The organism is Streptomyces sp. NPDC050546 (assembly GCF_044457425.1).
Lineage (GTDB): Bacteria > Actinomycetota > Actinomycetes > Streptomycetales > Streptomycetaceae > Streptomyces.
In genome coordinates this window covers 338,440-394,864 of record NZ_JBITGX010000002.1, presented here as the reverse complement: position 1 = coordinate 394,864, position 56,425 = coordinate 338,440, and the positions used below count along the sequence as shown (strand labels likewise).

The following is a 56,425-nucleotide window of genomic DNA, read 5'->3' as shown; positions in this document are numbered from 1 at the left end:
AGTACCTCGCCCGGCGCTCCGAACTGGGGTGGCACGAGGTGCAGCGGCGCTTCCTGCGCGCCTCGGGCACGGACGTCCTCTGCGTGGACACCGGCCTCACCCCCGACCGGCTCACCACCCCGCCCCAACTCGCCGCGGCCGCGGGCGGGTCCGCGTACGAGGTCGTACGGCTGGAGAGCGTCGCCGAGTCGGTGCGGGCCGCAGGGGTCGAGCCGGACGCGTACGCGGACGTCTTCCGCGCGGCCGCGCTCGACGCCGTCAGGCGGCCCGGAGTGGTGGCCGTGAAGTCGGTGGCGGCCTACCGCACCGGCTTCGACCTGGACCCGGCCCGCCCCTCGGACCCGGAGGTCACCGAGGCGGCCCGGCGCTGGTCGGCCCGCGGCGGCCGGCTGGCCGACCAGGTCCTCGTACGGCACGTGCTGTGGACCGCCGTCGACCTGGGCCTGCCGCTCCAGCTGCACACCGGGTTCGGCGACAACGACATCCGGCTGCACCGGGCCGACCCCAGCCGTCTCACGGACTGGCTGCGTCTGACCGCCGGGACGATTCCCGTCCTGCTGCTGCACTGCTGGCCCTTTCAGCGGCAGGCCGCCTACCTGGCGGCGGTCTTCGAGCAGGTGTACCTCGACGTCGGTCTCACGCTGCACTACGTCGGCCCCGCCCGGGCCGGTGCGGTCCTCGCGGAGGCCCTGGAGATCACACCGTTCCGCAAACTGCTGTACAGCTCCGACGCGTACGGTGTGGCCGAGTTCTTCCACCTCGGGGCGCTCGCCTTCCGGCAAGGGCTCTCGGGGCTGCTCCAGGAGCGGGTGGACGCGGACGAGCTGTCCCTGCCGGACGCGCTGCGGATCGCGCGGTGGGCCGGGCGGGACAACGCCCTGCGGGTCTACCGGCTGCCGGACGACGTGGCGGAGGGGGATTAGGACGGCGTGGGGCCGGTCACAGTTCCCCTGGAGCGGCTATCCAGGAAGTCCGAACGGCTGAAAGTATGATCAAGCGATGTCTGACATGACCGATACCACGCCCGGCTGGCTGTCCTCCGACGAACTGGAGATGACACGCGCCCGCATGCCGATCCTGTACGTCGAGGCCGTTCCCGTACGCGTCGACGACAGCGGCGAAGTCACCAGTGTCGGTGTGCTGCTGCGCATCGGGCCGGACGGAACGGTCAGCCGGACGCTGGTCTCCGGCCGCGTGCTGCACCACGAGCGGGTCCGCGACGCCCTGCTGCGCCATCTGGAGAAGGACCTCGGCCCGGTCGCGCTCCCCCGCGTCCCGGCGTCGCTCCAGCCCTTCACGGTCGCGGAGTACTTCCCGACCCAGGGCGTCACGGCGTACCACGACCCCCGCCAGCACGCGGTGTCGCTGGCCTACATCGTGCCGGTGACGGGCGACTGCCGGCCCCGGCAGGACGCGCTCGACCTGGTGTGGTTCAGCCCCCAGGAGGCCGTCTCCGAGGCGGTGCAGAGCGAGATGCCGGGCGGGCACGGAGTGCTGCTGAAGCAGGCGCTGGCCCATGCGGGCTGTGTGATCTGACGGGGGCGGACCCTCACGAAGGGGTGAGCTGATGCGGCTTCCCGACATGCCGCTGCACGATCCGTTCGTCGTCGCCGACGCCGAGACCCGCACCTATCACCTCTACACGTCCAACGTCCCGTCCGTGTCGGGCGTGGACGGCACCGGCACGATGGTCTACCGCAGCCAGGACCTGCTGGACTGGACGCGCCCCGTCGTGGTGTTCCGTACCGCCGAGCAGGAGGGAATCTGGGCGACGGACGGCGGCTGGGCGCCGGAGGTGCACGCGTGGGACGGCAGGTACTACCTGTTCACCACGCTGCACAACGAGGACAGACCCCTCCCGGTCCCCGCACCCGACCGGTGGGGCGTCCCGTTCCGGACCCCGACCCATATGCGCGGGACGATCACGGCGGTCTCCGACTCACTGCTCGGCCCGTTCACCGTGCTCGATCCCTCGCGCCCCGTCCCGCCCGAGCACCTCATGACCCTCGACGGCACGCTGTACACCGACCCGTCCGGGCAGCCCTGGATGGTGTACGCGCACGAGTGGCTCCAGACCATCGACGGGACGATGGAGGCTGTCCGGCTGACTCCGGACCTGTCCCGGACGACCGGCGACCCGGTCTACCTCTTCAAGGCCTCGGACGCGCCCTGGACCGCCGAGCAGATCCCCGCCGGCGTCCCGCACCAGCTGCCGCCCTACATCACCGACGGCCCCCAGCTGTATCGCACCCCCGACGGGTCCCTGCTCATGCTGTGGTCGACCTACGAGAAGAACACGGCCGGCGAGGAGGGCACCGTCAGCGGCGGCTATGTGCAGACCTACGCGGTGTCCCGGTCCGGGGACATCCAAGGCCCCTGGCAGCAGCACCGGCCCCTGGTCCGCGACGACAGCGGCCACGGCATGCTGTTCCACACCTTCGACGACCGGCTGATGATGATCCTCCACCGGCCCTTCGAGAACGCCCGCGGCAAGCTGTACGAGATGGGGCTGCACGGTCACGAGCTGGCGGTACTGCGCCGACGCGACGACCTCGACGGCGGCGGCTGACGCCACAACGCAATCAGCGGGCCTGCCTTCCGGCAGACCCGCTGGTCGATTCTGTCGGGACGACAGGATTTGAACCTGCGACCCCTTGACCCCCAGTCAAGTGCGCTACCAAGCTGCGCCACGTCCCGTTGCCCGTCTGACCTGGGGGTTCCCCCGGCCGAACGCGCAGGGAAACAATACCGCACTCGCGCCGGTGATCGCGCATCCGTTTCCCGGAGGCCGGACCCCGGGGCCGTCACTCCGCCGCTGGGAGTCCCAGGCGGGGATGGGCCTCCAGGAGCCGGTTCGGGGCGGCCTGGCGCCAGGAGTCGGCGAGGATGTCCCGCAGTTCGTCCTCGCCCTCCAGCGCGTCCAGCCGGGCCCGCACCCAGGCGAACGACGCCTCGTGGTCGGCGATCCAGAACTTCTTCGGCTCGGCGAGCACGAGTTCGTCCCGCTCCACCTTGGGGCAGCGCACGGCGATGGACGTCTCGTCCTCGGGCAGCGTCGCGAACATCTTCCCCGCGACCCGGAACGTGGGCATGCTCCAGGCGATCTTCTCCGTGGTGTCCGGGAAGGAGAGGGCGATCCGTCGTACGTCTTCGGCATCCGGCATGGTCGGCACGGTAGCCGCTCCCACTGACAATCACCTGGTGAGAGCGTCTGCCGGTACGTGCCTGTAGTAGATCGTCGTCGGGCGGAGCACTCCGTCGGGGCTCGCCGCGTAGTCGGGGATCGCGCCGATCGCGGTCCAGCCGGCGGACCGGTACAGCCGCTCGGCGGGGCTGCCGCTCTCGGTGTCCAGGTGCAGGAGGGTGACCCCGGCCGCCGCGGCGGCGTCCTCCGCCGTCGCCAGCAGCCGGCGGCCGAGGCCGCGCCCGCGGGCGTCCGGGGCCACCATGAGCTTGACGAGTTCGGCGCGGTGGCGGCTGTTGGCCTTGCCGGGGAATGCCAGGCTCACGGTGCCCAGCACCCGGTCCCCGTCGTACGCCGCCCATACGGCGAGACGGCCCGCGGCCACGTCGGCGGCCCGCTCCTCCCACCAGACGAGAGCCTCCGCGCGGTCGAGCGGGGCGAGGAAGCCGACCGAGGCCCCGGCGTTGACGGTGTCGGCCAGCAGGCCAGCCAACTCCGGTACCGCCTTGCGGAGTTGAGCTTCGTCGAGACGGGTGACGGTCACGGCCGCACCACCGCCAGCAGATACCGCACGCCCTCGGGAGCGGCGCACCGGAACCGGGTCGGCCCCCATACGCGCATGCGGAGGCAGTCGCCGGCGCCGAGGTGGTGCCCGGTGGCCTGCGCGGTCACGTCGAGGGCGCCTTCCAGGACCCAGATGTGCTGCTCCAGGCCGGCGACGGGCGGACGGTCGTAGGCGATGTCGGCGCCGGGCGAGAGGCGGGCCTCGACGAGTTCGCCGCGCAGGGCGGAGTGCGGCGGGGACACGGACCGCCGTACAAAACCGGAGGCCTGGTCCTGCCACAGGGGCTGCTCGGTCGCCCGCACCACGGGCGCGGGCTCGGCCTCGACCTCGCTGAGCAGCTGGGACATGGTGCGCCCGTAGACGGCGCACAGACGGTTCAGCAGCGAGGCCGTGGGGCTGATCTCCGCCCGCTCGGCCCGGGACAGGGTGGACCGGCTCACTCCGCTGCGGTCGGCCAACTCGCCCAGGGACCAGCCGTGTTCGGCCCGCAGCTCGGCCAGGCGGACACCCAGCCGGGTGTCGACGGGGTCCGCGCCATCGTCGTCGTTTCTCATATCCGGGACGCTATCCCGGATATGAGACATGCAGGTTTCGGGGTCCTCACACCGGCAGCGGCTGCGCCTGGCCCGCCGCGCCGAGCGCGTCCAGCACCGGGCGGATCAGGGGATGCTCCTCGGCTCCCCGGCGGACGGCGGCGAAGACCCGCCGCGTGGGGGCGGTGCCGTCGACGGGGCGGACGACCACGCCCGTGAGGTCCATGCCGCGCAGCGCCGAGCGGGGTACGAGGGCGACACCGGCGTCGGCGGAGGCGAGGGCGACGACCGCGCGGAAGTCGTCCGAGGAGTGCTCCATACGGGGCTGGAAGCCGGCGTTCTCGCAGGCCAGGATCACCACGTCGTGGCAGGGGTTGCCGGGGTACGGGCCGATCCAGGGGTCCTTGGCCAGTCCGGCGAGCGGGATCTCCGGCGCACCGGACAGCCGGTGGGCGACCGGCACGACCGCGTCGAAGGGCTCGGCGTACAGCGGCACGTGGGCCAGTCGCGGATCGTCGGCGGGCGGGGCACCGCGGTACTCGACGGCGACGGCGACATCGACCTGCCGGTCCAGCACCATCGGCAGGCTGGCGTCGCCCTCGGCGTCCTGGACACGGATACGGATCCCGGGCGCGGACTCGGCGAGCCGGGCCACCGCGGGCGCCACGACCAGGGCGATGCCCGTCGCGAAGGAGGCGACCGTGACGGTGCCCGCCGCTCCCGAGCTGTACGCGGCCAGCTCGGCCTCGGCCCGCTCCAGCTGGGCGAGGACCGCGTTGGTGTGGTTGAGCAGGATCTCGCCCGCGGGGGTGAGCCGTACGCCCTTGGCGCCGCGCTCGACGAGCCGGTGCCCGGTCTCCTGTTCCAGCGCGGCGAGCTGCTGGGACACGGCCGACGGGGTGAGGTACAGCGCGGCGGCAGCCGCCGTCACCGTACGGTGGTCCGCCACCGCACGGAGGATGTGGAGCCGCCGCGCTTCGATCATGCGATCGATTGTCTCAAACGCGCCGCTCAGGCCTGCTCGGCGTCCAGCTCGGCCCGCGCCGCCACGAACGCGTCCACCGCGCGGTTGACGTCCTCAGTCGAGTGGGCCGCCGACAGCTGCACCCGGATCCGGGCCTGTCCCTGTGGCACGACCGGGTAGGAGAAGCCGATCACGTACACACCGCGCTCCAGCAGCAGCTCCGCGAGGCGGCCCGCCTTGGTCGCGTCGCCGATCATCACGGGTGCGATGGCGTGGTCTCCGGGGAGGATCTCGAAGCCCTCCTCGGTCATACGGCGGCGGAAGAGAGCCGTGTTCTCGGCGAGCCGGACCCGGAGGTCGTCCGCGGACTCCAGCAGGTCGATGACCTTCAGGGAGGCCGCCGCGATCACCGGGGCGAGCGTGTTGGAGAAGAGGTACGGCCGGGAGCGCTGGCGCAGCAGGGCGACGATCTCGGCGCGGGCCGCCACATAGCCGCCGGACGCGCCGCCGAGCGCCTTGCCGAGGGTGCCGGTGATGATGTCGACGCGGTCCATGACGCCGTGCAGCTCGGGCGTGCCGCGGCCGCCGGAGCCTACGAAGCCGACGGCGTGCGAGTCGTCGACCATGACCATCGCGTCGTAGCGGTCGGCCAGGTCGCAGATCTCGCGCAGCGGCGCCACATAGCCGTCCATGGAGAAGACGCCGTCGGTGACGATCAGCCGGCGACGCGCGTCGGACGCCTCCTTCAGCCGGGCCTCCAGCTCGGCCAGATCACGGTTGGCGTAGCGCAGGCGGCGGGCCTTGGACAGGCGGATGCCGTCGATGATCGACGCGTGGTTGAGCGCGTCGGAGATGACCGCGTCCTCGGGGCCGAGCAGCGTCTCGAACACACCTCCGTTGGCGTCGAAGCAGGAGGAGTAGAGGATCGTGTCCTCCTGGCCGAGGAACGCCGACAGCCGCGCCTCGAGTTCCTTGTGCACCTCCTGCGTGCCGCAGATGAAGCGGACGGAGGCCATGCCGTAGCCCCAGCGGTCCAGGGCCCCGTGGGCTGCGGCGACGACCTCGGGGTGGTCGGCGAGGCCGAGGTAGTTGTTGGCGCAGAAGTTGAGGACCTCGCCGGGGCGGCCGCCCGCGGTGACGTTCACAGTGGCCGACTGCGGGGTGCCGATGACGCGCTCGGGCTTGTGCAGGCCGGCGGCGCGGATCTCGTCGAGGGTGGCGCGCAGGTCGTCGCGCACGGAGTCGAACATGAGAAGGCTCCTGACGTGGTCGCGGAGAAAAGTCCGGGGGGAAGGGGGAGTTACGCGGTCCAGTCGAGGATGACCTTGCCGCCGCGGCCGCTCGCCGCGTCGGCGAACGCCGCCTCGAAGTCGCGGAAGCCGTAACGGCCGGTGATCACGGGCGCGAGGTCGAGGCCGCCTTCGAGCAGCACGGACATCGCGTACCAGGTCTCGAACATCTCGCGGCCGTAGATGCCCTTGACGGTGATCATCGAGGTGACGATCCGGGCCCAGTCGACGGGGAACTCCTCGGCGGGCAGGCCGAGCATGGCGATCCGGCCGCCGTGCGTCATGTTGGCGATCATGTCGCGCAGGGCCTCGGGGCGGCCGGACATCTCCAGGCCGATGTCGAACCCCTCGCGCAGACCGAGCGCGCGCTGCCCGTCGGCGATGGTGCCGCCGGAGACGTCGAGCGCGAGGCTCACCCCGACCTTGCGGGCCAGCTCCAGCCGCTCCGGGCTGACGTCGGTGATCACCACGTTGCGGGCGCCGGCATGCCGGGCCACGGCGGCGGCCATCAGACCGATGGGACCCGCGCCGGTGATCAGCACGTCCTCGCCGACGAGCGGGAACGACAGCGCGGTGTGCACGGCGTTGCCGAACGGGTCGAAGATCGCGGCCACGTCGAGGTCGACGGGCACCCGGTGCACCCAGACGTTGGCGGCGGGCAGCGCAACGTACTCGGCGAACGCCCCGTCCCTGCCCACACCCAGCCCCACGGTGGCCCGGCACAGATGACGGCGGCCCGCCAGGCAGTTACGGCACTTGCCGCACACCAGATGGCCCTCGCCGCTCACCCGGTCGCCGATGCCGATGTCGGTGACGTCCCGCCCGGTTCCGACGACCTCGCCGACGAACTCGTGCCCGAGCACGAGCGGGGTGCTGATGGTCTGCCGCGCCCAGCCGTCCCACGCTCTGATGTGCAGGTCGGTGCCGCAGATGCCGGTGCGCAGCACCTTGATCAGTACGTCGCCGGGCCCGACGGCGGGCTCCGGGACGTCCGTGAGCCACAGCCCGGGCTCCGCCTTCTCTTTGACCAGCGCCTTCACCGCTAGGGCTCCTGTGGGTGAGTCCCGGCTCCGGGCATGCCGAAGCAGCCCCTGGGCCGGGAGAGGAGTGGGATCGCAGTGCAATCTGCCGTACGGCGGCCGCACCGGTCCATCGAGGATTTCTTAAGCGCCGCCTCAGCTTTCCTTCACGCCCTCAGGAGACTCCGGGAACGCGGGCGCTCAGTAGGGCAGCGAGCCGTCCAGGCCCTCCAGCCGCAGGACGAGCTGCGCGGCGTGTTCCTTGATGGCCGTCAGGCCCGGCTGTCCCCAGGGCCGCGGCTCGACGTCGGCGACACTGACCGTGCCCAGCACCAGCCCCGTGCCGTCGAGGAGCGGCGCCCCCAGATAGGAGCGGATGCCGAACTCGTCGACCACCGGATTGCCGGCGAACCGCGGGTAGTCGCGGACGTCCTCCAGGACCAGGGCCTTGCGTCGCGCCACCACATGGGGGCAGAAGCCATGGTCGCGGGGCAGGGCACGGCCCACCTGGGGGCTGGTGCCGTCGCCGCGCACCACCGGCGCGACGGCCGGGACGTACAGGCCCGCGTAGAACTGCCGCTGCTCGTCGGGGAAGTTGACCATGGCGTACGGCGCCCCGGTGAACTCGGCGAGGCGGCGTGCGAAGGCGTCGAGTGCGGGTTCGGGGCGCTCCCCCAGACCCAGCCGGCGCAGTCGGTGGGTGCGGGCGGGGGCCTCCTTGTCCTCGGGGGTGAGCAGCAGACGACCGGCCGGGCGCGGCGGGTCGTAGCTCATGGGCGTACTCGCGAAGTGTGGGCATGCGTCATACAGGGGCTCCGTGGCAGGTGTGAGGGGGTCACATATGGGCGCCGTACCCCGTCGTGGGGGCCGGGGTGTGGGCGATGAGGTGGCGCACGAGCGTCAGCAGGGTCCGGACCCCGGAGCTGGAGATCCGGGCGTCGCAGCACACGACGGGGACGTCCGCGGTCAGGTCGAGGGCCGCGCGCACCTCCTCGGGGTCGTAGCGGTGGGAACCGTCGAACTCGTTCACGGCGACGATGAAGCCGAGGCCGCGCTGTTCGAAGAAGTCGACCGCCGCGAAACACTCCTCCAGACGGCGGGTGTCGGCGAGGATGACCGCCCCGAGCGCGCCCTCGCACAACTCGTCCCACATGAACCAGAACCGCTCCTGGCCGGGTGTGCCGAACAGGTACAGCACATGTGCGGGGTCGAGGGTGATGCGGCCGAAGTCCATGGCCACGGTCGTCTCGACCTTGTTCTCGATGCCGTCGAGGTTGTCGGTCGCGGCACTGACGGTGGTGAGCAGTTCCTCCGTGCTGAGCGGCGCGATCTCGCTGACCGCGCCGACGAAGGTCGTCTTGCCCACGCCGAACCCGCCCGCGACCAGGATCTTGAGCGCGGTGGGGAACGGATCGGCGCTGCCGCGCGGTCCGTCGGCGTAGTCAGAGCTGTCGTCGTAGTCCATCGAGCACTGCCTCCAGAAGAGCCCGGTCCGTCGGGTTGTGGTAGAACGCGGGGGGCTTGGTGGTCAGCGCCCCGCTGTCGACGAGGTCCGCCAGCAGCACCTTGGTGACGGCCACCGGCAGTCTGAGATGGGCGGCGACCTCGGCGACCGCGACGGGCGCGCGGCACAGGTCGAGCGCCTGGGTGTGCTCGGGGCCGAGATAGCCGAGGGGGGTCGCCCCGGTGGCCATCAGCTGCGACATGAGGTCGAGCGCGACGGTGGGACGGGTGCGGCCGTTGCTGACGGTGAACGGGCGCACCAGCCGCCCGGCCGCGTCGTCGAGCCAGGGCCCGTCACCGGCCGCCGTCACGGTCAAGGCCTCATCGCCGGGGGTTCGACGGACTGCTGCCGGGGAGCGGTGACCAGGTACGGGCGGACGCTCTTGACGAGCATCGCCATCTCGTAGCCGAGCACGGCCGCGTCGGCCTCGCGGCCGGCGAGCACGGCCAGGCAGGTGCCGGAGCCGGCGGTGGTGACGAACAGCAGGGTCGAGTCGAGTTCGACGACGACCTGCCGTACGTCACCGCCGTCGCCGAAGCGGACCCCGGCGCTGCGGCCGAGGGAGTACAGGCCGGAGGCCAGGGCGGCCATGTGGTCGGCGCTGTCCGGGTCGAGGCCGTGCACGGACTTCACGAGCCCGTCGCAGGACAGGAGCACAGCGGCGTTCGTGTGCGGTACGCGCTGCACGAGGCCGCTCATCAGCCAGTCGAGATCGGATACCTGGGCGGTCGGCGCATCGCTCGCCATGGTGGATCGACTCCTTGGGGTACGAAGGTCTGCGGGAGCGCTGGGGGTGGGGGTGGAGGTGGAAACGGGGGTGGTCATCCGGCGGGTGCGCTCCCGTCCCGCCGGGTGGTGGTGCTGTGGTCGGTGTGCACCGGCTCCAGGTGTGCCGGCTCGATGTGCGTCGGCTGCTCCCTGTCGCCCCGGCCCATGTCGCCGGACTCCATGTGCTGTTGCGCCTCGGCGAGGCTCATGCCGCGCTGGAAGGCCGCCATCAGACCGGGGTCGTGGCCGACGAGGTACTCGGGGTCCTGGCGCGGCGTGGGACCGTCGCGCAGCTGGGGGGCGATGTGCTCCTGGGCGCGGCGGCGGGGCAGTTGGGGTTTGCCCATGGTGCCGCGCACGGCGCCGTTGCGGGGGGTGGGCGGCTCGGTCGCGTTCCCGGCGAGGACGCGCCGGTCGTCCGGGCTGATCCCGGGACGCGCGTCGGCCGGGGTGGGGCGCTCCCGACGGGTCCCGCGCACGGGCAGGGGCGCCGGATGGCCGTTCTTCGGGGTCGCGCCCGAGTCCGGTTCGATGTCCCGCTGGTGGGCTCGGGACGCGGCGGGTGCGGAGGGCGGGACGGACCGCCGTCCCTCGGACGGGGTAGCCGACACGGACGAGAACCCGTACACCGTCGAGGACCCTGCCGTGGGCGCGGATCCGGCATCGGGCGAGCCGCCGGGGCCGACGCCGCCGGACACCGCCCCCTCGGCCGAGGACGGCTTTGGGGAGTCCGCTCGGGCTCCGCCGTCGGGCGCCCGCCCGGCGGCGCCTCCGGCTCCGGCCTGCCCACCCTCCGGATGCCCGGCACCCGCCGGCGCACCCGCCTCCGCCCCCAGCAGCGCCTGCGGCACGACGAGCACCGCCTGCACTCCGCCGTAGATGTTGGTCTGGAGGCGGACGTTGATGCCGTGCCGCCGGGCGAGCTGGGAGACCACGAACAGGCCGATGCGGCCGTCCGCGAGAAGCCGGGCGACGTTCACCTGGTCCGGGTCGGCGAGCAGGGCGTTCATCCGCGTCTGCTCCTCGACGGGCATGCCGAGTCCGCGGTCCTCGACCTCCACGGCGAGCCCGGAGGTGACGAGGTTGGCGCGCAGCAGCACCTGGGTCTGGGGGGCGGAGAACACCGTGGCGTTCTCGACGAGTTCGGCCAGCAGGTGGATGACGTCGGCGACGGCGTGGCCACGCAGGGTGCCGTCGATCGGCGGCACGAGTTTGACCCGCGAGTACTGCTCGACCTCGGCGATGGCCGAGCGCAGCACCTCGGTCATGGAGACGGGGTTGCTCCACTGGCGGCGGGAGACAGCCCCGCCGAGCACGGCGAGGTTCTCCGCGTGCCGGCGGATGCGGGTGGCGAGGTGGTCGACGTGGAAGAGCCCCTTGAGCAGTTCGGGGTCCTCCATCTCGTTCTCCAGCTCGTCGAGGATGGAGATCTCGCGGTGCACCAGTGACTGCAGGCGCCGGGCGAGATTGACGAACACCTCGAGCTTCTGTTCGCTGCCCGCCTGGCTGGAGAGCTGCGCGGCCTCGACGACGGCGGTGAGGGCGCCGTCGTGCGCACGGGTCAGGTCGGCCGAGAGCAGGTCGAAGTCGTCGGCGCCCTGGGCGGGACCGCCGCGCTGATCGTCGGGACCGCGCTGTGGCGGGCCGTCGCCGCGGCGGAGCGTCTCGACCAGGCCGCGCAGGTCGGCCTCGCGCCGCGCGGTGGTGCGGCGCAGGACGCCGATGCGGTCGTGCACGGACCGGGCGGCCCGGTTGGCGGCCACCGCGGCGACGACGATGCCGACGAGGGTGACCGAGACCGCCCCGGCGAGCACGGCCCACAGGGTGAGCCCCGGGCGGGCCCCGGTGGACCGGACGGTGAAGAGGACGGCGGCACAGCCGCTGAGGGCGACGGCGACGGGCGGCAGCACAGCGAGACGCAGCAGCTGGGGCCGTATGTGGGTCTCGGGCAGCGCGGGTGCGGTGCGGGCGGCTGGCCGCCCGTGCCGCCCGCCCTCACGGCGGTCTGCGCGTGTGGCCGGGGCGCGGAGGTGAGACATCGGTGTCCTCGTACTGGTCCGTCGGTGCTGGGTGCCAGGGGGGCTCGCGGGCGTGCGGTCGGGCTCGCGTGGCCGCTTCCGCGCCCTCCGGGCCGCCGGCCCGGACGCTCCTTGCTTCCGCCCGGCTCCGGCGGGACCGGAATCCGGGTCCCGGCCCGGGCCGGAGGCCACGGCCGTAGCCGTACCGGCGTCGGTGGTGCGTGGGCGGCGGGGATCCCCGTCGCGTCGACTCCCTCGTCCGCCTTGCGCCTGCACGTGCCGGTCCCCGCTCCCTGATCCGTCCTGTTTCCCGACGGCCACTGACAGTAGTCGCCAGCGCATCATGTGCGGTGGGCAGTTGACAAACTCATACGGTGAGCGTCCTGCTCTGGTATGAGGTCTCGTACGACAGACCGATAACTCCGCCCCGCGCTCGACCATGAACGGTCACAGTCCGATCCGACCTGGTCAGAAGCGGTCACACCGAAACGGCGAGGGCCGGGGAGACTCTCTCTCCCCGGCCCTCGCCGTCTACCTGCCGTCTGCTCCTCGTCAGCCCGCCGGGAGCGTCTCGGGGTCCCCGGTGCCCTTGGCCGACTCACCCCGCCCGTCACTCACCGTATCGGCCTGGGCCACGGCTGCCGTGTCCGACGCGGTCTTGATGTCGGCTTCGGGGAGCGCCTCCCCGGCCGGGAATCCACCCGCCGGAGCGAGCGCCACCCCACGCCACCACGGCTCGGACGGGACGGTCTCCGCCGTGGGCTCGAAGGGCTCGCCGGGGCGGGGCAGCGCGACCCGGGCGCCCACCGCGCGGGCGGCCGCGACCGTCCCCTCGCCGGGGTCGGCCCAGGGATGTGTCGCGAGGTTGAAGGTGGCCCAGTGGATCGGCAGCATCGGGCCGTGCTCCGGCCCGCCCTGGAGGTCGAGGTGGGCGCGCATGCCCTCCTCGGGGGTCATGTGGATGTCGGGCCAGAAGTCGGAGTACGCGCCGATCTGGATCATCGTGGCGTCGAACGGCCCGTGCTCGGCGCCGATCTCCTTGAAGCCCTCGAAGTAGCCGGTGTCGCCACTGTGGTAGATCCGGTGCTCCTCCCCGGCGACGACCCAGGAGGCCCACAGGGTGTGCTGGGTGTTGCGCAGGCCCCGGCCGCAGAAGTGCCGGGCCGGGGTGGCGGTCAGGGCGAGGCCGCCGATCTTCGTGGTCTCCTGCCAGTCCAGTTCGCGCAGCCGGCCGGCGGACACGCCCCAGTGCTCCAGGTGCGCGCCGACGCCGAGCGGCACGGCGAACAGGGTGTCCGTGCCGGCCAGGGCCTTGATGGTGGGCATGTCCAGGTGGTCGTAGTGGTCGTGCGAGATGACCACCACGTCGACCGGGCCGAGCGCGGCCAGCGGCACGGGCGCCGGGTGCAGCCGCTTGGGCCCGGCGAAGGGGAACGGGGAGCAGCGCTCGCCCCACACCGGGTCGAACAGGACCCGTCGGCCGTCGATCTCCGCGAGCACGCTGGAGTGCCCCATCCAGGTCAGCCGCAGCCCCGTGGCCGGGGGCCTGGCGATGTCGGCGAGGGTGGTGGAGTGCAGCGGCACCGTGCCCTTCGGGCTGCGGCGGGGCCGGGTCTCCTTGTCGAAGAAGACCTTCGCGAAGTCCAGGGTGGAGCCCGAGGGCCGGGTCCGCGCGGGGCCGCCGGGATTCTGGAAGACCCCGTCCGCGAAGTGGGGCGATCTGCGGATGCGCGCCATGCGCTCACCGCGCGGATCCGCGCCGAACGCCCCGGGCCGCAGCGCACGGAGCCCGGTGCTCAGGGAACGGAAACCGGCCACGGTACCTCCAAGTGGAGTCGGTCAGGCTTTCCATTATGGTCGGCCCCTCCGACGACACCGAAGCACTGGGGTCCCTCCGAGGGCGATACTGACCGGTGATTCAGTAAAACCCTCGGCAACCCCGGCGAAGGAGCCCGTATGGCCAGCCCTCTGCTGTCCCTCACCTGGACCGACCACGTCACCGGTCACCAGGGCTTTCTGGTCGTCGACCGGCTGGTGCGCGGTGTCGCCAGCGGCGGTCTGCGGATGCGCTCGGGCTGCACCCTGGAGGAGGTCACGGGCCTGGCCCGCGGGATGACCATGAAGGAAGCCCTGCACTACGACCCCGAGAGCCGCTACGTCCCGCTCGGCGGCGCGAAGGGCGGCATCGACTGCGACCCCCGGGACCCGGAGGCGTACCCCCTGCTCGTGCGCTACCTGCGCGCGATGCGGCCGTACATCGAGAGCTGCTGGACGACGGGCGAGGACCTCGGGCTCACCCAGGACCTGGTGGACCGGGCCGCCGCCGAGGCGGGGCTGGTCTCCTCCATACAGGCCGTGTATCCCCTGCTGGACGACGAGGCCGAGGCCAGGCGGCGACTCGCGGACGCGTTCGCGGTCGAAGTGGGCGGCACGGGGCTCGACGAACTGGCCGGCGGCTGCGGTGTGGCCGAGGCGGCCCTCACGGCCCTGGACCGCGCCGGTGTGCCCTACGCGGGGACGCGGGTCGCCCTCCAGGGCCTCGGCACCATGGGCGGAGCCACCGCGCGCTTCCTCTCCCGCGCGGGACTCACGGTCGTGGCCGTCGCCGACGTCAAGGGCACGATCGCCAACCCGGCGGGGCTGGACGTCGAGGCGCTGCTCGCCGCGCGGGACGCCCACGGCACCGTGGACCGCTCCGCGCTGCGTCCCGGCGACCGCGACCTGCCCGGCGAGGCGTGGCTGTCGGCCGACACGGACGTTCTGGTGCCCGCGGCCGTCTCGTACGCGATCGATTCCGGGAACCAGGAGCGGATCACCGCTCGCTGGGTCGTCGAGGCGGCGAACATGCCCGTACGACCGGAGGCGGAGCTGCTGCTGGCCGGGCGCGGGGTGACAGTGCTGCCGGACGTGGTGGTCAACTCCGGGACGAACGCCTGGTGGTGGTGGACGCTCTTCGGGGACATCGGCGCCGACGCGGAGGAAGCGTTCGCCCACATCCGCGGCTCGATGCGGGCCTTGGTCGAGCGGATGCTGGCCCGTGCGCAGGCCGAAGGGACGACACCGCGGGCCGCCGCCCACGCCATCGCGGCGGACCGGCTGCCGGTGATCACGGAACGCTTCGGCTGGCACCGCTGAGGGACGCCGAACCGGCCACGCGCCCCTCCCGAACGGGCCGAATCCACACGTCAAGAGGGGGTACGCGCGTGTGTAGGGTGACGGCGTGACGAGAGTCCGGTTGAGCGTGGCGGAACGGCGCGGTGATCTGCTGCGGGCCGCCGTCGAGCAGATCGAGGCGCGGGGCGTGACGGCGGTCAGGATCGCCGACATCGCCTCGGTGCTCGGTGTGAGCAACGCGCTGGTCCTCTATCACTTCTCGACGAAGGAACAGCTGGTGGCAGCCGCGTTCCGGCATGCGGCGGAGGGTGACCTCGCACAGCTGAGCAAGCTGCTGGGCCGCCGGACATCGGCGCTGCGCCGGCTGCGGTCGGCCGTACGGTGGTACGCCCCGACGGGCCAGGCCAAGGGCTGGCGGCTGTGGATCGAGGGGTGGGCGGCGGCGCTGCGCGAGCCGGCGCTGCGGGAGGTCGCCCAGGACCTCGACCGGCAGTGGAAGGCGGCCATCGCCGAGGTCATCGCGGAGGGCGTGGCGGCCGGCGAGTTCCACTGCCCCGACCCGCACGGCACGGCCCTGCGCCTCACCGCACTCCTCGACGGACTCGCCGTCCAGCTGACGTCCTACGAGGGCGCGGTGCCGCGGGCGCGGGCACAGGAGTGGGTGGAGGACGCGCTGTCCCGCGAACTGGGCTTGCGTTCGGCGGCCTTGCCGTAGGCAACCCGGCGGCGCTGCTGAGGCCGGGGGTGGGTGCGCAGCCCGGCGGAACGGGGTGCCGCTGCGCCCACCCGTGCCGCCCCTAGCGGCACGCATGCCCGCAGCTGGGGAGGGACGCCCCCACCGCGCGGGCGACTACGCCACTGAACCGATCCGCATCCTGATGTCCTCCGGCGACAGCGCACCCTTGGCCGTCACATGGTCCCCCGACGACTCCCCGCGCAACCGGCGCCCGATCCACGGCACCAGGAACTCGCGCGCCCAGTGGACGTCGTCCCGCCGGATGTCGAGGGTGCCGCGGGGCGGCAGTGGAGGCCACTCCTGCTCGGGGTCGGCCGGCACCTCGAGGCCGAGCACCTGACCCGCGCGGAGCGCCACGCGCGTGTGACCGTCGGGCGACAGGTGCAGCCGGTCGGAGTCCCAGGCCCGGCGGTCCTGGACACTGCGCAGGGACCACAGGTCGAGCACCGGGCAGCCGTACCGGTCGGCGATGGCCCGGACATGCCCGTTGTACGTGGCGATCTTGCCGCGCAGATGCCTGAGCACGGGCACGCGACGGGTGTCGAACCCGGTCGTCACCATCACCGTCCCGGCCACCGCCGCCAGCTGGGCGATGGCCTGCTCGAACCGCTCGGCCACCTCGTCCGGGTCGGTGCCGGGCCGGATGATGTCGTTGCCCCCGGCGCAGAACGAGACGAGGTCCGGGGCCATGTCGACGGCCCGCGGAAGCTGGTTCGCCACGATCTGGTCGAGGAGTTTTCCGCGTACGGCCAGGTTGGTGTACCGGAAGTCGCCTTCGGGCCTGCGGTCGGCGAGCAGCACGGCGAACCGGTCGGCCCAGCCGACGAACGCCCCGTCGGGGCCGGGATCGCCGACGCCCTCGGTGAAGCTGTCCCCCACCGCCACGTACGACCCGATCACTGCTCTGCTGTCACTCTTCGAATCGTCTGCCACAGCCGCTCATGATTCACCCTCGAATGTGACCTACGCGACCGTAGGAAGGGGTTGACGGGCGGTGAGATAAGCCACTCCTAAAGGGTTGGCCAACTCCGGAATAGGTCACCCCTCACGGACGTTCCGGGGTCAGTCGCCAGACCCGGAAGCCCGTGATCCGGAAGTGGCTCCACACGGTCCGGAAGGCGAAGTGCCCGCCCGTGTACGGCTGCGGATCGGTGTAGTCGAAGACGAGCCGCCCGTTGTTCCACCACCGCACCGTCGACCCGTCGGAGACGATCCGGACCCGGTTCGGCTCGCCCGGGACCAGCAGCGGCTCGGTGTAGTCGAAGATCAGGGGACGCACACCGGCCTGGCCCACGTAACGCCGCAGCCGGGTCGTGGTGTTGTAGTTGGCGCCGTACCCGGCGTAGTACGTCGTCAGATGGTCGTACTCCTCCAGCGCCCCGCCACGCGGCGTCGCGAAGAGGTCGCCCGGGGAGCGGACGTCGGTCGCGTTCCAGAAGTTGTTGAGGTCCGAGACCCGGTCGTTGGCCCCGCCCTCGGAGACGGGCGTGGCGGTGTACTCGAGGACGTAGGGCCCGTCGAGGCGCCGTCTGAACCAGACGGTCGCTCCGCCCGGAACGTCGATGTCCAGGACGCCGCGGGAGGCGGTGACGGACCCGCCGTCCTGGAGTTCGGTCGCCCACCGACCGAGGCCGTGGCGGAAGTCGTCGTGGGCGATGAGGCGCCGGTGCCGGGGTGCGGCGTTCGCGCTCCCCGTCGGGACGAGGGCCGCCAGCGCGGCTCCGGCCGCCACGGCTCCGAACATTCTGCGGGTGGTCGGCACGGAACACAGCTCCTTCAGAAAGCGCTTGCACTCACGACGGGATCACTGTGTCCCAACTGCCGCTCCCTGTCGATCCCTTGAGGGTCGACCCCGTGAGTCGATCGGCAGCCGCACACACCGAAGGCCGGACCCGGGGATCGGGGTCCGGCCTTCGGCTGCGTGTCAGGCAGGGGGTTGTGCGATCGGTCCAGGGTTGTGCGATCGGTCAGCCCACGGAGACGCCGTGCGAGCGCAGGTAGGCGACCGGGTCCACGTCCGAGCCGTAGTCCGGCGAGGTGCGGATCTCGAAGTGCAGGTGCGGTCCGGTCACATTGCCGGTCGCACCGGACAGGCCGACCTGCTGCCCGGCCGTCACGGTCTGGCCGGCCGAGACGGAGAGCTGGGACAGGTGGGCGTACTGCGCGTACTTGCCGTCCTCGAGCTGGATGACGACCTGGTTGCCGTACGCGCCGCCCCAGCCGGCGGAGACGACCGTGCCGGCGCCGACGGCCTTGAGCGAGGTGCCGGTCGGGACGACGAAGTCGACACCGGTGTGGTAGCCGCTGGACCACATGCTGCCGGACATGTGGTACGGGGTGCCGACGGCGGCGCCGTCCACCGGGAGGCTGAAGCCGGAGGCCTCGGCGGCCGGCTTGGCGGCGGCCGGCTTCGCGGCGGTGCCGCCCTTCGGGGACGACTCGGAGGCGGACGACTTCTCCGCCGCCTTCGGCTTCTCCGCCGCCTTCGGCTTCTCGGCCGCCTTGGGCGCGGACGACTGCGTCTTGGGCGCGCTCGCCGCCTTCTTGCCGACCGAGAGCTTGAGGCCCGGGTGGATCAGCGACGGGTCGGAGCCGACGGCGTCACGGTTGTCGCTGTAGAGCTTCTTCCAGCCACCGCTGACGTTCTGGTCGTCGGCGATCTTCGCGAGATAGTCGCCGGCCTTCACGGTGTACGTGTGGGCGTCCGCGGCCTTTTCGGCAGCCTTCTTCCCGGCCGCCGGAGCGGACTGGACGGCCTTTTCCGGAGCCGACTGCGGGGTCGCGGCGTGGGCACCGGCGGCGCCCATGAGCGGAAGGGCGAGGGCGGCCCCACCGGTTCCGGCGACGGCGATGGAGCGGGTGAAACGCTGGGACTTCGGGCGGCGATGCTTACCCTTCGCGGGCATGGCGAATTCCTCTCCGGCGCCTGCGAGGTGAGCTGTCGGGTGCGGGCTGGAGATGCCCGGCCGCGCCGAAGTGCGGCTGAACCCCAAGCCGTTCCGGGAACCGGAACAGGCGTCTTACCTGTGGGTCCCCCGCTCCTGCCATACACGGGTGAGTGTGTGGGGCTCCGGGCGGCGGCAGGATTAGGCGTCCGTCCGGATTGGTGTGGAACGTAAGCGACCGAGACGCAATGGGACAAGCTTGCGGTTGCCTGTGAGGGCGTTTTTCTTGACGCGTCGGCACATTTCCCGTCACCGAGCGTGGATTCCCGATCCCTGTTTCGCCTCAATGTCCCTGAATAACGCAAGAATTACGTGAACATGGCGACAACAGATCGTCACGAATATGACGATGGTCACGCACCCCGACCTCATCTCCTTTACGATCGGGGCACGTTATACCGAAACGCTTGAAGCGCCTTATTCACCCTATCCACTCGATCCGGACAGAACGGCTACTTCCGTCGAAGGCGGACGACCGCGGCATCCAGGTCCCCGCGCAGACCGACCCGCAGTCCGTGATGGGTAAGTACGGCCCCTCGGTGAACTTCACCCGTTTCGAGGCATTCGTACTCCGCTGCCGAGTCAAGACCCCGCAGCCGGAGCGCCGGAACAGGCTCGCCGTAGCGCTGCGCCTGGAGCCAGGCGAGGACGACGGTCTCGTCACCGAGTGCGTACTGCACCGCGCTCAGGCCGCCCTCCGGGGCCCGCAGCCGGTACAGGTCGCCGCGCTGCACCACGGGTCGGATCTCCTTGTAGAGGTCCACCCAGCCCCGCGCCTCGGCGAGCTCCTCCGCCGTCCACCGCGTGAGGTCGCCGCCCACCCCGAGCACACCGGCCATGGCACTGACGAACCGGAACCGCAGGGAGCTGGCCCGCTGGTTGAGCATGGCGTTCGGGCTGTCGGTGACCCAGGCGGCCATGACCCGGGCCGGATGGATCTGGCTGAAGCCGTGCTGGATGGCGAGCCGGTCGAGCGGGTCGGTGTTGTCGGACGTCCACACCTGGTCCGTGCGGCCCAGCACTCCGAGGTCGATCCGGCCGCCACCGCCCGAGCAGGACTCGAAGGCCACACCGGAGTGCGCCGCCCGCAGCCGGTCCAGCAGGGCGTACAGGGCGTGGACGTGGTCGACCCAGAGCCGCTGCGGGTAGGGGTCGTCCGGCCAGCCGGCGTCACTGAAGCAGCGGTTGAAGTCCCACTTGACGTAGTCGATCGGCGCGCTGGAGAGCAGCCCGTCGAGCTGCTCCCACAGATACTCCTGGACATCCTCGCGGGCGAGGTTCAGCACGAGCTGATTGCGGAATTCCGTCCGCTTTCGTCCTGGTTGGTACTGCACCCAGTCGGGGTGCGCGCGGTAGAGGTCGCTGTCCGCGTTGACCATCTCCGGCTCGACCCAGATCCCGAACCGCATGCCGAGGCCGTGCACATGGTCGGCGAGCGGCTTCAGACCGCCCGGGAAGCGGTCGGGGTTGGGGGTCCAGTCACCGAGCCCGGCCCGGTCGCTGGTCCGGGACCCGAACCAGCCGTCGTCGACCACGAACAGCTCGACGCCCATGGCCGCGGCCCGCTCGGCGAGCGCCCGCTGCTGCTCCTCCGAGATGTCGAACTCGGTGGCCTCCCAGGAGTTGAACAGCACCGGCCGGTCCCGGTCCGCGTCCGGAACGACGTGGGTCCGCTGCCAGGCATGCCAGGCGCGGCTCGCCCCGCCGAAGCCGCCGTCGCTCCAGAGCCCGGCGAAGACGGGGGTCGTGTACGACCCGCCCGCGCCCAGCGTCAACAGGCCCGAGTCGTCGTGTCCGGCCCCGCCGGTGATCTGCACGCGCGCGTCCGGGAGTTGGGCCACCGCGATCCGCCAGGACCCGGACCAGCCCAGGGCGCAGCCGTAGACCTCCCCGCGCTCCTCGGTCGCGTCGGAGTCGAGCGCGACCCACGGCAGATGCTGGTGGGAGGTGTGGCCACGGCGGCTGCCGATGACCTTCTCGCCGTAGGTGAGGGTGGAGCGCGTCAGCCGGGACTCGGCGCCCCAGCGGCCGTGCAGCTGGGACAGCCGCCAGGTGTCGCGGTCGGGCAGGGTCCAGGTGGCGGAGTCGGCGCGCAGCACCTCGACGTCCGGCCCGTGGTTCTCCAGGGTCACCCAGCGCTCGACGACATCGGCCGAGGAACGCATCCGGTAGTGCAGCGCGACGGCCAGGTCGCCGTCGCGGAAGCGCAGCCGCAGCTCGCCGCCCTCGGCGTCATGGCCCTCGTACGACCACTCCGTGCCGCGGCGCTCGGCGGTGCGCACGGACAGGGCGGGCCGGGCGAAGCGGGGGCCGCCCTCGACCGGGTACTCCTCGCGTCCGTCGAGCGGGGACTCGAAGGCCCAGTAGTCCGGCAGCGGCCGGACGGCCAGGGCCTCGGCGTCGGCGAGGCCGATCCGGGCACCCCAGTGCAGGTGCAGCAGCTCGTCCCGGTCGGTGACATGGACGGCGTAACTGCTGGCCGGCCCCGAGAGCACCCATGTACGACCGTCTTCGGAGATCTCCAGCATCAAGCCCTCACAGATTCGAACAAGCCCGACCAGGTGCGACCAGGCCCCAACATCATCAAGGGCTTCGGGGGCTTCCGGCAACGCCTGTGGACAACTCATTGCCCCTGGCAGGCATGTCGTATCGTCAGGTGGTGCCCGTCGACGAGCCGCGCCGACGGCACCGAGTGGGAGGAGCCCCCGTGACACAGCAGGTCCCCTCGACCGAACCCGAGCTGGCCGCAGTGCGCAACTTCCGTGATGTGGGCGGACTGCCGACCGTGGACGGACGGCGGGTGCGGCCGGGAGTGCTGTTCCGCAGCGGCCACCTCGCGCACGCGACCGGTGAGGACGCCGCCTTCCTGACCGGTCTGGGCCTGCACACGATCTTCGACTTCCGCAACGAGGCCGACCAGAAGCTCGAAGGGCCGGACGTCGAACTGCCGGGCGTGCGCAATGTGAACCTGCCGCTGAGCGACCCCGCCGACGGCGCCGAGTTCTGGAAGCTGGTCCGCGACGGCGACCTTGAGCAGCTGCGCGCGATCCTCTCGGACGGCAAGGGCGCGGGCCGGATGATCGCCTCCTACCGCACGATCATCAAACACCGCACCGCCGAGCACTCGAAGGTGCTGCACGCGCTCGCCGAGGACAGCGTCCCCGCACTGATGCACTGCGCGGCGGGCAAGGACCGCGCGGGCCTCTCCATCGCGGTGACACTGCTCGCGGTGGGCGTCGAGCGCGAGGCGATCGTCGAGGACTATCTGAAGTCGAACGCCAAGCACCGCCGCTACAAGGTGCGGCGCAGCGGCTCCGCCGACTCGGCCTACTCCCCCGAGGTCATGGAGCTGCTCAGCCCCCTGTTCGACGCGCGCGCCGAGTATCTGACGGCGGCCTTCGACACCATCGAGGAGACCTGGGGCGGCGTCGACGCCTATCTGGAGAAGGGGCTCGAGATCGCTCCGGAGACCCGCGAGCAGCTGCGTGAGCGGCTCCTCGACTGAGGCCAGGCCCTAACGGGCCCCGGCCTCGAACAGGAAGTACACGAACGCGGCGAAGACATGCCCCACCACGAGGTAGACGAACAGCCGCACCCACAGGGCGCGCGGGAACTTGTCCTCGATGTCGCTCAAGGCGTCTCTCCAGGGGTGGGGCCCAGGCACAGGGTGGCCGTCGGGCTCTGCATCAGGGTGTGGACGAACAGCAGCTCGACGCCGTCCTGGTCCTCGGCGGCGATCCGGTGCGGGGTGAGCGAGTCGAAGTGGGCGCTGTCGCCGGGCGCCAGCCGGTGCGTGGTGTCCCCGAGGCGCAGCCGCAGCCGGCCCCGCAGCACATGGAGCCACTCCTCGCCCGGGTGGACGCGCACGATGTCGCCCTGGGAGCCGTGGGGCACATGGACGCGCAGGGCCTGCATCCCGCGTCCGGACGCGCCGGCCTGCCAGTACGTCCAGCCGCCCGCCGTGGTCGGTTCCATGTCGGCCGCGCGGACCACGGCGTCCCGGTCGGCGACCGTCTCACCGAGCAGTTCGGAGACGGTCGTACCGTAGACGCGGGCGAGTGCGAGCAGCATCGGCAGTGAGGGCTGACGCTGTCCGGTCTCCAGACGGGAGAGGTGGGCGGGCGACAGCCCGGCGGCACGGGCCGCGGCCTCGAGCGTCAGGGAGGCCTGGCGTCGCAGCGCGCGCAGCTGTGGGGCTACGGCGGGCAGCTCACCGGGCTGTTCGGAGGAGCTCATGCCTCCATTCAGCCGGAGGCTTGCCCCTGCGGCAAATTTCTTGCCTCAGAGGCAAAAGCCGCGGTCCAGCGCCTACCGGTTGGCCACCGCCTGTTTGACCAGGGTCTTCCCGAAGTCCCACACCAGACCGCCGTTGTGCGCGTCGTCCATCACGGCGGTGAAGGCGTCGACGAAGCGGTCCACCTCCCGCTCGCCGATGATCAGCGGCGGGATCAGCTTGATCACCTCCATGTGGTCGCCGGAGACCTGGGTGAGGATCCGGTGCCGCTGGAGCAGCGGTACGACGACCATCTGCGCGAACAGTCCCTTGCGCGCGGCCTGGAGCATGGCCCAGCGGCTGCGCAGCTTCAGTGACTTCGGCCGGCCGAACTCGATGCCGATCATCAGTCCCCGGCCGCGGACGTCGGCGAGCATCTCGTACCGGTCCGTCAGTGCCGCCAGCCGGGACCTGAGCTGTTCTCCGGTGGCCCGGACGTTGGCCACGATCTGCTCGTTCTCCATCACCGACAGCACCGCGAGGCCCGCCGCCATCGCCTGCGCGTTGGAGCCGAAGCTCGCCGAGTGGACCAGCACCCGGTCCATGGACGAATAGACCTTCTTGAAGATCCAGTCCTTGCCGAGCGTGGCGCCGACCGGCACATAGCCGCCGGAGAGCGCCTTGGCCACGCACACCAGGTCGGGGTCCACGCCGTCCTCGTGCTGGTAGCCGTAGAAGTCGCCGGTCCGGCCGAGGCCGGTCTGCACCTCGTCGGCGATGAGCAGGGCCTTGTGCCGGTGCAGCAGCTCCTGGGCGGCGGGCAGATAGCCGGGCGGGGCCGCCAGTACGCCCTTGCCCTGGATCGGTTCGACGATCAGGGCGGCGACATCGCCCTTCTTCAGCTCCTTCTCCAGCGCGTCGAGGTCGCCGAGCGGTACGGCCGTGTCGGGCAGCAGCGGGGCGAAGCCGTCGCGGAATCCGGACTCGCCGTTCACGGAGAGGGAGCCGGTGGTCAGGCCGTGGAAGGCGTGCGCGCAGTACAGGATCCTGGGTCTGCCGGTGACGAACCGGGCGAACTTCAGCGCTCCCTCGACCGCCTCCGTGCCGCTGTTGCCGAAGAACACCCGGTCCAGGTGCGGGCTGTGCGCGAGCAGCTTCTCGGCCAGCAGGCCGGGCAGCGGCTGACAGTCGAACCGGGTGAGGTCGGCGAGCCCGGCGTCCAGGACGTCGTGCAGTGCCTTGCGTACGACGGGGTGGTGGCGGCCGATGCCCATCACCCCGAACCCGGCGAGCATGTCGAGGTAGTCGTTGCCGTCCGCGTCGTAGAAGTAGGCGCCCTCGGCGCGCTCGTAGACCTTGTCGAAGCCGATGGTGTGCAGCATGCGCGGGAGCTGGTGGTTGAGGTACCTGGTGTGCAGCTCGTAGCGCTCGGCCGCGCGCTCGGCCAGCAGCTTGCCGAGGTCGAACTCCCCGGCCTGCGACGACTCCGACGCGGACTCGGCGGTTGTCATTCCAGTGGCTCCTTGGACAGCTCTTGCGTGACGGCCAGGCTTCCGCTGATCCGTCCGGCGATCTCGACGGGTGTCAGGCCGATGTCGGCGAGCACCTCGCCGCGCTTGGCGTGCGCGAGGAACTGCTCCGGAATGCCGAAGCGCCGTACCGGTACGTCGACGTCGGCGTCGCCGAGGGCCAGCGCCACGGCGGAGCCGACCCCGGCGGCCCGGCTGTTGTCCTCGACGACGGCGACCAGACGGTGTCCGGCGGCGAGGCCCGGGAGCGCCGGGTCGACGGGCTTGACCCAGCGGGGGTCGACGACGGTGCAGCCGATCCCGCGGGCTTCGAGCAGTTCGGCGGCCTGGAGGCAGACGGGCGCCATCACGCCCACGGCCACCAGGAGTACCTGTGGCCGTGAGGAACGGTGCAGCACGTCCAGTCCGCCCACCCGGTCGAGCGCCGGGACCGACGGGCCGACGGACTCCTTCGGGAAGCGCAGCAGGGTCGGGGCGTCGTCGACGGCGACCGCCTCGCGCAACTGGAGCCGTAGCTGGTCGGCGTCCCGGGGCGCGGCGATCCGCAGGCCGGGGACGACCTGGAGGACGGACATGTCCCACATGCCGTTGTGGGAGGCCCCGTCGACACCGGTGACTCCGGCCCGGTCCAGGACGAAGGTGACCCCGCAGCGGTGCAGGGCCACGTCCATCAGGAGCTGGTCGAAGGCACGGTTGAGGAAGGTGGCGTAGACGGCGACGACCGGGTGCAGGCCGCCCGTCGCCAGGCCCGCCGCGGACACGGCCGCGTGCTGCTCGGCGATGCCGACGTCCCACACCCGGTCCGGGAACCGCTCGGCGAAGGCGCCGAGGCCGACCGGATGCAGCATCGCGGCGGTGATCGCCACCACGTCGTCCCGCTCCTCGCCGATCCTGACGATCTCCTCGCCGAACACGGAGGTCCAGGAGGGGCCGCCCGCCGGTGAGAGCGGCGCGCAGGTCAGCGGGTCCATGACGCCGACGGTGTGGAAGTGGTCCTCCTCGTGGGCGAGGGCGGGTTCGTAGCCGCGGCCCTTCTCGGTGAGGCAGTGGACGAGGACCGGCCCGTGGAACCGTTTCGCGCGCCGCAGGGCGGACTCCACGGCCCCGATGTCATGCCCGTCGATCGGACCCACGTACTTCAGGCCCAGGTCCTCGAACAGGCCCTGCGGGGCGAAGGCGTCCTTGAAGCCCTTCTTCGCGCCGTGCAGGGCCTCGTAGAGGGTGTGGCCGACCAGGGGCGTGCCCTGGAGCACGTCCTTGCCCCAGGCCAGGACCCGCTCGTAGCCGTCGGTCGTGCGCAGGGTGGCGAGGTGGTTGGCGAGGCCGCCGGTGGTGGGGGCGTAGGAGCGTTCGTTGTCGTTGACGACGATGATCAGCGGCCGGTTCTTGGCGGCCGCGATGTTGTTCAGGGCCTCCCAGGCCATGCCGCCGGTCAGGGCGCCGTCGCCGATGACCGCGACGACATGGCCCTGCTCCCCCTGCACCTGGCGGGCCTTGGCCAGCCCGTCGGCCCAGCCGAGCGCCGTGGAGGCGTGGCTGTTCTCGATGACGTCGTGCTCGGACTCCTCACGTGAGGGGTAGCCGGACAGGCCGCCCTTGCCGCGCAGTTTGGAGAAGTCCTGCCGTCCCGTCAGCAGCTTGTGGACATAGCTCTGGTGGCCGGTGTCCCACAGGATGCGGTCGACCGGAGACTCGAAGACCCGGTGCAGGGCCACGGTGAGCTCCACCACGCCCAGGTTGGGTCCCAGATGGCCGCCGGTCCTGGCGACCGCGTGCACCAGGAACTCCCTGATCTCGTCGGACAGTTCACCGAGTTCCGCCTCGGACAGCGCCTTCAGATCGCGTGGTCCCCGGATGCTCTCCAGAATCGTCACGTCGGGCCCCCTTCGAATGCCGTGCTGTTCAGCTCACGGAGACGGCCGGCTCCCCCGGGCCCGTGCCGTCCTGCTCCATCTGCTCGGCGATCTTCATCGCCTCTTCGATCAGCGTCTCGACGATCTTCGACTCGGGGACGGTCTTGATGACCTCGCCCTTCACGAAGATCTGCCCCTTGCCGTTGCCGGAGGCCACCCCCAGATCGGCCTCCCGCGCCTCGCCGGGTCCGTTGACCACACACCCCATGACGGCGACGCGCAGCGGCACCTCCATGCCCTCGAGCCCGGCCGTGACCTCGTCGGCGAGCTTGTAGACATCGACCTGGGCGCGTCCGCAGGACGGACAGGAGACGATCTCCAGCCTGCGCTCCCTCAGCCCCAGGGACTGCAGGATCTGGATGCCGACCTTGACCTCCTCGGCCGGCGGGGCCGACAGCGACACCCGGATCGTGTCGCCGATGCCGCGCGACAGCAGCGCGCCGAACGCCACCGCCGACTTGATCGTGCCCTGGAACGCCGGGCCCGCCTCCGTCACCCCGAGGTGCAGCGGGTAGTCGCACTGCTCGGCGAGCTGCCTGTACGCCTCGATCATCACGACCGGGTCGTTGTGCTTGACGGAGATCTTGATGTCCCGGAAGCCGTGCTCCTCGAACAGCGAGGCCTCCCACAGCGCGCTCTCCACCAGCGCCTCCGGGGTCGCCCTGCCGTACTTCTGGAGCAGCCGCCGGTCCAGCGATCCGGCGTTGACGCCGATCCGGATCGGGGTGCCGTGGTCCTTGGCGGCCTGCGCGATCTCCTTGATCCGATCGTCGAACTGCTTGATGTTGCCGGGATTGACGCGGACGGCCGCGCAGCCCGCCTCGATGGCCGCGAACACGTACTTCGGCTGGAAGTGGATGTCCGCGATCACCGGGATCTGCGACTTGCGCGCGATGGTCGCGAGCGCGTCCGCGTCGTCCTGGGTCGGGCAGGCGACCCGGACGATCTGGCAGCCGGACGCGGTGAGTTCGGCGATCTGCTGCAGAGTGGCGCCGATGTCCGACGTACGGGTCGTCGTCATCGACTGCACCGACACCGGGGCCCCGCCCCCGACCGCCACCGGACCGACCTGGATCCGGCGCGAGGCGCGCCGCTCGGCGATCGGCCGGGCCGGCACCTCGGGGACACCCAGCGAGATGGCGGTCATGGCATCTGCTCCCGGTTCCCGGAGACCGTCTCGCGCAGGGCGCGCAGGGACTCCTTCAGCGATCCCATGGTGGCGAGCACGGCGGTGGGCTCGTAGCCGCAGTGCGCCATGCAGTTGGCGCAGCGCGGGTCCTTGCCGCGTCCGTACTTGTCCCAGTCGGTGTCCTCGACCAGCTCCCGGTACGTCGGCACGTACCCGTCGCTCATCAGGTAGCAGGGGCGCTGCCAGCCGAACAGCGAGTAGTTCGGGATCGCCCACGCGGTGCAGGGGAAGTCGACCTTGCCCTCCAGGAAGTCCAGGAAGAGCGGGGAGTGGTTGAGCCGCCAGCGCCGCCGGTTGCCGCCCGCGAAGGCCTTCTTGAACAGCTCGCGGGTCTGCTCCACGCCGAGGAAGTGCTCCTGGTCGGGGGCCTTCTCGTAGGCATAGGCGGGCGAGATCATCATCTCGTCGACCCGGAGGTCGTCGTTGAGGAAGTTCAGCACCTCGATGATGGTCTGCGGGGTGTCGGTGTTGAAGAAGGTCGAGTTGGTGGTCACCCGGAAGCCGCGCCGCTTGGCCTCCTTGATGGCCTCCACGGCCTCGTCGAAGACGCCCTCCTTCGCCACCGACTCGTCGTGCCGCTCGCGCAGCCCGTCGATGTGCACCGCGAAGGCGAAGTAGGGGGAGGGCTTGAACTTGTCCATCTTCTTGCGCATGAGCAGCGCGTTGGTGCAGAGGAAAACGTACTTCCGCCTGGCCACCAGCTGACGCACGATCTCGTCGATCTGCGGGTGCATCAGGGGCTCGCCACCGGCGATGGACACCATGGGGGCACCGGACTCCAGCACCGCTCCGACCGCCTGCGCGACCGGCATCCGCTGCTTGAGCACCCCGGCCGGGTGCTGGATCTTGCCGCACCCCTCGCACTTGAGGTTGCAGGCGAACAGCGGCTCCAGCTCGACGATCAGCGGGAACTTGTCCCGCCGGCGGAGCTTCTGTTCAGCCAAATATGTAGCGACCTTGATGGACTGTCGAAGCGGCATGGCCATCTGGCTCACCTCCTGGGGAGCAGCAAGGAACGGTGCCATTCGAAGAAAGCGGGAAGGACGGAACGAAGGACACGGAAAGCTGATATTCCACCGCGCACCGTGCCGATCCGGACGAGTTCATGTTCTGGAGCGTCCACGACCACCCGGACGGCCGCAACCGGGCGCTCGCCCGCGCGTACGGCGCTCAGGAGCGTGACGGCGGATTCCATGTCGACCGCGATCGCGCCGGTGGCGCGGAGATCGGACCGTTCGGGACCGCGTACGACGTGGTCGGAGCCGCTGAGAGGCCCGGTGTGCACGGTCCGCCCGGGCACGGCCCGGGCCAGCTCCTTGACCAGCAGCTCGGTCCCGACGCAGGCGGTCGTGCCCCGCGGGTCGCGGGTCTCCTCGGCGACGACCAGGTCACCGGGGTGCATGCCGGGCGCGAGGCCCGCGCAGAAGCCGGTGGCCAGGACGGCGGCGTCGCGCAGGGCCGGGCCGGCGAGCATCCGGGTGACGGACCGCTCGGCCGCCGCGGGCCCCATGCCGGTGCGCAGCACGGTGACCGGCCCGCCGGCGCCGCCTCTCTCGCCCGCCCGCAGGGCGAGCTGCTCGATGCCGAGCGCGCAGGCGATCAGCAGCGGGACCGGGGCGGGCGGGGTGCTCATCAGCTCCCCTTGGCCTCGGTGAACGGCCTCCCGGCCGCACCGCTCCCGTGGTGCCGGTCGGCGAAGGGCTCCCCGTGGACGTACCGGCCGAGCGCGGTGAGCGGGAACACCTGCCGGTAGAGGTGGTAGTTGATCGAGAAGTCCCACGGGAAGCCCGTCCCCGTGAAGTAGGGCTCGTCCCAGGAGCCGTCCTCCCGCTGGGTGGCGGCGAGCCATTCGACGCCGCGTTCGACGGCCTTGGAGTCCCGCTCCCCCGCCGCGAGCAGGGCCATCAGGGCCCACGCCGTCTGGGAGGCGGTCGAGGCGCCCTTGCCGCTCCACTCCTTGACGTCCTTGTAGGAGCGCAGGTCCTCGCCCCAGCCGCCGTCGTCGTTCTGGACCGACTCCAGCCAGGTCACCGCCCGCCGGAGCGCCGGGTGCGCGGCGGGGAGGCCCGCGGCCACCAGGGCGGGGACGACGGATCCGGTGCCGTAGACGTAGTTGACGCCCCAGCGCCCGAACCACGAGCCGTCCGGCTCCTGTTCGGCCAGCAGCCACTCGATGCCGCGCCGGGTGCGCGGGTGGTGGGCGAGTCCCTCCACGGCGAGCATCTCGACGACGTGCGCGGTGACGTCGGCGGAGGGCGGGTCGATGACCTCGCCGAAGTCGCAGAACGGCAGCCGGTTCGGGAACGGGCTGGTGTTGTCGACGTCGAAGGCGGCCCAAGCGCCGTTCCTCGACTGCATGCCGAGGGTCCAGCGCATACCGCGCCCGATGGCCTTGTCCAGCTTCTCCGGGTCGTGGTGCGTGATCCGGCGCAGCGCGAGGATCACCTCGGCGGTGTCGTCGATGTCGGGGTAGTTGTCGTTGTGGAACTCGAACGCCCAGCCCCCGGGCGGCAGTTGGGGCCGCTTGACGGACCAGTCGCCGGGTCTGACGATCTCCTCGCCCAGCATCCAGTCCGCGGCCTTCACCAGCTGGGGGTGGTCGGCGGGCAGTCCGGCGTCGACGAGCGCGATCGCGGCGAGGCAGGTGTCCCAGACCGGGGACTGGCAGGCCTCGATCATCCGGGCCCCGTCCTCGCGCCACACGGCGAAGCGGTCCAGGGATGCCAGGCCCTCCCGCATCACGGGGTGCTGGAGGTCGTAGCCGAGCAGGTGCAGGGCGATGATCGAGTACACGGCGGGCGGCTGGATCCCGCCCCAGCAGCCGTCGTTCTCCTGCCGTTCGACGATCCAGCGGGCGGCGCTGTTCATGGCGGCTGCGCGCAGCCGGCGCGGGGCGACCTTCCGCAGGGCGTGCAGGCCCTTGTCCATCCGCTGGAAGGCGCCGTCCCAACTGGCCACCGGGGCAAGGGGCTTGGCGGGGTTCGGGGCGGCCGGGTCGGTGTGCAGCTCGTCGAGGGGGAAGGGCGCGGGGCGTACCGGCCGCTTCGCGGAGACGATCGTCAGGGGGACTATCGTCTGCCGGGCCCAGCAGCCGAAGTCGTAGATGTTGAGGGGCGCCCACTTCGGGAACCAGATGAGTTCCGGCGGGAGTTCGGGCAGGTCCTCCCACTTCCACCAGCCGAACAGGGCCAGCCAGATCCGGGTGAAGACCCGGGCCTCGGCGACGCCGCCCTGCTTCCGGATCCAGGCCGAGGCCTTCGCCATGTGCGGCGCGTCCGGCGCGTCACCGGCCAGGCGTAGGGCGACGTAGGCCTCGATGCTGGCGGAGAGTTCGCCGGGGCCGCCGTAGAAGGTCGCCCAGGCGCCGTCGTCGCGCTGTTCTCCGCGGATGAAGAGGGCTGCGGCCCGGGTGGTCTTCTCGTCGCGGATGCCCAGGAACTGACGGAGCAGCAGGTCCTCGGCGTCCATCGTGACGTTGGTCTCGAGGTCGCCCTTCCACCAGCCCTCGGCGTCCTGGCGGGAGAGCAGGAAGTCGGTGGCGCGCCGGGCGGCGCGTGCGGCGGCTTCGGGTACCCCGGCCGCCGCGGGGATGTCGGTGTCGTGTTCGCTGGCCGCGGCGGCGCGGGGTGGCAGGGCCCCGGTGCTTCCGTCGGTCGTCGCTGTCATGGCTTCCCCTTCGTGCAGTGGTGCAAGGTGTGCAGCTGCTGTGGGTCCGCCGTCGGCCGGTGCTCCGTGCTGTCTCGCGGCACCGGCCGGCGACTACGCGAGGGCTATTCGACCGATAGTGATCATCTCTTTCGTACGACGACGAAGTCGGCGAGCGCCGCGAACTGGTCCCGCACCCGGTCGGGCATGTCGACGGCGTCGAGGGCTTCGATGGCGATGGTGTGCTGACGGCGTGCCTCGTCGGCGGTCCACTCGCGGCCGCCGGCCTCTTCGATGAGGGCGGCGCGGGCCGCGAACTCCTCCTCGGAGAAGTTCTCGAAGTCGCTCGCCTTGGCGTCGGCGGCGAGGATCTCGCCGAGCCGCTCGGAGGCGGAGCCGCCCGCCGCGAGGGCGGCCACGACCGGCAGCGACTTCTTGCGCTGACGCAGGTCGCTCCAGGTCTGCTTGCCGGTGGAGACCGGGTCGCCCCAGATGCCGAGGAGGTCGTCGACGGCCTGGAAGGCGAGGCCCAGGTGGTAGCCGTACTTCTCCAGTGTGTCGGCGGTGCGGTCGTCGGCGCCGCCGAGCACCGCGCCGATGGAGCTGGCGGAGGCGAGCAGGGCGCCGGTCTTGTTGCCCTCCATCTCCAGGCACTCCTCGACGGTGACGCGGTCGCGGTGCTCGTAGGAGATGTCCTGGGCCTGACCGTCGATCAGGGCGCGGCTGGCGGTGGTCAGACGGCGGGTGGCGCGGCCGGCCTCGACGGTGCCGAGTTCGAGGAGCACCTCGTTGGCGAGGGCGAACAGGGCGTCGCCGACCAGGATGGCCTGGGCGGGGCCGTGCACCTTCCAGACCGTGTCACGGTGACGGCGCTGTTCGTCGCCGTCCATCAGGTCGTCGTGGAGGAGGGAGAAGTTGTGGACGAGTTCCACGGCGACGGCGCCGGGGATGCCGGTCTCGGGGGCGGCGGACATGACCTCGGCGGAGAGCACCGCGAGTGCGGGGCGTACGGCCTTGCCGCCGTCCCCCTCCGTGGGCCTGCCCTGGGCGTCGATCCATCCGAAGTGGTAGGCGGCAACAGTGTCCATGGGAGGTGCCAGGCGGTCGATGGCCGCCCGCAGTACCGGCATGGCCAGGGTCCGGCCGCGCTCCAGGAGCGCGGCCACGTCCACCGCGGTCTCTCGAGCGGCCTTCGAGGCCGGGGGCACAGTGGGCACAGTCTCTCCTCTTGTTGCGGTACCTGAGGTGCGGGGGCCGCCTGCCGTGTGGTGCTGATCGAGCGTCACGCCGCCTCCTCGAACTCGAAGAGGTGCCGTGGGCGGGGCCGGCCCAGGGCGCCCAGCACGGCGTCCGCCGCACCGACGCCGCTGCGGACCGCACTCTCCATGGTCGCGGGCCACCCGGTGGCGGTCCACGCTCCGGCCAGGTAGAGGCCGGATGCCTTGGTGCGGGCGCCGGGCCTGAGGCGCCCGACGCCGGGGGTGGGAGCGAAGGTCGCGGTGCGCTCCCGGGTGACGAAGAAGTCCTTCACCTCGGCGCCGCGGGTCAGGGGCAGCAGCCGCTCCAGCTCGGGCAGGTACCGCTCGCGCAGCACGGCCACGGGCTCGTCGATCTCGTCCTGGGCCGCCGACTGCGACAGCGCGAGGTACTGCCCCTCGCGCAGCCCGGAGGCCTCGGTGCGGTCGAAGACCCACTGCACCGGGGAGCCGAGGGCGGTGAAGAACGGCCGGGCGAGCACCTTGCGGTCGTACACCACATGGACGTTGAGGATCGGCGCGGTGCCGATCCGAAGGAGCCGCTCGGGGGCGTCAAGCGCGCCCTCGGGCAGCAGGTCGTAGGCCTCGCGCTGCGGTACGGCGAACACCACGGCATCCGCCTCCAGCGTCTCGCCGGGAACCTGGACGCTCCAGCCGCCGTTCGTGTTCCCGGCGACGGAGGTGACGCGGGTACGGAGCTCGGTGCGGACGCCCGCGGAGTCGAGCGCCTTGCGGGCCAGCCGGTCGTGCAGTTCGCCGAGCGGGACATGCGCCCAGCCGATGTCGGCCGCGCCCGGGTCGGACAGCAGGCCGGTCTTGAACACCATCGCGGCGAGCCCCAGGGAGGCGTCGCCCGCGACCGCGTTGAGGGTGGCGACCCCGACCAGGTCCCACAGGGCCTCGACGGCGCGCTCCGACTGGCCGTGCGCGGCCAGCCAGCTGCCGAAGTCCTGTGCGTCCAGGGCCGGATCGGCGAGGTCGAGTCCCTTGAGCGCCAGCGCGGCCCGGCCCACCTTGGCGCGGTCGGCGAGCGACAGGTGCGGGTAGGTGGCGAGGCTGCGCCCCAGATGCAGGGGCACGGGCAGCGCGTCGCGCCGCAGCCTGCCGAGCCGGCGCCCCTCGGGCCGCGCGACGTCCAGGACGGGTACGTCGAGCCGGTCCTGCAGCGGAGCCAGCGCCGCGCCCTCGATGCGGTCGAGGAACCAGCGGTAGGCCGTGCAGCAGCGCAGGTACACATGCTGTCCGTTGTCGACGCTCAGACCGCCGCGCTGGAAGGAGAAGGCCAGTCCGCCGAGTCTCGGCCTGCCCTCCAGCAGCGTGACACGCACTCCGGCGTCGGCGAGCGCGAGCGCCGTGGTGACACCGGCGAGCCCGCCGCCCACCACGACGGTGTGCCGCCCGTCCGCGACCGGCCCCTGGGACCGCGTGCCGTGGGTCATCGCGCACCCTCCCCTGCGCGGCGGCCGTGCGGCTCGAACGACGCACGGCCGGCCATCTCAGTCAGGGACGCCGCCCCGCGCCGGAGGGTTGCCCGCCGCTTTCCGCCGACGGCGGCACCTTTGTCCGTCACGCACGCCTCCTGACGGCCCGTCGCGTCACATGCCGGGCGTCCAGGCCGGACAGGCCGCGTACGGCGACGTACGCCTTCTCCCGGCCGGGGAGGGAGACGCGGCCGCGCAGCACGGCCTCCGGGTCGCGCTCGATGCGGTCGAGGAGGCGGCGGTAGATGCCGGCCATGGCGGCGACACAGGCACCGCTGCGCCGGTCGAGCATGGGGAGCAGCCGGTAGCCCTCGGCGAAGAGAGCGCGGGCCCGTCGCACTTCGAAGTGCACGAGGCCCGCGAAGTCGGAGCCCTCCGGTGGCCGCGGCCCGCTGAAGCCGGCCGAGCAGCCGAACTTGGCGAGGTCGTCGGCGGGCAGGTAGGTGCGCCCGCCCACGGCGTCCTCGCGGACGTCCCGCAGGATATTGGTGAGCTGGAGCGCGAGACCGAGCGTGTCGGCGTACTCGGGCGCGCGGTCGACGCCGCGTGCCCCCGGCTCCGTGCCGAACACACCGAGCGAGAGGCGTCCGATGGCGCCCGCGACACAGCGGCAGTAGACCTTCAGGTCGTCCCAGGTCTCGTAGGTCTCGCCGCGGACGTCCATCAGGACACCGTCGATGAGCTCGTCGAGGCCGCCCAGCGGGATCGGGAAGGCCCCGGCGGCGTGCGTGAGCGCGACGGCGACGGGGTCGATGTCGTCCTCGTCGACCTCGCCCTCCCGGATCCGGGTGAGCAGCGCCCGGGTCTCCTCCATCCTGGCGACCTTGACGTCGTGGGCGAGCGCGCCGTCGCCGATGTCGTCGACCCGCCGCGAGAACGCGTACAGCGCCGACATCGCACGGCGCTGAGGCGTCGGCAGCAGCCGGATGCCATAGGCGAAGTTACGAGCCTGCCGCCCCGTGACGGCCTCGCAGTAGCTGTAGGCGGCGAGTACCGGTGGGGACGCGTGTGGTTCCGGCTCCACGGTCCGGATCACCCCTCTCCTCGCAGAGTCACGCCCACCTCACGCAGCAACCGGACCTTGCCGGGCTCGGGCGGGCCGGGAAGTACGTCGTATTCGGCGGCGGCGATCGCGTGGACGGCCGCCCTTCCCCCTGCCACGAACCCTGCGAGCAGCAGCTTCAGCCTGCCGTGGACGCTACCCACCAGGGGGGCGCCTTCATTCAGGAGATCCCGGGCCCTTTGCGCTTCATACGCAATCAGCGCACGGACCGACGCTCCGGCAGATTTCGTGGCGAGGTCCGTCTCCTGGACGTGAAAACGCTTCATGTCGGCGGCGGGCAGGTAAACACGGTCGCGGCCGAGGTCCTCGGCCACGTCCTGGAGGTGCTCGACGATCTGCAGGGCCGTGCAGATCATGTCGGAGCGGCGGATCCGCTCGGGCGTCGAGGTGCCGGTGACGGCGAGGACGAGGCGGCCGACGGGGTTGGCGGAGAGCTCGCAGTAGGCGAGGAGGTCGTCGTAGGTCTCGTACCGGCTGACCAGTTGGTCCTGGCGGTTGGCGGCGATCAGGCCGAGGAACGGCTCCGGGGTCAGCGAGCAGCGGCGGACGGTGGGCTGGAGGCGGCGCAGCAGGGGGTGGCGCGGGGTCGAGCCGAAGACCCTGCGCAGGTCGGCCTCGAAGGCGTCCAGCAGAACCAGCCGGTCCTCGGCGTCCTGCGGGGACACACCGAGCAGCCGGGCGTCGGCGCCACCGGGGGCCAGGTCGCCGTCGCCGATGTCGTCGACCAGACGGGCGAAGCCGTAGACGGCCATGAGGTCGGTGCGCCAGGCCCGGGGCAGGAAGAACGGGGCCACCGGGAAGTTCTCGCCCGCGGCCTTGTCGAGGGTGCCGCGCTCCGGGTCGAGGGCGCGCGCCGTGCCGGTTCCCGTCACCGCCGGCTGCCCGGCGCGGGGACGGCACGTGCTGCGTGGAGCTGGGGAGTATCCGTAGCCATCGCCGTCACATCTCCCGTTCTACACTGCCGACCCAATACACACTATTTCGGACACGCCGCCCAGCCGTCCGCACGGCTGCCCGACGGGCGGTGTCGCGCATTATCGCCCTGATTGCCGTGTTTCGGGACCTGTACAGCTTACGTTGTACAACGTGTCGCGGTCCGCCAGGGTGTCCCGCACATCACGAGAACACACCGATTGGCCCCAAGCTTCCTGAGATGGACCGGAGTTGACGTTTCCTTTGCAGACGCGGGGCCCCGCCGGAACAGTTGCGGCGGGGCCCTGGCCTGTTCGGGCTACTTGCCCGTGAACTTCTCGTACTCCTTGAGCACCTCGTCGGTCGGGCCGTCCATCCGCAGCTCACCGCGCTCCAGCCACAGGACGCGGTCGCAGGTGTCGCGGATCGACTTGTTGTTGTGGCTGACCAGAAACACCGTGCCGGCTTCCTTGCGCAACTCCCGGATGCGGTCCTCGGAGCGCTTCTGGAACTTGCGGTCACCGGTGGCCAGGGCCTCGTCGATCATCAGGACGTCGTGGTCCTTGGCCGCGGCGATGGAGAAGCGGAGCCGGGCCGCCATGCCGGAGGAGTAGGTGCGCATGGGCAGGGTGATGAAGTCGCCCTTCTCGTTGATGCCGGAGAAGTCGACGATCTGCTGGTAGCGGTCCTTGATCTCCTCGCGGGACATGCCCATGGCGAGCCCGCCCAATATGACGTTCCGCTCGCCGGTGAGGTCGTTCATCAGGGCGGCGTTGACGCCCAGCAGCGAGGGCTGGCCGTCGGTGTAGACCTTGCCCTGCTCGGCGGGCAGCAGCCCGGCGATGGCACGCAGCAGGGTCGACTTGCCGGAGCCGTTGGAGCCGATCAGGCCGATGGCCTCGCCGCGGTAGGCGACGAAGGAGACGCCGCGAACGGCGTGCACCTTGCGGACTCCGCGTTCCTCGCCGCGCTTGAGGATGCGGCTGAGCGCGGCCGTGGCGCTGCCCTTGCCGCTCTTGGCGCCGTTGACGCGGTAGACGATGTGCAGATCGTCCGCGACGACGGTGGGGATCCGCGCGTCCTGCTTCTGCTCAGCCACGGCCGTACCTCTCCTCCGCCTTCCAGAAGTACACGAAACCGCCGATGGCGATCAGCACGGCCCAGCCGCCCGCGGCCGCCCACACGTGGTCGGGCAGGTAGCGGGAGCCGTAGTCGTCGATGAGGGAGAAGCGCATCAGGTCCATGTAGATCGCGGCCGGGTTCCACTGCAGGACGTTCGAGATCCAGGCCGGCTTGGACTCGAGGAAGATCGGGATGGAGAACATCACACCCGACGCGTACATCCAGGTCCGCATCACGAACGGCATCAGCTGCGCGAGGTCCGGGGTCTTGGCACCCGCCCGGGCCATGATCAGCGCGAGGCCGGTGTTGAAGCAGAACTGCAGGACGAGCACCGGCACGATCAGCAGCCAGGACAGGTCCGGGTAGTGGCCGAAGCCGATCGTGATGGCGAACAGCACGATCATCGAGAACAGCAGCTGCTGGAGCTGCTGCAACGCGAAGGAGATCGGCAGGGAGGCGCGCGGGAAGTGCAGGGCGCGGACCAGGCCGAGGTTGCCGGAGATCGCGCGCACGCCCGCCATCACCGAGCTCTGCGTGAAGGTGAACACGAACACGCCCGTGACCAGGAACGGGATGTAGACCTCGCGGCTCATGCCCCGGTCGGCTTCCAGGAGCATGCCGAAGATGAAGAAGTACACGGCCGCGTTCAGCAGCGGTGTGGCCACCTGCCACAGCTGGCCGAGCTTGGCCTGGCTGTACTGGGCGGTCAGCTTCGCGCGGGAGAAGGCGAGGATGAAGTGCCGCCGGTCCCAGAGCTGACGGACGTACTCGATGAGGGACGGCCGGGCGCCGCTGACGCTCAGCCCGTGCCTGGCGGCGAGTTCCTTCGCCGTGAGTCCCTCGTCGGGCGCCGCGGACGCGCTCACCGCGACCGTGGCATCGTGCGTTGTCTCACTCACTAGTGGAAACTTTCGTCTTCGAGATGCGTGGCCTGTGCGGGCCTGCATGAGCCGGGGGCCAGGGTACGGCCCGGGTGCTCCCGGATACTCCCGGACTACGAGCTTGTCAGATGACGGGGGGCCGGCCCAGCCGGGTCAGCCGCCACACCGTACGCCACTTCATGGGCCGGCGGGGTCCGCACGGGGTCGTCCAGCCCTCGCGGAATCCGCCGAACCAGGCCCGCAGGGCGGGGCGGGAGGGACGGCGTACGAGGGTGAGCAGCAGCCACACCCCGAGGTAGACCGGGACGAGCGGTGCGGGGAGGTTTCTGCGGGCCAGCCAGACGCGGTTGCGGGCGACCATGCGGTGGTAGACCGCGTGCCGCGAGGGAGCGGTCGTCGGGTGGTACAGCACCATGTCGGACCGGTAGTCGATCATCCAGCCCGCGTCGAGGGCCCGCCATGCCAGGTCGGTTTCCTCGTGGGCGTAGAAGAACTCGTCCGGGAGTCCGCCGACGTCGGCGAAGACCCGGGTGCGGACGGCGTTGGCTCCGCCGAGGAACGTGGTGACGCGCGAGGAGCGCATCGGGTCGGCGGCGCGCAGCCGGGGCACGTGGCGGCGCTGGGTGACACCGGTCTCGGGGTCGGCTATGCGGAAACTCACGATGCCGAGCTTCGGGTCGTCCTCGAAGGCCTTACGGCACAGCCCCGCGATGTCGTGGCTCGCGAGCAGCCCGTCGTCGTCCAGGAACAGCAGGATGTCGACGTCCCGCCCGGCCGGGCCGAAGGCCTCGATGCCGACGTTGCGGCCGCCGGGGATGCCGAGGTTCTCGGGCAGTTCGATCGTGCGGACGCCCTCCGGGACGTCCGGGACGGGCGAGCCGTTGCCGACGACGACCACCTCGACCGGGTCGCCGTCCTGCTTGGCGACCGAGTCGAGGAGCGCGCGCAGTTCGTCGGGGCGGTTGCCCATGGTGATGATGACGGCGCCGGCCTTCATGCCGCTCACTTCAGCCTGCTCGAAGCGAGGATGGACACGAGGTGCAGCAGGGTCTGCACCAGCGCGATGCCCGCCATCACGGCCACGCCGAGCCGCGAGAAGAACAGGTCGCCGCGGGCCTGGTCGACGATGGCCAGCACCAGGATCACCAGGGACGCCTCGATGCCGAGGATCAGCCGGTGGAAGTTCAGGGCGGCGGCGGCCTTGCGGGCCAGCGCCATGCCGGAGGAGCGCATCTCGGACGCGGCCTCCTTGACAGGCGGCTTCCCGGACTGGTGCCGGGCGACGCCGACGAGGTCGGTCTCGGCCTTGATCAGGATGGCGCCGAGGGCGGCCAGGGTGCCGAGGAAGGCCCACAGCCAGTCGATCCGGCCGCTGCCCCACAGGTCGGCGGCGCGCAGGCCGAAGCCGACGAGCACCGCGGCGTCGGTGAGGTAGGCGCCGACCCGGTCGAGGTAGACGCCGTTGAGCGAGTACTGCTTCTTCCAGCGCGCGACCTCGCCGTCGACGCAGTCCAGCAGGAGGTACATCTGGACCATGACGACGCCGAGAACGGCGCCCGCGATCCCCGGCACCAGCAGGGCCGGGGCCGCGAGCACACCGAAGACGGTCATCAGGTAGGTGAGCTGGTTGGGCGTGACCCTGGTGTTGACCAGGTAGCGGTCGACCCGCAGGGACACCTCACGCATGTAGAGGCGTCCCATCCAGTGCTCACCGCTGCGCCGGTCCTTCACCCCCGCGGGGTGAACGACGGGGCGGAGTTCAGCTACCGATGGCCTTGACATAGTCGGCGTACGTGTCCTTGATCTGTTCGGTGTTCAGGTCGAGGTGTTCGAGGATGGTGTAGCGGCCGGGCCGGGTCTCCGGGGCGAACTCGACGGCCTTGACGAACTCGTCCGTCGTGAAGCCGATCTCGTCCGGCAGCACGGGCAGCCCGTGCCTGCGCAGCACCTCGGCCATGTACGCCGACTCCTCGTGGGCTCCGCGCAGCCACATCGCGAAGGCCGCGCCCAGTCCGCACTGCTCGCCGTGGGCGGCGGCCCGCTTCGGGTAGAGCAGGTCGAAGGCGTGGTTGATCTCGTGGCACGCCCCGGAGGACGGCCGTGAGTCGCCCGACACCGACATGGCGATGCCGCTGAGGACCAGCGCCTCGGCGAGCACCTGGAGGAAGTCGTTGTCGCCGATGCCGCCGGGGTGCCGGAGCACGGCCTCGCCGGCCTGGCGGGCCATGGCAGCGGCGAGGCCGTCGATGCGCTCGCCCTTGACGCGGTTGGCCAGCTCCCAGTCGGCGATGGCCGAGATGTTGGAGACGGCGTCGCCGATGCCGGCGCGGACGAAACGGACCGGGGCCTCACGGATGACGTCCAGGTCGATGACGACCGCGATCGGGTTCGGCACGCCGTACGAGCCGCGGCCCGCGTCGTTGTCGAGGGTGGCGACCGGGGAGCACAGACCGTCGTGCGCGAGGTTCGTCGGCACGGCGACCAGGGGCAGCCCGACACGTGCCGCGGCGAACTTGGCGCAGTCGATGATCTTGCCGCCGCCGAGGCCGACGACCGCGTCGAAGTGGCCGGCCTTTATGTCGCTCGCCAGCCGGACCGCGTCGTCGAGGGTGCCGCCGCCGACCTCGTACCAGGTGGCGCCGGGCATGCTCGGCGAGATGCGCTCGCGCAGCCGGGCGCCGGAGCCGCCGCTGACGGCGACGGCGAGGCGGCCGGAGTGCGAGATGCGCTCGTCGGCGAGGACACAGGCCAGGTCGTCGAGGGCACCCGGGCGGATGTCGACGACGAGCGGGGAGGGGATGAGCCGGGTCAGTACTGGCACGCGATCTCCCGTCCGCGGGCGAGATCGTCGTGGTTGTCGATCTCCACCCACTTGACGTCGCCGATCGGCGCCACGTCGATACGGAAGCCGCGGTTCACGAGTTCCTGGTAGCCGTGCTCGTAGAACTGCTGCGGGTCGGTCTCCCACACGGTCTTGAGCGCGTCGGCCAGTTCGGGGGCCGCGTCGCCCTCGATCAGGGTGACGCCGATGTACTCGCCGGTGGCCTCGGCGGGGTCCATCAGCTTGGTGATCTTCGTCATGCCCTTGGCGGGGTCGACGACAACCTTCATCTCCTCGTCGGCCAGGTCCTTGACCGTGTCCAGGGCGAGGATGATCTTCTTGCCGTCGCCGCGGGCGGCGAGCAGCGTCTTCTCGACGGAGACCGGGTGGACGGTGTCGCCGTTGGCGAGGATCACCCCGTCCTTGAGAGCGTCACGCCCGCACCACAGGGAGTAGGCGTTGTTCCACTCCTCGGCCTTGTCGTTGTCGATGAGGGTGAGCCTGACGCCGTACTTCTGCTCCAGCGCTTCCTTGCGCGCGTAGACGGCCTCCTTGCGGTAGCCGACGATGATGCCGACCTCGGTGAGGCCGACCTCCGCGAAGTTGGCGAGGGTCAGGTCGAGAACCGTCGGTTCGCCCTCTATGCCCGCAGGACCCACCGGCACCAGAGCCTTGGGAAGGCTGTCGGTGTAGGGGCGCAGACGCCGTCCGGCGCCGGCCGCCAGCACGAGGCCGATCATGCGGGTTCTCCTTCATCGTGTACGGCGGGCGCCCCTGCGGACACCCAGAAGCGGATGCTCTCGAAGAGCACCACCAGGGCCACGGCCACGGCGAGGACCGTGAGCGCGACCGTGAACTGCGAGGCGGTGAGCAGCGCGGCGAGGACGGTGACGAGCAGCGTCCGTCCCTCGTGCCCCCCGATGGAACGCACCAGCCAGGCCGGGGACGCTCCGGCGTTGCCGCGGATGCGGTACACCGTGTCGTAGTGATGGTAGGCGACCGCGGCCACCAGCCCGAAAGCCGCAGGAAGGGCTCCGTTCACGTCCGCCTTGGCGGCGAGGACAAGGACGGTGCCGTATTCGGCGGCGCGGAAGAGCGGCGGGACGAGCCAGTCGAGGGCGCCCTTGAGGGGCAGGGCGACGGCGGCGGCCGAGGTGAGCGCGTACAGGGCGGCTGCCGCTACCGGCAGGACACTGCCGTACGGTTCGAGCGCCGCAGCGAGGACCAGCAGGACCGCGCCGGGCAGGGCGACGAGGAACCGGGCGCCGACTCGCGGCTTGGCGGGCAGCTTGCGCAGCGCCCGTGCGAGCGCCTCGGCCACCGGCCCACTGTCCGCCAGGTCGGCCAGGGCGCCCGCCGCCCGGTCCGTCCGCTGTGCCTTCCGCGTCAGTGACCGCAGCACCCGGCCCGCCGTGGTGTAGGTCGCCGCGAAGGCGCAGCCGATGAGCAGCGCGTAGAAGGTGATGCGCGGGGTCGTGGCCGCCGTGAGGACCGCGATCATCGCCCAGCGCTCGCCGATGGGCAGGACGATCATGCGGCGCACCCAGACCGTCCAGCCGACGCTGTCGAGCTTGCCGGAGAGGGCGGCGGTGGGGCTGGTGTTGGCGGTGGCGTCGTGGTTGGCCTCGTTGAAGGAGAAGTCCACGACGTGCCGGCAGGTCTGCAGGACCATGGCGCCCAGGGCGAGGGCCCAGACGTCGTCTCCGCCGCGGGCGGCTCCCAGGGCGAGGCCGGCGTAGTAGGCGTACTCCTTGGCCCGGTCGAAGGTGGCGTCGAGCCAGGCGCCGAGCGTGGAGTACTGCAGGGAGTAGCGGGCGATCTGGCCGTCGACGCAGTCCAGGACGAAGGACGCGATCAGCAGGACGCCGGCCGCGACGAAGCCGCCGCGGGTGCCGGTGGCCGCGCAGGCCGCCGCTATGAGGGCGGTGATGAGCGAGGCGGTGGTGACCTGGTTCGGGGTCAGGCCGCGGCGGGCGCACCAGCGGGCGATGTAGCGGGAGTACGGGCTGATGCAGTAGGTGGTGAAGAAGCCGTCGCGGGACTTCACGGCCGACTTCAGGCGTACGGCCTCGTCGTCGATGTCCGCCACCGACTGCCGCGCCTCGTTGCGGGTCTGCGGGTCGGCGGGGACGGCGGCGACGAGACTGCCCAGCTCGGGGCGGTGCACCTCGGTGCCGTCGCTGTCCAGGGCGGTGAGGATGCGGTCGGCGAGGCTGTCGACCAGGGTGGTGCCGCCGCCCGCGGAGTTCTCGCGGGCCATCGCCCGGGTGAGGGCCTGACGGCCGCCCGGCTGGGCGGTGACGGCGCCCGGGATCGCGGCGAGCGGGAAGCGGGGGTCGGTGAGGCCGAGCCGCAGTGCGTGCACATGCCCCACGAACCGGGCGTCGACCAGGGCGACCCGCTCCTCGCCCGGCACCGCTGCGAGCAGGGTCTCGGCCTCGGCGGTGTCGGCCGCGCTCCGCACGTCGAAGCCGAGGGACCGCAGATCGGCCTCGATCGACGATCCGGGGACCGGCTGACCGGTGAGGATGGCGGTCGGCAACCGAATTCACTCCCTGGTACCGACGCGTCCGCGCCGGTGCAGTGCTGGGTGGGGGCGCCCGCTCCGGTGGCTCCCGGGCGGCATGTCGGCAGAGGCTATCGGATACCGGGAAGGCCACGTTCACCGCCTGTTAGGCAGATCGATCAACGTGGTTCGCACAAGCCTTTGCCACGATCATCATCGGGGATCCGGGGCCCGCCCCACAAACCGCGCCTCCCAGACCGGACATCGGGGACATCGCGTGGGGCCCGGCGGTGGCGGCATAGGGTGAGCGACCATGACTTGGCTGATCACAGGCGGGGCCGGCTACATCGGGGCACATGTGGCGAGGGCCATGACCGAGGCCGGGGAGCGCGTTCTGGCGCTGGACGACCTCTCGGCCGGGGTGCCCGCGCGGCTCCCCGACGACGTGCCGCTCGTGAAGGGGTCGTCGCTCGACGGTGAGCTGCTTGAACGAGTGTTCGCCGAGCACGGCGTGACGGGTGTGGTGCATCTCGCGGCGCGCAAGCAGGTCGCCGAGTCCGTCGCTCAGCCGACGCGGTACTACCGGGAGAACGTCGGGGGTCTGGCGACCCTGCTGGACGCGGTGGCCGGGGCCGGCGTCGAGCGCTTCGTGTTCTCCTCGTCGGCGGCCGTGTACGGCGACCCGGGTGTGGACCTCATCACGGAGGAGACGCCCTGCGCGCCGGTGAACCCGTACGGCGAGACGAAGCTCACCGGTGAGTGGCTGGTGCGGGCGGCGGGGCGGGCACACGGGATCTCCACCGTATGTCTGCGCTACTTCAACGTGGCGGGCGCGGCGGCGCCGGAGCTGGCCGACACGGGTGTCTTCAACATCGTCCCGATGGTCTTCGACCGGCTGACGCGCGACGAGGCACCGAGGATCTTCGGCGACGACTATCCGACCCCGGACGGCACCTGCGTCCGTGACTACATTCACGTCGCCGACCTGGCCGAGGCGCATCTCGCGGCGGCCAGGCGGCTCGCCGGCGGGGACGTCACGGGCGATCTGACGGTCAACATCGGCCGCGGCGAGGGTGTCTCGGTGCGCGAACTCATCACGGTCATCGGCGAGGTCACCGGCGACCGGCGGCCGCCGCTCGTCGAGGGGCGCCGCCCGGGGGACGCCCCGCGGGCCGTGGCCTCGGCGGCCCGGGCGGCCGAGGAACTCGGCTGGACCGCGCGGCGCGGGGTGCACGAGATGGCCGAGTCGGCGTGGCGCGGCTGGCTGCTGCACCACGGTTCGTGAACCGCTCCTGACGCGTTGAGGGTGCCCTGACCTGCGTATCGTTTCCGCAGGTCAGGGCACATGACAACGGTGTTCAGTGCCGCGTTGCACATACCCCCTCCCCGTAGTTCACTGGGGTGCCCGGGCACGAGCCGACAGACATCGGGCAGACACAGGAGGCGGCTTTCATGGGGGCTGGACACGATCACGGGCACGCGCACGGAGCGTCGGCCGGTGGTACCGCGACGTCGGCGTACCGCGGCAGACTGCGGGCCGCGCTGGCGATCACGGTCGGCATCGTGGTGGTCCAGATCGTCGGCGGGCTTCTCGCGGACTCGCTCGCGCTCGTCGCGGACTCGGCGCACATGGCGACGGACGCGCTGGGCCTGGGCATGGCGCTGCTCGCGATCCACTTCGCGAGCCGCCCGCCCAGCGACCGGGCCACGTTCGGCTACGCACGCGCCGAGATCCTCGCCGCCCTGGCCAACTGTCTGCTGCTGCTCGGGGTCGGCGGGTACGTCGTGTACGAGTCGGTCCAGCGCTTCATCACCCCGGCGGACACCGAGGGCGGGACCGCCGTCGTGTTCGGTGTGATCGGCCTGGTGGCGAACATGGTGTCGCTGGCGCTGCTGATGCGCGGCCAGAAGGAGAGCCTGAACGTGCGCGGCGCGTTCCTGGAGGTGGCGGCGGACGCGCTGGGCTCCGTCACGGTGATCATCTCGGCGACCGTGATCATGCTCACCGGCTGGCAGGCCGCCGACCCGATCGCCTCGCTCGTCATCGCCCTGATGATCGCGCCGCGCACCTGGAAGCTGCTGCGCGAGACGCTCGACGTCCTGCTGGAGGCGGCGCCCAAGGGCGTCGACATGGCGGAGGTACGGGCCCACATCCTGGCGACCGACGGGGTGGAGGACGTCCACGACCTGCACGCCTGGACGATCACCTCCGGCATGCCGGTGCTCTCGGCGCATGTGGTCGTCAGCTCGGAGGCGCTGAGCGCGATCGGCCACGAGAAGATGCTCCACGAGTTGCAGGGCTGCCTCGGTGACCACTTCGACGTGGAGCACTGCACCTTCCAGCTGGAGCCGACCGGGCACGCGGAACACGAGCCGCATCTCTGCCACTGACACGGTGGCCGATGGGCGGTGGCCGCTGGGAGGCGGCTGACGAGCGGTGTCCGCTGAGCGGTGGCTGACGAGCGATGGCTGACGAGGTGTTCGGGGCTGGTGGGGCGCATTCCGATGTGAGTGCGCCGGGGGACGCAGCGCTACGGCGCACGCCCACGCCCTGCCCCTCCCCGCACCGGCAGGGACGATTTTCGGCCCATCGCGCCGGGCACGATCAGCTCCTGGGTCCCTCCACCGGCGTCGAGCGGCGCCGTCCGCGCTCCGCGCTGCCGCGCGGGGACATGCGGGCACGTCGCGAAGTGCCGGGAGTGCCGGATTCGTACGGCAGACTTGGGGCGCGAAGACCGATGTGAAGGATGGGTATGCCGATCACACCTGCCACCGCGACGCACAACCCGTCGAACGGCACCGCAGACGCGATTTTGCTGGAACTGGTCGACGAGGACGGCGTGACGATCGGCACCGCGGAGAAGCTCGCCGCCCACCAGCCCCCCGGACAGCTGCACCGCGCGTTCTCCGTGTTCCTCTTCGACGAGTACGGCAGGCTGCTGCTCCAGCAGCGCGCGCTGGGCAAGTACCACTCCCCCGGTGTGTGGTCCAACACCTGCTGCGGCCACCCCTACCCCGGAGAGGCGCCCTTCGCGGCGGCGGCGCGCCGGACCTTCGAGGAACTCGGCGCGTCCCCGTCCCTGCTGGCCGAGGCGGGCACGGTCCGCTACAACCACCCGGACCCGGAGTCCGGTCTCGTGGAGCAGGAGTACAACCACCTCTTCGTCGGCATGGTGCAGGCCGTGCTGCGGCCGGATCCGGAGGAGGTGGCGTCGACGGCGTTCGTGACCCCGCCCGAGCTGGCGGAGCGGCATGCCAAGGACACCTTCTCGTCCTGGTTCATGACCGTCCTGGACGCGGCCCGGCCGGCGGTCAGGGAGCTGACGGGAGAGTCGGCCGGCTGGTGACGAAGAAGACCCTGACGGCAGGGCCGGACAGGCTTTGAGGAACCGGGCAGGCCTCAGGGGAAGCGTGCGGGCTTGAGCGGCAGGGCGGCCCAGATCACCTTGCCGCCGCTCGCGGTGTACTCGACCTCACACCTGCCGCCCGCCTCCCGGGTGACCTCGCGCACCAGGAGCAGTCCGCGGCCGCCGGTCCGGCCGTGGTCGGCCTCCAGGGCGGTGGGCCGGTACGGGTGGTTGTCCTCCACGGACACGCGCAGCCACTCCGCCCCGACGGCCACCTCGACGGCGACGGTGGGCGACAGCACCGCCGCGTGCTTCACGGCGTTCGTCACCAGCTCCGAGACGATCAGCAGCAGCCCCTGGGCCAGGTCGTCCGAGACCGGCACACCCTGACGCAGCAGCAGGTCCCGTACGGCATGCCGCGCCTGCGGGACCGAGGCGTCGACAGCCGGCGCGGTGAACCGCCAGACCCCCTCGTACGGCAGCGGATCCGCGGGCCCGAGGGGCACCGCGCCGCCCTGTGGACGTGGGCCGGACCCACGCCCCTCGTCGTCCATCGTCCGGTCGCCACCCTCGCGCTCGATTGTCGCCACGTCTCGAGTGTTGGTAACGATGCGCTCCGCACCCCGGGACTGAACAGAAGTCAGCAACTATCGAGCACTTCTGACCGTTGGCGTATGACACGGTCAGTTGTGGGACTGGTCCTGTCCCTGTTGTGCCGTCTCGGCGAACTATTCGGGTTGTACGGGTTTGCCTTGCGGATAGCATCCGGCGCATGGAGCCGCAGCTGCTGAACAGCGTGACCGACTCGGTCGCGACGGTCGTCATCCGTCATCCGGAGAAGCGCAACGCCATGACGGCCGCGATGTGGCGCTCGCTGCCGCCGCTGCTGGAGGGGCTGGCCGGCGATCCGGCCGTCCGGGCGCTGGTGCTCACCGGCGAGGGCGGGACGTTCTGCGCCGGGGCCGACATCTCGACGCTCCGGGGCTCGCCGGAGGACGCGCAGGGGCTTGCCGTGCGGGCCGAGGAGGCGCTCGCCGCGTTTCCGAAGCCGACGCTGGCCGCGGTGCGCGGACACTGCGTGGGCGGCGGGGCGCAGCTGGCGGCGGCCTGTGATCTGCGGTTCGCCGAGGAGGGCGCGCTGTTCGGCGTTACGCCCGCGAAGCTCGGCATCGTGTACCCGGCGTCCTCGACCAGGCGGCTGGTGTCCCTGGTGGGTCCGGCCACCGCCAAGTACCTGCTGTTCTCCGGTGAGCTGATCGACACGGAGCGGGCACTGCGCACCGGCCTGGCCGACGAGGTGCTGCCCGAGGGCGAACTCGGCAAGCGGGTCGCCGAGTTCACCCGGATCCTGGTGTCCCGGTCGCAGCTGACCCAGGCGGCGGCGAAGGAGTTCGCGAACGGCGGTACGGACCGGGACGCGCACTGGGCCGGGCAGGCGCGCGCGAGCGGCGACACCGCGGAGGGTGTCGCCGCCTTCCTGGAGCGCAGGCAGCCGCGGTTCGGCTGGAGTGTGCCTACGTCTGGCTGACGTCGGCGTAGGACCGGAGCCGTTCCACGAGGTGCGCCGGCGCCTTCTGCGGTGATCCGGCGTCGTAGGGCGGCTGGGGGTCGTACTCGGTGAGGAGCTGGATGAACCGGGCGTGGTCGTCGCCCGCGATCCGGCCGAGCAGGGTCAGCCCCATGTCAATGCCGGCGGAGACGCCGGCGGCGGTGACGTACTTGCCGTCGGTGACGACCCGCTCCCCCGTCGGCTCGGCGCCGAAGCGTGCCAGCTCCTCCAGGGCGAGCCAGTGGGAGGTCGCGGGGCGACCCCGGAGGAGTCCGGCGGCGGCGAGCAGCAGGGAGCCGGTGCACACGGACGTCGTCCAGGTGGTGTGGGCGTCGACCTCGCGCAGCCAGTCCAGGAAGGGCTCGTGCTCCATCAGCGGCTCTTGGCCCGGGCCCCCGGGGACGACGACGATATCGGGCTCGGTCACGTCGGCGAAGGTCCGGTCGGCGGTGAGCGCGAGGTTCCCCGACTCGTTCCGGACGGGGCCGGTGCGCTCGGCCACGAAGACGGTTTCCGCGTCCGGTACCCGGCTGAGGGTCTCGTACGGGCCGACGGCGTCGAGGGCGGTGAAGCCGTCGTAGAGAGCGATGGCGATCTGCATGGATTGGTCCCTTGTGGTCGGGTGAGGAGCTCAGGGCGTGGTCGCGGGGCGGAAGCGGCGGCGGTACTCGGCCGGGGGCGTCCCGAGGGCTTTGACGAAGGCCCGGCGCATGGCCTCGGGGGTGCCGTAGCCGCTGGTGCGGGAGATCTCCTCGACGCCGTCGGTGGTGTCCTCCAGGAGACGGCGGGCGTGTTCGAGGCGGACCCGGTCCACGTACCGCCCGGGCGTCATACCGGTCTCGGCCCGGAAGGCGCGGGCGAAATGGCGGGGCGACAGGCGGGCCCGGGCGGCGAGCGCGTCCACACAGAGGTCGGCGTCCGGGCGTTCGGTGATGAACCGCTGGACGTCCCGGAGGGGCTCGCGATGAGCGGTCTGGGCTTCGAGCTGGGCGCTGAACTGGGCCTGGTTCCCGGGGCGCCGCAGGAAGACCACCAGGTGGCGGGCGATGGCCAGGGCGGCGTCCCGGCCCAGGTCCTCCTCGACCAGGGCCAGGGCGAGGTCGATGCCGGCGGTGACTCCGGCCGAGGTGGCGATGTGCCCGTCGCGTACGTAGACGGGGTCGGGGTCGATCTCGATCGCCGGGTGGTCGCGGGCCAGCCGGTCGCAGTACGCCCAGTGCGTCGTGGCGCGGCGGCCGTCCAGGAGCCCGGCCTCGGCGAGCACGGCCGCACCGGTGCACACGGAGACCAGGCGCGCGGCACGCGGCCCGTGCTCGCGCACCCAGTCGACCAGGCGCGGGTCCGGATCCAGGGAGCCCGGACCGCCGGGGACGAGCAGGGTATGCGGGTCGGACGCGCCGTCCAGGGACTCGTCGGGTACGAGGGTCAGGCCGCTGGTGGTCCGCACGGGCGCGCCGTCCGGGGAGGCCGTGCGGATCCGGTACGTCCCCGGGGAGAGCAGCTCCGCTCCCGCGAAGACCTCCACGGGCCCCGTGACGTCGAGACTCTGCACGCCGTCGAAGAGGACGGCGAGAACGGTGCGCTGGGCCATGCCCTTGATTCTTCGCGGACCCGGAGTGTGTCCGCAATGACGAACTTCCCACCTTTCCTGCCATGGGATGGGCGACCCTAGAAGGCATACCAAGCGGTTGGTAACCTGCCGGGCATGACGACTGCCGCCCTTGAGCCGCGCGCCGGCCGACGCTGCCAGAACGTGCTCAACTCCCTGCACGCGACCCACTACTTCTCGCCGGATCTGGGACGGGAAGTGGGTGCTGCCGGGATCACCCACCCCCACGCCGTGAACTTCGCCGTACGGGCCGCAGCGTTCGGACCGGTAGGGCCCGGTGCGGTGGCCGCGTCCTTCTACAACTACAAGTACGAGCTCGTGGCCCGGCATGTGCCGGCGGTGTGGGAGAGCGCCACACCCGGCGAGGTGCTGGCGGCACGCGCGCGTGCGGTCGACGCGACGCTGCGGCGCCTGCTGGGCGAAGAGGCCCTGGCGTCGGCGGAGATGGCCGAGGCCGCGCGGCTCGCGCTGCGCGCCACCGAGGCGTGTTCGCGCGGCGCGCGGCCGCTGTACGCCGCCCATGCCGACCTGCCCGTCCCCGAGGAGCCGCACCTCGCGTACTGGCACGCGGCGACCCTGCTGCGCGAGCACCGGGGCGACGGGCATCTGGCCGCCCTGATGTCCGCGGGTCTTGACGGTCTCGAGGCGATGGTGACCCACACGGCGACGGGCAAGGGCATGGCGCCGAAGTGGGTGTTCACCACCCGGGGCTGGAGCCAGGAGGACTGGGACGCGGCAACGGACCGGCTGCGTGAGCGCGGGCTGCTGGACACGGCCGGCGAGCTCTCCGAGCGGGGTGCCGCCCTGCGCGAGGAGATCGAGCGGGAGACGGACCGGCTCGACCGGGCCCCGTACGAGCACCTGGGCCCGGAGGGCGTGGCCCGGCTGACCGAGCTCGGCACCGGCTTCGCGCAGGCCGCTTTCGCGGCAGGGGCCTTCCCCGCGGACCTGATCGGCAAGAGCTGAGGGTGTGACGCATGGTGAGGCGTCCGTGAGGTACCCGGCCTCTCCCGATCGGTGCGGTCGGGAGAGGAAAGGGGAAACACCGTGTTCCGTGCTATCGCAGACGTGCTGCGCCAGATCGGCGGCGCCGTCGCCACCGTCGTGACCCTGCCCTTCCGGGCCCTGGCCCGGCTCTTCGGCGGGGCCTCGTCCGCCACCCGCAGCCGCAGGGCCTGACCGGGGGCCGGCGGCGACCTGCCGGGCGTACCGCCCTGGACCCCGAGTGTCGGTGTCACCTGCCACAATTGCCGCGCAACCTCAGTGGAGAAGGCGGTACGGGATCGTGACGACACCCGGGTCCAACGGGTCCATCAACGCAGGGACCATCGAAGGCAGGATCGCCGAGGAGCTCGGCGTACGGGAGCGGCAGGTCAGGGCCGCCGTGGAACTGCTCGACGGCGGTTCTACGGTGCCCTTCATCGCTCGCTACCGCAAGGAAGCGACCGAGATGCTCGACGACGCGCAGCTGCGCACCGTCGAGGAGCGGCTGCGCTATCTGCGGGAGCTCGAGGAGCGGCGGGCGGCGATCCTGGAGTCGGTGCGCGAGCAGGGCAAGCTCACCGAGGAGCTGGAGGCACGCATCCGGGCCGCCGAGACGAAGGCGCGCCTGGAGGACATCTACCTCCCCTACAAGCCCAAGCGGCGCACCAAGGCGCAGATCGCCCGCGAGGCGGGTCTCGAGCCGCTGGCGGAGGGGCTGCTCGGCGATCCGGGTGTCGAGCCCCTCGCCGCGGCCGCCGCGTTCGTCGACGCCGACAAGGGCGTGGCCGACCCGCAGGCGGCCCTGGACGGCGCCCGGGCGATCCTCACCGAGCGGTTCTCGGAGGACGCCGACCTGATCGGCGAGCTGCGCGAGCGCATGTGGGTGCGCGGGCGGCTCGCCGCCAAGGTGCGGGACGGCAAGGAGGAGGCGGGGGCGAAGTTCGCCGACTACTTCGACTTCGCAGAGCCGTTCACCGAGCTGCCCTCGCACCGTGTCCTGGCCATGCTGCGCGGCGAGAAGGAGGACGTCCTCGAACTGGCCCTGGAGCCCGAGGAGGCCACGGACGGCCCGTCGTCCTACGAGGCGATCGTCGCGAACCGCTTCGGGATCGCCGACCGGGGCCGCCCCGGGGACAAGTGGCTGAAGGACACGGTCCGCTGGGCGTGGCGCACCCGCGTCCTCGTGCACCTCGGCATCGACCTGCGGCTGCGGCTGCGCACGGCCGCCGAGGACGAGGCGGTGCGGGTCTTCGCGGCGAACCTGCGCGACCTGCTGCTCGCGGCCCCGGCGGGTACGCGCGCGACGCTCGGCCTGGACCCCGGCTTCCGTACGGGTGTGAAGGTCGCCGTGGTGGACGCGACCGGCAAGGTCGTCGCCACGGACGTCATCCACCCGCACGTCCCGGCCAACCGGTGGGACGAGGCCGTCGCCAAGCTGGCGCGGCTCGCCAAGGAGCACGCGGTCGAGCTGGTCGCCATCGGCAACGGCACGGCGTCCCGCGAGACCGACAAGCTCGCCGGGGAGCTGATCAGCAAGCACCCGGAGCTGAAGCTCACGAAGGTGATGGTGTCCGAGGCCGGCGCGTCCGTGTACTCGGCGTCCGCGTTCGCCTCACAGGAGCTGCCCGACATGGACGTGTCGCTGCGCGGTGCCGTGTCGATCGCGCGGCGGCTGCAGGACCCGCTGGCCGAGCTGGTGAAGATCGACCCGAAGTCGATCGGCGTCGGCCAGTACCAGCACGACCTGTCCGAGCTGAAGCTGTCGCGCTCGCTGGACGCGGTGGTGGAGGACTGTGTGAACGGCGTGGGCGTGGACGTCAACACGGCGTCGGCCCCGCTGCTCGCCAGGGTCTCCGGCATCACCTCCGGGCTCGCCGAGAACATCGTGGCGCACCGTGACACCAACGGGCCGTTCACGTCGCGGGGCGGGCTGAAGAAGGTGGCGCGGCTCGGTCCCAAGGCGTACGAGCAGTGCGCGGGCTTCCTGCGGATCCGCGGCGGTGACGACCCGCTGGACGCGTCCAGCGTGCACCCGGAGGCCTACCCGGTCGTGCGGCGCATGGTGAAGACCAGCGGCCAGGAGGTCGCCGCGCTCATCGGCAACACCGGTGCGCTGCGCTCGCTGAAACCGCAGGACTTCGTGGACGAGACGTTCGGTCTGCCGACCGTCACCGACATCCTGAAGGAGCTGGAGAAGCCGGGCCGCGACCCGCGTCCGGGCTTCAAGACCGCCGCCTTCCAGGAGGGCGTGGAGAAGATCGCCGACCTGTCGGCCGGGATGGTCCTGGAGGGCGTCGTGACGAACGTCGCCGCCTTCGGGGCGTTCGTGGACGTCGGCGTGCACCAGGACGGCCTGGTGCACGTCTCCGCGATGTCGAAGACGTTCGTCAAGGACCCGCGGGACGTGGTGAAGCCCGGGGACATCGTCAAGGTGAAGGTCCTCGACGTCGACATCCCGCGCAAGCGGATCTCGCTGACGCTGCGCCTGGACGACGAGGCGGCGGCCTCGCAGGGCCAGGGCGGCGGCTCCGGTGAGCGCGGTGAGCGCCGGCAGCGGGGTGGGCGTCCGCCGCAGCAGCGGCAGGGCGGGCGTGGTGGCGCCGGCCGTGGCGGCAGTGGCGGTTCGCGGCAGGCGCCGCCGCCTGCCAACAGCGCGATGGCCGACGCGTTGCGCCGTGCGGGGCTGGCGGATCCCAAGGGCGGCAAGCGCTGACGGCTCCGCCAGGGAGGTGGTGGGGAGCTGCGGGTCCGTTGTGGCTGGTCGCGCAGTTCCCCGCGCCCCTGAAAGGGCGCTTCGCGCCCTTTCGTTCTAGGGTTGCCGGATGCGCGCTATCACCTGGGAAGTGTCCGGGAGCCAGGGGTTCGAGACCGCCTGGGCCGAGCGGGAGGACGGCGTGCTGCGGGCGCGCGGGCGGGCCGTCGGTACCGTGCCCGAGCCGTACTGGATCTCGTACCAGCTGGAGACCGCCGAAGGCTTCGTGACCACGCGGTTGAGTGTCACGGCGGAGGCCGAGGCCGGGACCCGCGCGCTCGAGCTGCTCCACGACGGTCAGGGCCGGTGGACCGCGAACGGCGAGCCGCTGTCCGATGTGGACGGTGCGCTCGACTGTGATCTGGGGCTCTGCCCGCTCACCAACACCATGCCGGTGCTCCGGCACGAGCTCCATCAGGCGCCCGGCGAGCGGGAGTTCCTGATGGCCTGGGTGTCGGTGCCGGATCTGGCGGTGCGGCCGTCACGGCAGACGTACACGCATCTGGGGCCCGGGCGGGTCCGTTTCGCCTCCGGTGACTTCCGCAGCGATCTGGAGTTCGACGAGGAGGGGTACGTCGTGGACTACCCCTCCCTCGCCACCCGCCTGGCGGCCCGCTAGCGCTCGGTCACCTTGCCGTCCGCGACCTCCAGGCGGCGCGTGACATGGACGGCGTCCAGCATGCGGCGGTCGTGCGTGACCAGCAGGAGCGTGCCCTCGTAGGCGTCGAGGGCCGACTCCAGCTGCTCGATGGCGGGCAGGTCGAGGTGGTTGGTCGGCTCGTCGAGGACGAGGAGGTTGACGCCCCGGCCCTGGAGCAGCGCCAGAGCGGCTCTCGTGCGCTCGCCCGGGGAGAGGGTCGCCGCGGGGCGCAGCACATGTTCCGACTTGAGGCCGAACTTGGCCAGGAGCGTGCGGATCTCGACCGGTTCGGTGTCCGGGACGGCCGCGCGGAAGGCGTCGAGCAGGGCCTCCTGGCCGTGGAACAGCTTGCGGGCCTGGTCGACCTCGCCGAGCAGCACGCCCGAGCCGAGCGCGGCGTGTCCGGCGTCGAGCGGGACGCGTCCGAGCAGGGCGGCCAGCAGCGTGGACTTGCCCGCGCCGTTCGCGCCGGTCACCGCCACCCGGTCCGCCCAGTCGATCTGGAGGGACACCGGGCCGAGGACGAAGTCGCCGCGGCGCACCTCGGCGTCCCGCAGGGTCGCGACGACGGCGCCCGAGCGCGGGGCCGACGCGATCTCCATCCGCAGTTCCCACTCCTTGCGCGGCTCCTCGACGACGTCCAGCCGCTCGATCATGCGCTGGGTCTGGCGGGCCTTCGCGGCCTGCTTCTCGCTGGCCTCGCTGCGGAACTTGCGGCCGATCTTGTCGTTGTCGTTGCCCGCCTTGCGGCGCGCGTTCTTCACGCCCTTGTCCATCCAGGAGCGCTGCGTCTGCGCTCGGTCCTGGAGGGCCGCCTTCTTGTCGGCGTACTCCTCGTACTCGTCGCGGGCGTGCCGGCGAGCCACGTCCCGCTCCTCGAGGTAGGCGTCGTAGCCGCCGCCGTAGAGGTTGATCTGTCCTTGGGCGAGGTCGAGTTCGAGGACCTTGGTGACGGTGCGGGTGAGGAACTCACGGTCGTGGCTGACGACGACCGTGCCGGCGCGCAGGCCGCTCACGAAGCGTTCGAGGCGTTCCAGGCCGTCCAGGTCGAGGTCATTGGTCGGCTCGTCCAGGAGGAAGACGTCGTAGCGGGAGAGCAGCAGAGAGGCGAGGCCGGCGCGGGCCGCCTGGCCGCCGGACAGCGACGTCATCGGCTGGTCCAGGTCGACCGCGAGGCCGAGGGTGTCGGCGACCTCCTCGGCGCGTTCGTCGAGGTCGGCGCCGCCGAGCCCGAGCCAGCGCTCCAGGCTCGTGGCGTAGGCGTCGTCGGCGCCGGGAGCCCCGTCGACCAGGGCCTGGGTCGCCTCGTCCATGGTCCGCTGGGCCTCGGCGACGCCGGTGCGGCGGGCCAGGAACGCCCGGACGGTCTCGCCGGGCCGGCGGTCCGGCTCCTGCGGGAGGTGGCCGACGGTGGCGGTCGGTGGGGACAGGCGCAGTTCGCCCTGCTCGGGTGCGATGAGTCCGGCGAGCATCCTGAGCAGGGTGGATTTGCCGGCGCCGTTGGCTCCGACCAGGCCGATCACATCGCCGGGCGCGACGACGAGGTCGAGCCCGGTGAACAGGGAGCGGTCGCCGTGGCCGGCGGCGAGGTTCTTGGCGACGAGGGTGGCAGTCATCAGATCGCCGATTTTAATGGGCCGCTCAGTGGGTCACTGCCGTCACCAGGACACTTCCGGAGGTGCGCGCCACGACGTAGGACCGTCCCTTCACCGCCCTGGCGTCGAGGGCGATGTGGTGCCGGCCGGGTTCGAGGACGCCGTCGAAGATCTCGTGGGTGTGGGTGCGGGAGAGCCGGTCGAGGCGGTACGCGGTGAGGGTGACCCGGCAGGCGGAGGTGACCTCGATGTCCGCCCCGCCGTCGGCGGCGGTCAGGCCGGTGAGGCGGTGCTGTGCCACCGTGCCGCGGTCCAGGGCGTGTTCGATCTGGGCGACGAGGAGGGGGACGATCGGGGCGAGGCCGTCGACGTGGGCGACGGGGACCCCGGCCTGTTCGAAGGCGCGGCGGACGGCGGCGCGGTCCCGCTCGCCGGTCGCGTGCCCGAAGGCGACGGCTCCGTAGCCGCGCAGTTCGTCGGCGGGCACTCCGTCGGCGTCGTGGGCGATGTCGGCTCCGACGCCGATGGTGCGTAACGCCGCCGCGAGCTTGGCCAGGACGGCGACGCGGGCGCCGATCAGCAGGACGCGGCGCCGGGTGTCCGGGGCAGAGCCGTTCAGCAGGGCGCTCAGGGCCGTGCGGTACTCGGCGCCGCGGAAGCGGAACGGGCCGATGCCGTGGTAGCCGTTGAGGTCGAGGTCGGCGTGTTCGTCGGTCTGCCAGGCGAAGTCCCGCCAGATGAAGTCCTCGCCGTCCCGCCGGATGACCGCGGTGACGGCT

The 56,425-nt window shown here is 71.6% G+C and carries 55 protein-coding genes, 1 tRNA gene and 1 riboswitch (2 of these 57 running past the window's edge); of the genes, 14 read left to right on the top strand and 42 right to left on the bottom strand.

Going from position 1 to position 56,425, the window contains the following annotated elements; translation table 11 throughout:
* From ACIBK5_RS06555 to ACIBK5_RS06545, 3 genes are all read left to right on the top strand, one after another.
* Positions 1-923: the 3' portion of an amidohydrolase family protein gene (locus tag ACIBK5_RS06555; protein WP_399016849.1), read on the top strand. Its footprint begins 217 nt before the window's first position; 923 of the gene's 1,140 nt are visible here — the last part of the coding sequence; its start codon lies beyond the left edge, outside the window; the stop codon is at positions 921-923.
* 76 nt (positions 924-999) lie between these two features.
* Entirely contained in the window at positions 1,000-1,536 is a 537-nt protein-coding gene (locus ACIBK5_RS06550; RefSeq protein ID WP_382486254.1) for an NUDIX hydrolase family protein, read from the top strand.
* A gap of 31 nt (positions 1,537-1,567) precedes the next feature.
* Entirely contained in the window at positions 1,568-2,569 is a 1,002-nt protein-coding gene (locus ACIBK5_RS06545; RefSeq protein ID WP_399016847.1) for a glycoside hydrolase family 43 protein, read from the top strand.
* Positions 2,570-2,623: 54 nt separating this feature from the next.
* Here the strand turns inward: ACIBK5_RS06545 and ACIBK5_RS06540 are convergent.
* From ACIBK5_RS06540 to ACIBK5_RS06480, 13 genes are all read right to left on the bottom strand, one after another.
* Positions 2,624-2,697 (bottom strand) — tRNA-Pro (locus tag ACIBK5_RS06540).
* Between the two features lie 107 nt (positions 2,698-2,804).
* On the bottom strand, positions 2,805-3,164 hold the full coding sequence (locus ACIBK5_RS06535; protein ID WP_399016845.1) for an MmcQ/YjbR family DNA-binding protein: 360 nt from the start codon (positions 3,162-3,164) through the stop codon (positions 2,805-2,807).
* Positions 3,165-3,194: 30 nt separating this feature from the next.
* Positions 3,195-3,728 carry a GNAT family N-acetyltransferase gene (locus tag ACIBK5_RS06530; protein ID WP_399016844.1) on the bottom strand — a complete coding sequence of 178 codons (534 nt, stop codon included), beginning with the start codon at positions 3,726-3,728 and terminating at the stop codon, positions 3,195-3,197.
* A complete protein-coding gene (locus ACIBK5_RS06525; RefSeq protein ID WP_399016842.1) occupies positions 3,725-4,303 on the bottom strand; it encodes a helix-turn-helix domain-containing protein in 579 nt (192 codons plus the stop codon). The genes ACIBK5_RS06530 and ACIBK5_RS06525 overlap by 4 nt, the downstream gene beginning before the upstream one ends.
* A gap of 46 nt (positions 4,304-4,349) precedes the next feature.
* Entirely contained in the window at positions 4,350-5,267 is a 918-nt protein-coding gene (locus ACIBK5_RS06520) for a LysR family transcriptional regulator (RefSeq protein ID WP_399016841.1), read from the bottom strand.
* A gap of 26 nt (positions 5,268-5,293) precedes the next feature.
* A complete protein-coding gene (locus ACIBK5_RS06515) occupies positions 5,294-6,496 on the bottom strand; it encodes a glycine C-acetyltransferase (RefSeq protein ID WP_399016839.1) in 1,203 nt (400 codons plus the stop codon).
* 50 nt (positions 6,497-6,546) lie between these two features.
* Positions 6,547-7,575, bottom strand: a complete 1,029-nt coding sequence (gene tdh, locus ACIBK5_RS06510; RefSeq protein WP_399016837.1) for an L-threonine 3-dehydrogenase — start codon at positions 7,573-7,575, stop codon at positions 6,547-6,549.
* Between the two features lie 180 nt (positions 7,576-7,755).
* A complete protein-coding gene (locus ACIBK5_RS06505) occupies positions 7,756-8,328 on the bottom strand; it encodes a GAF domain-containing protein (protein WP_399016835.1) in 573 nt (190 codons plus the stop codon).
* A gap of 61 nt (positions 8,329-8,389) precedes the next feature.
* Positions 8,390-9,019 (bottom strand): ATP/GTP-binding protein, encoded by a 630-nt coding sequence (locus tag ACIBK5_RS06500; RefSeq protein WP_382486272.1) that lies wholly within the window; start codon positions 9,017-9,019, stop codon positions 8,390-8,392.
* Positions 8,997-9,368: a DUF742 domain-containing protein gene (locus ACIBK5_RS06495; protein ID WP_399016833.1), complete on the bottom strand. Its 372-nt coding sequence runs from the start codon at positions 9,366-9,368 to the stop codon at positions 8,997-8,999. The genes ACIBK5_RS06500 and ACIBK5_RS06495 overlap by 23 nt, the downstream gene beginning before the upstream one ends.
* A 2-nt stretch (positions 9,369-9,370) precedes the next feature.
* Entirely contained in the window at positions 9,371-9,805 is a 435-nt protein-coding gene (locus ACIBK5_RS06490; RefSeq protein ID WP_215117258.1) for a roadblock/LC7 domain-containing protein, read from the bottom strand.
* Positions 9,806-9,879: 74 nt separating this feature from the next.
* Positions 9,880-11,865, bottom strand: coding sequence for an ATP-binding protein (locus tag ACIBK5_RS06485; protein ID WP_399016831.1), 1,986 nt, complete (start codon positions 11,863-11,865; stop codon positions 9,880-9,882).
* A gap of 531 nt (positions 11,866-12,396) precedes the next feature.
* A complete protein-coding gene (locus ACIBK5_RS06480; RefSeq protein ID WP_399016829.1) occupies positions 12,397-13,662 on the bottom strand; it encodes an MBL fold metallo-hydrolase in 1,266 nt (421 codons plus the stop codon).
* A gap of 138 nt (positions 13,663-13,800) precedes the next feature.
* Between ACIBK5_RS06480 and ACIBK5_RS06475 the strand changes: the two genes are divergently transcribed.
* Positions 13,801-14,979 carry a Glu/Leu/Phe/Val dehydrogenase dimerization domain-containing protein gene (locus tag ACIBK5_RS06475; protein ID WP_399016827.1) on the top strand — a complete coding sequence of 393 codons (1,179 nt, stop codon included), beginning with the start codon at positions 13,801-13,803 and terminating at the stop codon, positions 14,977-14,979.
* Between the two features lie 85 nt (positions 14,980-15,064).
* Complete coding sequence (locus ACIBK5_RS06470) at positions 15,065-15,673, top strand: TetR/AcrR family transcriptional regulator (protein WP_399016826.1); 609 nt, start codon at positions 15,065-15,067, stop codon at positions 15,671-15,673.
* Between the two features lie 135 nt (positions 15,674-15,808).
* Here the strand turns inward: ACIBK5_RS06470 and ACIBK5_RS06465 are convergent, their stop codons facing one another.
* From ACIBK5_RS06465 to ACIBK5_RS06450, 4 genes are all read right to left on the bottom strand, one after another.
* Complete coding sequence (locus ACIBK5_RS06465) at positions 15,809-16,594, bottom strand: SGNH/GDSL hydrolase family protein (protein WP_399016824.1); 786 nt, start codon at positions 16,592-16,594, stop codon at positions 15,809-15,811.
* Between the two features lie 145 nt (positions 16,595-16,739).
* Positions 16,740-17,456 (bottom strand): DUF6250 domain-containing protein, encoded by a 717-nt coding sequence (locus tag ACIBK5_RS06460; RefSeq protein WP_399016822.1) that lies wholly within the window; start codon positions 17,454-17,456, stop codon positions 16,740-16,742.
* Positions 17,457-17,661: 205 nt separating this feature from the next.
* Complete coding sequence (locus ACIBK5_RS06455) at positions 17,662-18,600, bottom strand: peptidoglycan DD-metalloendopeptidase family protein (RefSeq protein ID WP_399016820.1); 939 nt, start codon at positions 18,598-18,600, stop codon at positions 17,662-17,664.
* Positions 18,601-18,604: 4 nt separating this feature from the next.
* Positions 18,605-18,797: riboswitch (cyclic di-AMP (ydaO/yuaA leader) on the bottom strand.
* Positions 18,798-19,091: 294 nt separating this feature from the next.
* On the bottom strand, positions 19,092-21,167 hold the full coding sequence (locus tag ACIBK5_RS06450; protein WP_399016819.1) for an alpha-galactosidase: 2,076 nt from the start codon (positions 21,165-21,167) through the stop codon (positions 19,092-19,094).
* A 179-nt stretch (positions 21,168-21,346) separates the two neighbouring features.
* Between ACIBK5_RS06450 and ACIBK5_RS06445 the strand changes: the two genes are divergently transcribed.
* Positions 21,347-22,144 (top strand): tyrosine-protein phosphatase, encoded by a 798-nt coding sequence (locus tag ACIBK5_RS06445; protein ID WP_399016817.1) that lies wholly within the window; start codon positions 21,347-21,349, stop codon positions 22,142-22,144.
* A gap of 9 nt (positions 22,145-22,153) precedes the next feature.
* On the opposite strand, the gene ACIBK5_RS06440 is transcribed toward ACIBK5_RS06445, so the two are convergent.
* The 20 genes from ACIBK5_RS06440 to ACIBK5_RS06345 form a co-directional block, all read right to left on the bottom strand.
* Entirely contained in the window at positions 22,154-22,273 is a 120-nt protein-coding gene (locus tag ACIBK5_RS06440) for a DUF6126 family protein (RefSeq protein WP_399016815.1), read from the bottom strand.
* Positions 22,270-22,875, bottom strand: a complete 606-nt coding sequence (locus tag ACIBK5_RS06435; RefSeq protein ID WP_399016813.1) for a helix-turn-helix domain-containing protein — start codon at positions 22,873-22,875, stop codon at positions 22,270-22,272. The genes ACIBK5_RS06440 and ACIBK5_RS06435 overlap by 4 nt, the downstream gene beginning before the upstream one ends.
* A gap of 72 nt (positions 22,876-22,947) precedes the next feature.
* Positions 22,948-24,363, bottom strand: a complete 1,416-nt coding sequence (locus tag ACIBK5_RS06430) for an aspartate aminotransferase family protein (protein ID WP_399016812.1) — start codon at positions 24,361-24,363, stop codon at positions 22,948-22,950.
* Positions 24,360-26,255: a 1-deoxy-D-xylulose-5-phosphate synthase gene (gene dxs, locus ACIBK5_RS06425; RefSeq protein WP_399016810.1), complete on the bottom strand. Its 1,896-nt coding sequence runs from the start codon at positions 26,253-26,255 to the stop codon at positions 24,360-24,362. The genes ACIBK5_RS06430 and dxs overlap by 4 nt, the downstream gene beginning before the upstream one ends.
* A 28-nt stretch (positions 26,256-26,283) precedes the next feature.
* Positions 26,284-27,441, bottom strand: coding sequence for a flavodoxin-dependent (E)-4-hydroxy-3-methylbut-2-enyl-diphosphate synthase (ispG, locus tag ACIBK5_RS06420; RefSeq protein ID WP_399016809.1), 1,158 nt, complete (start codon positions 27,439-27,441; stop codon positions 26,284-26,286).
* Entirely contained in the window at positions 27,438-28,469 is a 1,032-nt protein-coding gene (gene hpnH, locus ACIBK5_RS06415) for an adenosyl-hopene transferase HpnH (protein WP_399016807.1), read from the bottom strand. The genes ispG and hpnH overlap by 4 nt, the downstream gene beginning before the upstream one ends.
* Before the next feature lie 5 nt (positions 28,470-28,474).
* Positions 28,475-29,116: a 1-hydroxy-2-methyl-2-butenyl 4-diphosphate reductase gene (locus ACIBK5_RS06410; RefSeq protein ID WP_399016805.1), complete on the bottom strand. Its 642-nt coding sequence runs from the start codon at positions 29,114-29,116 to the stop codon at positions 28,475-28,477.
* Positions 29,116-31,149 carry a squalene--hopene cyclase gene (shc, locus tag ACIBK5_RS06405; protein WP_399016803.1) on the bottom strand — a complete coding sequence of 678 codons (2,034 nt, stop codon included), beginning with the start codon at positions 31,147-31,149 and terminating at the stop codon, positions 29,116-29,118. Before shc ends, ACIBK5_RS06410 begins: the two co-directional genes overlap by 1 nt.
* Positions 31,150-31,271: 122 nt before the next feature.
* Complete coding sequence (locus ACIBK5_RS06400; protein WP_399017293.1) at positions 31,272-32,336, bottom strand: polyprenyl synthetase family protein; 1,065 nt, start codon at positions 32,334-32,336, stop codon at positions 31,272-31,274.
* Positions 32,337-32,410: 74 nt separating this feature from the next.
* Positions 32,411-33,823: a hydroxysqualene dehydroxylase HpnE gene (gene hpnE / locus ACIBK5_RS06395; protein ID WP_399016801.1), complete on the bottom strand. Its 1,413-nt coding sequence runs from the start codon at positions 33,821-33,823 to the stop codon at positions 32,411-32,413.
* Entirely contained in the window at positions 33,820-33,954 is a 135-nt protein-coding gene (locus tag ACIBK5_RS06390; RefSeq protein ID WP_399016799.1) for a DUF6380 family protein, read from the bottom strand. The genes hpnE and ACIBK5_RS06390 overlap by 4 nt, the downstream gene beginning before the upstream one ends.
* Complete coding sequence (gene hpnD / locus ACIBK5_RS06385; RefSeq protein WP_391112409.1) at positions 33,951-34,901, bottom strand: presqualene diphosphate synthase HpnD; 951 nt, start codon at positions 34,899-34,901, stop codon at positions 33,951-33,953. Before hpnD ends, ACIBK5_RS06390 begins: the two co-directional genes overlap by 4 nt.
* Entirely contained in the window at positions 34,898-35,800 is a 903-nt protein-coding gene (gene hpnC, locus ACIBK5_RS06380; RefSeq protein ID WP_399016797.1) for a squalene synthase HpnC, read from the bottom strand. Before hpnC ends, hpnD begins: the two co-directional genes overlap by 4 nt.
* A 359-nt stretch (positions 35,801-36,159) precedes the next feature.
* Positions 36,160-36,939 (bottom strand): ABC transporter ATP-binding protein, encoded by a 780-nt coding sequence (locus tag ACIBK5_RS06375; RefSeq protein ID WP_382486345.1) that lies wholly within the window; start codon positions 36,937-36,939, stop codon positions 36,160-36,162.
* Complete coding sequence (locus tag ACIBK5_RS06370) at positions 36,932-37,861, bottom strand: ABC transporter permease (RefSeq protein WP_399016795.1); 930 nt, start codon at positions 37,859-37,861, stop codon at positions 36,932-36,934. The genes ACIBK5_RS06375 and ACIBK5_RS06370 overlap by 8 nt, the downstream gene beginning before the upstream one ends.
* Before the next feature lie 106 nt (positions 37,862-37,967).
* Positions 37,968-38,840 (bottom strand): glycosyltransferase family 2 protein, encoded by an 873-nt coding sequence (locus ACIBK5_RS06365; protein WP_399017291.1) that lies wholly within the window; start codon positions 38,838-38,840, stop codon positions 37,968-37,970.
* A 5-nt stretch (positions 38,841-38,845) separates the two neighbouring features.
* Positions 38,846-39,625 carry a CDP-alcohol phosphatidyltransferase family protein gene (locus ACIBK5_RS06360; RefSeq protein ID WP_399016793.1) on the bottom strand — a complete coding sequence of 260 codons (780 nt, stop codon included), beginning with the start codon at positions 39,623-39,625 and terminating at the stop codon, positions 38,846-38,848.
* A complete protein-coding gene (locus tag ACIBK5_RS06355; RefSeq protein ID WP_399016791.1) occupies positions 39,603-40,664 on the bottom strand; it encodes an iron-containing alcohol dehydrogenase family protein in 1,062 nt (353 codons plus the stop codon). Before ACIBK5_RS06355 ends, ACIBK5_RS06360 begins: the two co-directional genes overlap by 23 nt.
* Complete coding sequence (locus ACIBK5_RS06350) at positions 40,652-41,404, bottom strand: sugar phosphate nucleotidyltransferase (protein ID WP_399016789.1); 753 nt, start codon at positions 41,402-41,404, stop codon at positions 40,652-40,654. Before ACIBK5_RS06350 ends, ACIBK5_RS06355 begins: the two co-directional genes overlap by 13 nt.
* Positions 41,401-43,206, bottom strand: coding sequence for a DUF5941 domain-containing protein (locus ACIBK5_RS06345; protein ID WP_399016787.1), 1,806 nt, complete (start codon positions 43,204-43,206; stop codon positions 41,401-41,403). The genes ACIBK5_RS06350 and ACIBK5_RS06345 overlap by 4 nt, the downstream gene beginning before the upstream one ends.
* Before the next feature lie 277 nt (positions 43,207-43,483).
* On the opposite strand from ACIBK5_RS06345, the gene galE reads away from it, so the two are divergent.
* The 3 genes from galE (at position 43,484) to idi (ending at position 46,517) form a co-directional block, all read left to right on the top strand.
* The gene (gene galE / locus ACIBK5_RS06340; RefSeq protein WP_399016785.1) at positions 43,484-44,455 is read left to right on the top strand and encodes a UDP-glucose 4-epimerase GalE; all 972 of its coding nucleotides are present in this window, start codon (positions 43,484-43,486) and stop codon (positions 44,453-44,455) included.
* Between the two features lie 167 nt (positions 44,456-44,622).
* The gene (locus ACIBK5_RS06335; RefSeq protein ID WP_399016783.1) at positions 44,623-45,561 is read left to right on the top strand and encodes a cation diffusion facilitator family transporter; all 939 of its coding nucleotides are present in this window, start codon (positions 44,623-44,625) and stop codon (positions 45,559-45,561) included.
* 362 nt (positions 45,562-45,923) lie between these two features.
* Positions 45,924-46,517, top strand: a complete 594-nt coding sequence (gene idi / locus ACIBK5_RS06330; RefSeq protein WP_215117303.1) for an isopentenyl-diphosphate Delta-isomerase — start codon at positions 45,924-45,926, stop codon at positions 46,515-46,517.
* Positions 46,518-46,570: 53 nt separating this feature from the next.
* Here the strand turns inward: idi and ACIBK5_RS06325 are convergent, their stop codons facing one another.
* Positions 46,571-47,071 (bottom strand): ATP-binding protein, encoded by a 501-nt coding sequence (locus ACIBK5_RS06325; protein WP_399017289.1) that lies wholly within the window; start codon positions 47,069-47,071, stop codon positions 46,571-46,573.
* A gap of 218 nt (positions 47,072-47,289) precedes the next feature.
* Here ACIBK5_RS06325 and ACIBK5_RS06320 point away from each other — a divergent pair, with 218 nt between their 5' ends.
* Entirely contained in the window at positions 47,290-48,045 is a 756-nt protein-coding gene (locus tag ACIBK5_RS06320; protein WP_399016781.1) for an enoyl-CoA hydratase/isomerase family protein, read from the top strand.
* Here ACIBK5_RS06320 and ACIBK5_RS06315 read toward each other — a convergent pair.
* Together ACIBK5_RS06315 and ACIBK5_RS06310 are read right to left on the bottom strand one after the other, a co-directional pair.
* Entirely contained in the window at positions 48,032-48,667 is a 636-nt protein-coding gene (locus ACIBK5_RS06315; protein ID WP_399016780.1) for a DJ-1/PfpI family protein, read from the bottom strand. The two genes, ACIBK5_RS06320 and ACIBK5_RS06315, sit on opposite strands and share 14 nt — an antisense overlap.
* 30 nt (positions 48,668-48,697) lie before the next feature.
* Positions 48,698-49,657: a GlxA family transcriptional regulator gene (locus ACIBK5_RS06310; RefSeq protein WP_399016778.1), complete on the bottom strand. Its 960-nt coding sequence runs from the start codon at positions 49,655-49,657 to the stop codon at positions 48,698-48,700.
* A 114-nt stretch (positions 49,658-49,771) separates the two neighbouring features.
* Between ACIBK5_RS06310 and ACIBK5_RS06305 the strand changes: the two genes are divergently transcribed.
* From ACIBK5_RS06305 to ACIBK5_RS06290, 4 genes are all read left to right on the top strand, one after another.
* Positions 49,772-50,641 carry a hypothetical protein gene (locus ACIBK5_RS06305; RefSeq protein ID WP_399016776.1) on the top strand — a complete coding sequence of 290 codons (870 nt, stop codon included), beginning with the start codon at positions 49,772-49,774 and terminating at the stop codon, positions 50,639-50,641.
* Positions 50,642-50,722: 81 nt separating this feature from the next.
* Entirely contained in the window at positions 50,723-50,854 is a 132-nt protein-coding gene (locus tag ACIBK5_RS06300; protein WP_251057699.1) for an LPFR motif small protein, read from the top strand.
* A 106-nt stretch (positions 50,855-50,960) separates the two neighbouring features.
* Positions 50,961-53,372, top strand: a complete 2,412-nt coding sequence (locus ACIBK5_RS06295; protein WP_399016774.1) for a Tex family protein — start codon at positions 50,961-50,963, stop codon at positions 53,370-53,372.
* Positions 53,373-53,481: 109 nt separating this feature from the next.
* Positions 53,482-54,030 carry a putative glycolipid-binding domain-containing protein gene (locus tag ACIBK5_RS06290; RefSeq protein WP_399016772.1) on the top strand — a complete coding sequence of 183 codons (549 nt, stop codon included), beginning with the start codon at positions 53,482-53,484 and terminating at the stop codon, positions 54,028-54,030.
* Here the strand turns inward: ACIBK5_RS06290 and ACIBK5_RS06285 are convergent.
* Both ACIBK5_RS06285 and ACIBK5_RS06280 read right to left on the bottom strand, forming a co-directional pair.
* On the bottom strand, positions 54,027-55,667 hold the full coding sequence (locus ACIBK5_RS06285; RefSeq protein WP_399016770.1) for an ABC-F family ATP-binding cassette domain-containing protein: 1,641 nt from the start codon (positions 55,665-55,667) through the stop codon (positions 54,027-54,029). The two genes, ACIBK5_RS06290 and ACIBK5_RS06285, sit on opposite strands and share 4 nt — an antisense overlap.
* A 25-nt stretch (positions 55,668-55,692) precedes the next feature.
* A protein-coding gene (locus ACIBK5_RS06280; RefSeq protein WP_399016768.1) for an oxidoreductase crosses the window boundary here: on the bottom strand, positions 55,693-56,425 show its 3' portion. It continues 290 nt past the right edge of the window; only the last 733 of its 1,023 coding nucleotides appear in the window; its start codon lies off the right edge, out of view; it ends in the stop codon at positions 55,693-55,695.

Coding starts and splice junctions, on each gene's coding strand:
- ACIBK5_RS06435 (WP_399016813.1), bottom strand. CDS start 22,875: ATGAGCTCCTCCGAACAGCCCGGTGAGCTGCCCGCCGTAGCCCCACAG.
- ACIBK5_RS06320 (WP_399016781.1), top strand. CDS start 47,290: ATGGAGCCGCAGCTGCTGAACAGCGTGACCGACTCGGTCGCGACGGTC.
- galE (WP_399016785.1), top strand. CDS start 43,484: ATGACTTGGCTGATCACAGGCGGGGCCGGCTACATCGGGGCACATGTG.
- ACIBK5_RS06315 (WP_399016780.1), bottom strand. CDS start 48,667: ATGCAGATCGCCATCGCTCTCTACGACGGCTTCACCGCCCTCGACGCC.
- ACIBK5_RS06545 (WP_399016847.1), top strand. CDS start 1,568: ATGCGGCTTCCCGACATGCCGCTGCACGATCCGTTCGTCGTCGCCGAC.
- ACIBK5_RS06520 (WP_399016841.1), bottom strand. CDS start 5,267: ATGATCGAAGCGCGGCGGCTCCACATCCTCCGTGCGGTGGCGGACCAC.
- ACIBK5_RS06310 (WP_399016778.1), bottom strand. CDS start 49,657: ATGGCCCAGCGCACCGTTCTCGCCGTCCTCTTCGACGGCGTGCAGAGT.
- ACIBK5_RS06525 (WP_399016842.1), bottom strand. CDS start 4,303: ATGAGAAACGACGACGATGGCGCGGACCCCGTCGACACCCGGCTGGGT.
- ACIBK5_RS06410 (WP_399016805.1), bottom strand. CDS start 29,116: ATGAGCACCCCGCCCGCCCCGGTCCCGCTGCTGATCGCCTGCGCGCTC.
- ACIBK5_RS06490 (WP_215117258.1), bottom strand. CDS start 9,805: ATGGCGAGCGATGCGCCGACCGCCCAGGTATCCGATCTCGACTGGCTG.
- ACIBK5_RS06360 (WP_399016793.1), bottom strand. CDS start 39,625: ATGTCAAGGCCATCGGTAGCTGAACTCCGCCCCGTCGTTCACCCCGCG.
- ACIBK5_RS06285 (WP_399016770.1), bottom strand. CDS start 55,667: ATGACTGCCACCCTCGTCGCCAAGAACCTCGCCGCCGGCCACGGCGAC.
- hpnH (WP_399016807.1), bottom strand. CDS start 28,469: ATGGCCATGCCGCTTCGACAGTCCATCAAGGTCGCTACATATTTGGCT.
- ACIBK5_RS06335 (WP_399016783.1), top strand. CDS start 44,623: ATGGGGGCTGGACACGATCACGGGCACGCGCACGGAGCGTCGGCCGGT.
- hpnE (WP_399016801.1), bottom strand. CDS start 33,823: ATGACCCACGGCACGCGGTCCCAGGGGCCGGTCGCGGACGGGCGGCAC.
- ACIBK5_RS06450 (WP_399016819.1), bottom strand. CDS start 21,167: ATGCTGGAGATCTCCGAAGACGGTCGTACATGGGTGCTCTCGGGGCCG.
- ACIBK5_RS06455 (WP_399016820.1), bottom strand. CDS start 18,600: ATGCCCGCGAAGGGTAAGCATCGCCGCCCGAAGTCCCAGCGTTTCACC.
- ispG (WP_399016809.1), bottom strand. CDS start 27,441: ATGACCGCCATCTCGCTGGGTGTCCCCGAGGTGCCGGCCCGGCCGATC.
- shc (WP_399016803.1), bottom strand. CDS start 31,149: ATGACAGCGACGACCGACGGAAGCACCGGGGCCCTGCCACCCCGCGCC.
- ACIBK5_RS06475 (WP_399016827.1), top strand. CDS start 13,801: ATGGCCAGCCCTCTGCTGTCCCTCACCTGGACCGACCACGTCACCGGT.
- ACIBK5_RS06305 (WP_399016776.1), top strand. CDS start 49,772: ATGACGACTGCCGCCCTTGAGCCGCGCGCCGGCCGACGCTGCCAGAAC.
- ACIBK5_RS06365 (WP_399017291.1), bottom strand. CDS start 38,840: ATGAAGGCCGGCGCCGTCATCATCACCATGGGCAACCGCCCCGACGAA.
- ACIBK5_RS06350 (WP_399016789.1), bottom strand. CDS start 41,404: ATGATCGGCCTCGTGCTGGCGGCCGGCGCCGGACGGCGTCTGCGCCCC.
- ACIBK5_RS06290 (WP_399016772.1), top strand. CDS start 53,482: ATGCGCGCTATCACCTGGGAAGTGTCCGGGAGCCAGGGGTTCGAGACC.
- ACIBK5_RS06485 (WP_399016831.1), bottom strand. CDS start 11,865: ATGTCTCACCTCCGCGCCCCGGCCACACGCGCAGACCGCCGTGAGGGC.
- ACIBK5_RS06500 (WP_382486272.1), bottom strand. CDS start 9,019: ATGGACTACGACGACAGCTCTGACTACGCCGACGGACCGCGCGGCAGC.
- ACIBK5_RS06505 (WP_399016835.1), bottom strand. CDS start 8,328: ATGAGCTACGACCCGCCGCGCCCGGCCGGTCGTCTGCTGCTCACCCCC.
- ACIBK5_RS06550 (WP_382486254.1), top strand. CDS start 1,000: ATGTCTGACATGACCGATACCACGCCCGGCTGGCTGTCCTCCGACGAA.
- ACIBK5_RS06535 (WP_399016845.1), bottom strand. CDS start 3,164: ATGCCGGATGCCGAAGACGTACGACGGATCGCCCTCTCCTTCCCGGAC.
- ACIBK5_RS06325 (WP_399017289.1), bottom strand. CDS start 47,071: ATGGACGACGAGGGGCGTGGGTCCGGCCCACGTCCACAGGGCGGCGCG.
- ACIBK5_RS06430 (WP_399016812.1), bottom strand. CDS start 24,363: ATGACAACCGCCGAGTCCGCGTCGGAGTCGTCGCAGGCCGGGGAGTTC.
- idi (WP_215117303.1), top strand. CDS start 45,924: ATGCCGATCACACCTGCCACCGCGACGCACAACCCGTCGAACGGCACC.
- ACIBK5_RS06515 (WP_399016839.1), bottom strand. CDS start 6,496: ATGTTCGACTCCGTGCGCGACGACCTGCGCGCCACCCTCGACGAGATC.